Annotated in this window: 43 protein-coding genes and 2 pseudogenes; 27 read left to right on the forward strand and 18 right to left on the reverse strand. The window is 72.9% G+C overall.

Annotation, left to right across the window (positions count from 1 at the left end):
• The 7 genes and pseudogenes from ABZZ04_RS34240 to mug form a co-directional block, all read left to right on the forward strand.
• Positions 1 to 88: pseudogene (locus ABZZ04_RS34240) on the forward strand (lytic transglycosylase); the annotation flags it as partial.
• 100 nt (positions 89 to 188) lie between these two features.
• The gene (locus ABZZ04_RS34245; RefSeq protein ID WP_356936126.1) at positions 189 to 626 is read left to right on the forward strand and encodes a GNAT family N-acetyltransferase; all 438 of its coding nucleotides are present in this window, start codon (positions 189 to 191) and stop codon (positions 624 to 626) included.
• A gap of 173 nt (positions 627 to 799) precedes the next feature.
• Positions 800 to 2137, forward strand: coding sequence for a hemolysin family protein (locus ABZZ04_RS34250; RefSeq protein ID WP_356936127.1), 1338 nt, complete (start codon positions 800 to 802; stop codon positions 2135 to 2137).
• Positions 2134 to 3153 (forward strand): hemolysin family protein, encoded by a 1020-nt coding sequence (locus ABZZ04_RS34255; protein WP_356936128.1) that lies wholly within the window; start codon positions 2134 to 2136, stop codon positions 3151 to 3153. The genes ABZZ04_RS34250 and ABZZ04_RS34255 overlap by 4 nt, the downstream gene beginning before the upstream one ends.
• A 160-nt stretch (positions 3154 to 3313) precedes the next feature.
• Positions 3314 to 4162 (forward strand): SGNH/GDSL hydrolase family protein, encoded by an 849-nt coding sequence (locus tag ABZZ04_RS34260; RefSeq protein ID WP_356936129.1) that lies wholly within the window; start codon positions 3314 to 3316, stop codon positions 4160 to 4162.
• 59 nt (positions 4163 to 4221) lie between these two features.
• A complete protein-coding gene (gene purB, locus ABZZ04_RS34265) occupies positions 4222 to 5664 on the forward strand; it encodes an adenylosuccinate lyase (protein WP_356936130.1) in 1443 nt (480 codons plus the stop codon).
• A gap of 19 nt (positions 5665 to 5683) precedes the next feature.
• Positions 5684 to 6253 (forward strand): G/U mismatch-specific DNA glycosylase, encoded by a 570-nt coding sequence (gene mug, locus ABZZ04_RS34270; protein WP_356936131.1) that lies wholly within the window; start codon positions 5684 to 5686, stop codon positions 6251 to 6253.
• Positions 6254 to 6321: 68 nt separating this feature from the next.
• On the opposite strand, the gene ABZZ04_RS34275 is transcribed toward mug, so the two are convergent.
• Together ABZZ04_RS34275 and ABZZ04_RS34280 are read right to left on the reverse strand one after the other, a co-directional pair.
• Positions 6322 to 7059, reverse strand: coding sequence for an ABC transporter permease (locus ABZZ04_RS34275; RefSeq protein WP_356936132.1), 738 nt, complete (start codon positions 7057 to 7059; stop codon positions 6322 to 6324).
• A 2-nt stretch (positions 7060 to 7061) separates the two neighbouring features.
• The gene (locus ABZZ04_RS34280; protein ID WP_356936133.1) at positions 7062 to 8000 is read right to left on the reverse strand and encodes an ATP-binding cassette domain-containing protein; all 939 of its coding nucleotides are present in this window, start codon (positions 7998 to 8000) and stop codon (positions 7062 to 7064) included.
• Positions 8001 to 8107: 107 nt separating this feature from the next.
• Here ABZZ04_RS34280 and ABZZ04_RS34285 point away from each other — a divergent pair, with 107 nt between their 5' ends.
• From ABZZ04_RS34285 to ABZZ04_RS34295, 3 genes are all read left to right on the forward strand, one after another.
• A complete protein-coding gene (locus ABZZ04_RS34285; protein ID WP_356936134.1) occupies positions 8108 to 9280 on the forward strand; it encodes a sensor histidine kinase in 1173 nt (390 codons plus the stop codon).
• A 4-nt stretch (positions 9281 to 9284) separates the two neighbouring features.
• Positions 9285 to 9935 carry a response regulator transcription factor gene (locus ABZZ04_RS34290; protein WP_356936135.1) on the forward strand — a complete coding sequence of 217 codons (651 nt, stop codon included), beginning with the start codon at positions 9285 to 9287 and terminating at the stop codon, positions 9933 to 9935.
• A 98-nt stretch (positions 9936 to 10033) separates the two neighbouring features.
• Positions 10034 to 11191, forward strand: a complete 1158-nt coding sequence (locus ABZZ04_RS34295; RefSeq protein ID WP_356936136.1) for an ROK family transcriptional regulator — start codon at positions 10034 to 10036, stop codon at positions 11189 to 11191.
• Between the two features lie 185 nt (positions 11192 to 11376).
• On the opposite strand, the gene ABZZ04_RS34300 is transcribed toward ABZZ04_RS34295, so the two are convergent.
• Positions 11377 to 12144, reverse strand: coding sequence for a GntR family transcriptional regulator (locus ABZZ04_RS34300; RefSeq protein ID WP_356936137.1), 768 nt, complete (start codon positions 12142 to 12144; stop codon positions 11377 to 11379).
• 305 nt (positions 12145 to 12449) lie between these two features.
• Complete coding sequence (gene sigJ / locus ABZZ04_RS34305) at positions 12450 to 13343, reverse strand: RNA polymerase sigma factor SigJ (RefSeq protein ID WP_356936138.1); 894 nt, start codon at positions 13341 to 13343, stop codon at positions 12450 to 12452.
• Between the two features lie 152 nt (positions 13344 to 13495).
• Here sigJ and ABZZ04_RS34310 point away from each other — a divergent pair, with 152 nt between their 5' ends.
• Positions 13496 to 14326: an alpha/beta fold hydrolase gene (locus tag ABZZ04_RS34310; RefSeq protein WP_356936139.1), complete on the forward strand. Its 831-nt coding sequence runs from the start codon at positions 13496 to 13498 to the stop codon at positions 14324 to 14326.
• A 63-nt stretch (positions 14327 to 14389) separates the two neighbouring features.
• On the opposite strand, the pseudogene ABZZ04_RS34315 reads toward ABZZ04_RS34310, so the two are convergent.
• Positions 14390 to 15238: pseudogene (locus ABZZ04_RS34315) on the reverse strand (DMT family transporter); the annotation flags it as partial.
• A 47-nt stretch (positions 15239 to 15285) separates the two neighbouring features.
• Here ABZZ04_RS34315 and ABZZ04_RS34320 point away from each other — a divergent pair.
• The 5 genes from ABZZ04_RS34320 to ABZZ04_RS34340 all read left to right on the forward strand — a co-directional run bounded on the left by ABZZ04_RS34320 (position 15286) and on the right by ABZZ04_RS34340 (position 24283).
• Positions 15286 to 16779: a PLP-dependent aminotransferase family protein gene (locus ABZZ04_RS34320; protein ID WP_356936140.1), complete on the forward strand. Its 1494-nt coding sequence runs from the start codon at positions 15286 to 15288 to the stop codon at positions 16777 to 16779.
• A 152-nt stretch (positions 16780 to 16931) separates the two neighbouring features.
• On the forward strand, positions 16932 to 18512 hold the full coding sequence (locus ABZZ04_RS34325) for an alkaline phosphatase D family protein (protein WP_356936141.1): 1581 nt from the start codon (positions 16932 to 16934) through the stop codon (positions 18510 to 18512).
• A gap of 69 nt (positions 18513 to 18581) precedes the next feature.
• Positions 18582 to 19955 carry an SWIM zinc finger family protein gene (locus ABZZ04_RS34330; RefSeq protein ID WP_356936142.1) on the forward strand — a complete coding sequence of 458 codons (1374 nt, stop codon included), beginning with the start codon at positions 18582 to 18584 and terminating at the stop codon, positions 19953 to 19955.
• On the forward strand, positions 19952 to 22606 hold the full coding sequence (locus tag ABZZ04_RS34335) for a DUF6493 family protein (protein WP_356936143.1): 2655 nt from the start codon (positions 19952 to 19954) through the stop codon (positions 22604 to 22606). Before ABZZ04_RS34330 ends, ABZZ04_RS34335 begins: the two co-directional genes overlap by 4 nt.
• Before the next feature lie 216 nt (positions 22607 to 22822).
• Positions 22823 to 24283: a GNAT family N-acetyltransferase gene (locus tag ABZZ04_RS34340; RefSeq protein WP_356936144.1), complete on the forward strand. Its 1461-nt coding sequence runs from the start codon at positions 22823 to 22825 to the stop codon at positions 24281 to 24283.
• A 124-nt stretch (positions 24284 to 24407) separates the two neighbouring features.
• Here ABZZ04_RS34340 and ABZZ04_RS34345 read toward each other — a convergent pair whose 3' ends face one another.
• Complete coding sequence (locus ABZZ04_RS34345; protein WP_356936145.1) at positions 24408 to 25643, reverse strand: PLP-dependent transferase; 1236 nt, start codon at positions 25641 to 25643, stop codon at positions 24408 to 24410.
• 59 nt (positions 25644 to 25702) lie between these two features.
• On the opposite strand from ABZZ04_RS34345, the gene ABZZ04_RS34350 reads away from it, so the two are divergent.
• The gene (locus ABZZ04_RS34350) at positions 25703 to 26200 is read left to right on the forward strand and encodes an Lrp/AsnC family transcriptional regulator (RefSeq protein ID WP_148837810.1); all 498 of its coding nucleotides are present in this window, start codon (positions 25703 to 25705) and stop codon (positions 26198 to 26200) included.
• 49 nt (positions 26201 to 26249) lie between these two features.
• Positions 26250 to 27935 (forward strand): DUF885 domain-containing protein, encoded by a 1686-nt coding sequence (locus ABZZ04_RS34355; RefSeq protein WP_356936146.1) that lies wholly within the window; start codon positions 26250 to 26252, stop codon positions 27933 to 27935.
• Positions 27936 to 28026: 91 nt separating this feature from the next.
• On the opposite strand, the gene ABZZ04_RS34360 is transcribed toward ABZZ04_RS34355, so the two are convergent.
• Positions 28027 to 28515 carry a rhodanese-like domain-containing protein gene (locus ABZZ04_RS34360; RefSeq protein WP_356936147.1) on the reverse strand — a complete coding sequence of 163 codons (489 nt, stop codon included), beginning with the start codon at positions 28513 to 28515 and terminating at the stop codon, positions 28027 to 28029.
• Positions 28516 to 28608: 93 nt separating this feature from the next.
• Between ABZZ04_RS34360 and ABZZ04_RS34365 the strand changes: the two genes are divergently transcribed.
• Positions 28609 to 29055: an Lrp/AsnC family transcriptional regulator gene (locus tag ABZZ04_RS34365; protein ID WP_356936148.1), complete on the forward strand. Its 447-nt coding sequence runs from the start codon at positions 28609 to 28611 to the stop codon at positions 29053 to 29055.
• Here ABZZ04_RS34365 and ABZZ04_RS34370 read toward each other — a convergent pair.
• The 3 genes from ABZZ04_RS34370 to ABZZ04_RS34380 all read right to left on the reverse strand — a co-directional run bounded on the left by ABZZ04_RS34370 (position 29045) and on the right by ABZZ04_RS34380 (position 34183).
• Positions 29045 to 32170, reverse strand: coding sequence for an SMC family ATPase (locus ABZZ04_RS34370; RefSeq protein ID WP_356936149.1), 3126 nt, complete (start codon positions 32168 to 32170; stop codon positions 29045 to 29047). The two genes, ABZZ04_RS34365 and ABZZ04_RS34370, sit on opposite strands and share 11 nt — an antisense overlap.
• Positions 32167 to 33333, reverse strand: a complete 1167-nt coding sequence (locus ABZZ04_RS34375; RefSeq protein WP_356936150.1) for an exonuclease SbcCD subunit D — start codon at positions 33331 to 33333, stop codon at positions 32167 to 32169. The genes ABZZ04_RS34370 and ABZZ04_RS34375 overlap by 4 nt, the downstream gene beginning before the upstream one ends.
• A 223-nt stretch (positions 33334 to 33556) precedes the next feature.
• Positions 33557 to 34183, reverse strand: coding sequence for a YigZ family protein (locus ABZZ04_RS34380; protein WP_356936151.1), 627 nt, complete (start codon positions 34181 to 34183; stop codon positions 33557 to 33559).
• Positions 34184 to 34241: 58 nt separating this feature from the next.
• Here ABZZ04_RS34380 and ABZZ04_RS34385 point away from each other — a divergent pair, with 58 nt between their 5' ends.
• Entirely contained in the window at positions 34242 to 34652 is a 411-nt protein-coding gene (locus ABZZ04_RS34385) for a CoA-binding protein (protein WP_356936152.1), read from the forward strand.
• Between the two features lie 89 nt (positions 34653 to 34741).
• A complete protein-coding gene (locus ABZZ04_RS34390) occupies positions 34742 to 35593 on the forward strand; it encodes an AAC(3) family N-acetyltransferase (RefSeq protein WP_356936153.1) in 852 nt (283 codons plus the stop codon).
• Positions 35594 to 35620: 27 nt separating this feature from the next.
• Here ABZZ04_RS34390 and ABZZ04_RS34395 read toward each other — a convergent pair whose 3' ends face one another.
• Positions 35621 to 36376 (reverse strand): acyltransferase, encoded by a 756-nt coding sequence (locus ABZZ04_RS34395; protein ID WP_356936154.1) that lies wholly within the window; start codon positions 36374 to 36376, stop codon positions 35621 to 35623.
• Positions 36377 to 36557: 181 nt separating this feature from the next.
• Here ABZZ04_RS34395 and ABZZ04_RS34400 point away from each other — a divergent pair, with 181 nt between their 5' ends.
• Entirely contained in the window at positions 36558 to 37088 is a 531-nt protein-coding gene (locus ABZZ04_RS34400) for a gamma carbonic anhydrase family protein (RefSeq protein WP_356936155.1), read from the forward strand.
• A gap of 66 nt (positions 37089 to 37154) precedes the next feature.
• Here the strand turns inward: ABZZ04_RS34400 and ABZZ04_RS34405 are convergent, their stop codons facing one another.
• Positions 37155 to 37814 (reverse strand): DedA family protein, encoded by a 660-nt coding sequence (locus ABZZ04_RS34405; protein ID WP_356936156.1) that lies wholly within the window; start codon positions 37812 to 37814, stop codon positions 37155 to 37157.
• A 158-nt stretch (positions 37815 to 37972) separates the two neighbouring features.
• Positions 37973 to 38410 (reverse strand): DUF4442 domain-containing protein, encoded by a 438-nt coding sequence (locus tag ABZZ04_RS34410; RefSeq protein WP_356936167.1) that lies wholly within the window; start codon positions 38408 to 38410, stop codon positions 37973 to 37975.
• Between the two features lie 143 nt (positions 38411 to 38553).
• On the opposite strand from ABZZ04_RS34410, the gene ABZZ04_RS34415 reads away from it, so the two are divergent.
• Together ABZZ04_RS34415 and ABZZ04_RS34420 are read left to right on the forward strand one after the other, a co-directional pair.
• Entirely contained in the window at positions 38554 to 39639 is a 1086-nt protein-coding gene (locus ABZZ04_RS34415; RefSeq protein WP_356936157.1) for a hypothetical protein, read from the forward strand.
• Positions 39640 to 39701: 62 nt separating this feature from the next.
• Positions 39702 to 41051 (forward strand): MFS transporter, encoded by a 1350-nt coding sequence (locus ABZZ04_RS34420; RefSeq protein WP_356936158.1) that lies wholly within the window; start codon positions 39702 to 39704, stop codon positions 41049 to 41051.
• Here the strand turns inward: ABZZ04_RS34420 and ABZZ04_RS34425 are convergent.
• The 3 genes from ABZZ04_RS34425 to tuf all read right to left on the reverse strand — a co-directional run bounded on the left by ABZZ04_RS34425 (position 41013) and on the right by tuf (position 43961).
• Complete coding sequence (locus ABZZ04_RS34425; protein ID WP_356936159.1) at positions 41013 to 41858, reverse strand: fused MFS/spermidine synthase; 846 nt, start codon at positions 41856 to 41858, stop codon at positions 41013 to 41015. The two genes, ABZZ04_RS34420 and ABZZ04_RS34425, sit on opposite strands and share 39 nt — an antisense overlap.
• A 22-nt stretch (positions 41859 to 41880) precedes the next feature.
• On the reverse strand, positions 41881 to 42726 hold the full coding sequence (locus ABZZ04_RS34430) for a patatin-like phospholipase family protein (protein ID WP_356936160.1): 846 nt from the start codon (positions 42724 to 42726) through the stop codon (positions 41881 to 41883).
• A gap of 65 nt (positions 42727 to 42791) precedes the next feature.
• A complete protein-coding gene (tuf, locus tag ABZZ04_RS34435) occupies positions 42792 to 43961 on the reverse strand; it encodes an elongation factor Tu (protein ID WP_356936161.1) in 1170 nt (389 codons plus the stop codon).
• Between the two features lie 501 nt (positions 43962 to 44462).
• Here tuf and ABZZ04_RS34440 point away from each other — a divergent pair.
• Positions 44463 to 45176 (forward strand): TVP38/TMEM64 family protein, encoded by a 714-nt coding sequence (locus tag ABZZ04_RS34440; protein ID WP_356936162.1) that lies wholly within the window; start codon positions 44463 to 44465, stop codon positions 45174 to 45176.
• Between the two features lie 220 nt (positions 45177 to 45396).
• Positions 45397 to 46269: an undecaprenyl-diphosphate phosphatase gene (locus tag ABZZ04_RS34445; RefSeq protein WP_356936163.1), complete on the forward strand. Its 873-nt coding sequence runs from the start codon at positions 45397 to 45399 to the stop codon at positions 46267 to 46269.
• A 65-nt stretch (positions 46270 to 46334) separates the two neighbouring features.
• Here ABZZ04_RS34445 and ABZZ04_RS34450 read toward each other — a convergent pair whose 3' ends face one another.
• Both ABZZ04_RS34450 and ABZZ04_RS34455 read right to left on the reverse strand, forming a co-directional pair.
• Positions 46335 to 46589, reverse strand: coding sequence for a LapA family protein (locus ABZZ04_RS34450; protein WP_356936164.1), 255 nt, complete (start codon positions 46587 to 46589; stop codon positions 46335 to 46337).
• 123 nt (positions 46590 to 46712) lie between these two features.
• Positions 46713 to 46982 carry a hypothetical protein gene (locus ABZZ04_RS34455; protein ID WP_356936165.1) on the reverse strand — a complete coding sequence of 90 codons (270 nt, stop codon included), beginning with the start codon at positions 46980 to 46982 and terminating at the stop codon, positions 46713 to 46715.
• A gap of 311 nt (positions 46983 to 47293) precedes the next feature.
• On the opposite strand from ABZZ04_RS34455, the gene ABZZ04_RS34460 reads away from it, so the two are divergent.
• Entirely contained in the window at positions 47294 to 48157 is an 864-nt protein-coding gene (locus ABZZ04_RS34460; RefSeq protein WP_356936166.1) for a universal stress protein, read from the forward strand.
• The last annotated feature ends 112 nt before the right edge of the window (positions 48158 to 48269 follow it).

Here is a 48269-nt window from a genome sequence, read left to right on the forward strand (position 1 = left end):
CACCGACCCCGTCGCCAACATCACCGCGGCCGCCAACTACGCCGCCGACCGCTACGGCTCCATCGACAACGTCAACTCCGCCTACTGACAAGGGCATCACCCTCACCCTCACCCCAGGCCCCGACTTCGGTCCCGGCCCCGGCACAAACCGTTCGCCGAACGGACCGGCGCTCTGCTTGGCTCGCCGGATGGACGATCACCGAAACGACCTCCGCATCCGCCATGCCGGCCTCCCGGACATCGACGCCGTACTGGACTTCTGGCGCGAGGCGGCGGAGGGGACGAGCATCAGCGACGACCACGACGGGGTGGCCCGACTGATTTCGAGGGACCCCGAGGCCCTGCTCCTGGCGGAGCGGGACGGACGGCTCGTCGGAACGGTCATAGCGGGTTTCGACGGCTGGCGGTGTTCCGCCTACCGCCTGGCCGTACATCCCGAAGCACGCCGACAGGGCATCGCCGCCGCACTGATGACGGCGGCGGAGCAGAGGTTCGCCGCTCTGGGCGGGCGCCGCGTCGACGCCATGGTCCTGGAGGCCAACGAACGGGCGCATCACGCGTGGGCCGCGGTCGGCTACCACCGCGAGGATCACTGGCGACGCTGGGTGAAACCGCTCACGGAGTGAGACGATCACCGAAAGAGTGGTCGACTTTGCCGATCCTTTACTATGGGTGTTCTTCTGTCCGCCCCTTCCGAAAGGTGTGAGCGTCCTTCCATGGGCGAGCCTCCCAGTAGCCGCTGCCACAGGCACCGAGCGATCCTCCTGCCCCTGCCCGATCATGGGACGGAGGTGAACCGATGACCGAAGTGCTCCTTCTGCTCGTGGCGGTCCTGCTCTCGCTTGCCTGCGGCGCCTTCGTCGCGGCGGAGTTCTCGCTGACGACGGTCGAGCGCGGACAGCTGGAACGGGCCGTCGAACAGGGCGAACGCGGTGCGGCGAGCGCCATGAAGGCCGTTCGCAGCCTCACCTTCCAGCTCTCCGGAGCCCAGCTCGGCATCACCGTCACCAACCTGGTGGTCGGCATGCTCTCCGAACCGTCCATCGCGAAGCTGATCCGCGGCCCGATGGAGGCCATCGGACTGTCCCCGAGCCTGGCGTCCTCCGTGGCCCTCGTCCTGGGAACCGCGCTGTCCACCGTCTTCCTGATGATCGTCGGCGAGCTGGTCCCGAAGAACTGGGCGATCTCCTCCCCGCTGGCCGTGGCGAAGACCGTGGCCACTCCCCAGCGGGCCTTCACCGCGGTCTTCCGGCCCTTCATCAGCCACCTCAACAACACCGCGAACCGGATCGTGCGCCGCTTCGGTCTGGAACCGGCCGAGGAGCTCGCGTCGGCGCGCAGCCCCCAGGAGCTGGCCGCGCTGGCACGGCACAGCGCGAAGGAGGGCGCACTGGAGGCGGACACCGCGGAGCTGTTCGTCCGCACCCTCAACCTGTCGGAGCTCACGGCGGAGAACGTGATGACCCCCCGGGTCCAGGTCACCGCCCTCGACGCGCAGGCGACCGCCGAGGACGTGGCGAACGCCACCCGGGCGACCGGCCTGTCCCGCTTCCCCGTCTACCGCGGCAACCTCGACACCGTCATCGGTGTCGCGCACATCAAGGACGTACTGGCGATCCCCGCCGAACAACGGCCCCGTACACGCGTCTCGGAGATGCTGCGCGAGCCCCTGCTCGTACCGGAGACCCTCACCGTGGACCGGCTCCTGGACCGGTTGTCCGGCAAGCTCACGATGGCCGTCGTCATCGACGAGTACGGCGGCACGGCCGGGGTCGCGACGCTGGAGGACATCGTCGAGGAGGTGGTCGGCGAGGTGCGCGACGAACACGATCCGCACGAGACGCCGGACCTCGCACCGGCAGGCGAGGACGCCGACGGGCGGACCCTGTGGTCGGCCGACGGCGCCGCGCGCGTCGACCAGCTGAGGACGATCGGGCTGCGGGTGCCCGACGGACCGTACGAGACCCTCGCCGGAGTGGTCGCCACCGAGGTGGGCCGCATTCCCGCCGTGGGTGATTCGGTCGAGTTGGCGGGCTGGCGGATCGACGTGGTCGACGCGTCCGGGCGCCGTGCCGCGCGGGCCCTGCTGCACGCGCCGCTGCCCCATGACGACGAGCGGACGGAGGACGAACGATGATCGCCGTCCAGCTCCTCATCGGACTGCTGACCCTGGTGGTCAACGCCTTCTTCGTCGGCGCGGAGTTCGCCCTGATCTCCGTGCGCCGAAGCCAGATCGAGCCCGAGGCCGAGGCCGGGAACCGGCGGGCGCGGAGTGTCGTCTGGGGCCTCGAACACGTATCGGCGCTGCTCGCGGCGGCGCAGCTGGGCATCACACTGTGCACGCTGGTGCTCGGCATCGTCGCCGAGCCGGCCATCGCACACCTGCTGGAGCCCGTCTTCGACGCGGTGGGGGTGCCGCACGGACTGATCCATCCGATCTCGTTCGTGATCGCGCTGTCCGTGGCGACGTATCTGCACATGCTGCTCGGCGAGATGGTGCCGAAGAACATCGCCCTGGCCGAGCCCGTGCGTGCCGCGCTGCTGCTGGGACCGCCGCTGGTGACGCTCGCCAGGGCGCTGCGCCCGGTGATCTTCACGATCAACGCCTTCGCCAACACCTTGCTCAAGATCCTGCGCGTCGAGGCGAAGGACGAGGTGGCGGCGACGTTCTCCGACGACGAACTGGCCCGGCTGGTGAAGGACGCCGGTGACGCAGGACTGGTCGACGACCGCTCTGCCGAGCGGCTGCACCACGCCCTCGAACTGGGCCGCCGCCCGGTGCGGGACGTGGTGATGCCGGTGGACCGCGTCGTGTACGCCAGGGTCGGCACCACGCCGGAGCAGTTGGAACGCCTCTCGTACGAGACCGGCTTCTCGCGCTTCCCCGTGATGGACGGCGAGGAACGGACCCTGGGCTACCTCCATGTGAAGGACGCCCTCGACGCCGTGCCGCGCGACGTCCCGTTCCCGGTGACGGCGATGCGGCCGATCGCCCGGGTCCGGGCCGACACCCCGCTCGACGACGTACTGACCGCGCTGCGGCGCAGTCGTACGCACCTGGCGGCGGTCCTCGACGAGGACGACCGGCTGGCCGGAATGGTCACCATGGAGGACGTGCTCCGCGAGCTGGTGGGCCGCCCCAAGGCCCGCTGAACCAGCGTTCCGGTCACCCCCGCTCGAACGGGCCGGTGACGCCCCCGGCGGGGCGTCACCGGCCCGGGTCCGTTCCGGCCCGGGTCCGTTCCGGCCCGGGGCCGCGGGTGACCGAGAACTCGGAGAGGGGCCGGAGCCACCGCGATACGATCGCATCGCCATGGAAATGAATGCCTCCTACAACAGTCTCGTCGCGGTCGGCGACTCGTTCACCGAGGGCATGTCGGACCTGCTGCCCGACGGTTCCTACCGCGGCTGGGCCGACGTCCTCGCCGGACGGCTCGCCGCCCGCGCCCCGGGGTTCCGCTACGCGAATCTCGCCGTGCGGGGCAAGCTGATCGGCCAGATCGTCGACGAGCAGGTCGACGCGGCCGTGGCCATGCGCGCGGATGTCGTCACGCTGGTCGGCGGGCTCAACGACACCCTGCGCCCCAAGTGCGACATGGGCATGGTCCGGGATCGGCTCGAAGCGGCCGTGGAGCGCCTCGCCCCCTCCTGCGAGAAGCTCGTGCTCATGCGGAGTCCCGGCCGGAACGGCCCGGTGATGGAGCGTTTCCGGCCGCGGATGGAGGAGCTGTTCTCCCTGGTCGACACGCTGGCGGCCCGGCACGGGGCGGTGGTCGTCGACCTGTACGGGGCTCCGGTCCTGGGCGATCCCCGGCTGTGGGACGTGGACCGGCTGCATCTGACGGCCGACGGGCACCGCCGGGTCGCCGAGGCCGTCTGGCAGACGCTGGGGCTGCCGCCGGAGGGCGACTGGCGGACCCCGCTGCCGGCCGCGGTGCCGCCGAAGTGGGCGAGGCGACGCGTCGACGACCTTCGTTTCGCCCGTGAACACCTGATGCCGTGGATCGGCCGCCGGCTGACCGGCCGCTCGTCCGGCGACGGCCGGACGGGCGCCCAGTACAGCCCCGAACTGGGCAGAGCCTTCTGGGTCACCCCCCAGGACACCCGCGCCCCCGGCCCGGTGGCGGGGTGGCGCCGGGTGGACGCGGATCGCCTCTCGTAGCAACCCACAAACCGGACCGCGGCGCTGGCCTGCACAAATCGCCAGTAGAATCCGGACACGTGACTGCTGTGTCTGCGAAGCCTCGCATCCCCAATGTCCTGGCCGGCCGCTATGCCTCCACGGAGCTGGCCGTCCTCTGGTCCCCCGAGCAGAAGGTGAAGCTGGAGCGCCGGCTGTGGCTGGCGGTGCTGCGCGCTCAGAAGGACCTCGGGATCGAGGTGCCGGACGCCGCGCTCGCCGACTACGAGCGTGTCGTCGACCAGGTCGACCTGGCCTCGATCGCCGAGCGCGAGAAGGTGACCCGCCACGACGTCAAGGCCCGGATCGAGGAGTTCAACGCCCTCGCCGGCCACGAGCAGGTCCACAAGGGCATGACCTCCCGGGACCTCACCGAGAACGTCGAGCAGCTTCAGATCCGGCTCTCCCTGGAGCTGATGCGCGACCGCACGGTGGCGGTTCTGGCCAGGCTCGGCAAGCTGGCGGGCGAGTACCGCGAGCTGGTCATGGCCGGGCGCTCCCACAACGTCGCGGCGCAGGCGACCACGCTCGGCAAGCGCTTCGCGACGGCCGCGGACGAGCTCCTGGTGGCGTACGGGCGGCTGGAGGACCTGCTGGGCCGCTACCCGCTGCGCGGCATCAAGGGCCCCGTGGGCACCGCGCAGGACATGCTCGACCTGCTGGGCGGCGACGCCGGCAAGCTCGCCGACCTCGAACAGCGCATCGCCTCGCACCTCGGCTTCACCCAGGCCTTCACCTCGGTCGGTCAGGTCTACCCCCGTTCCCTCGACTACGACGTGGTGACCGCCCTGGTCCAGCTGGCCGCTGCGCCCTCGTCCGTCGCGAAGACGATCCGTCTCATGGCCGGGCACGAGCTGGTGACCGAGGGCTTCAAGCCGGGCCAGGTCGGCTCGTCCGCGATGCCGCACAAGATGAACACCCGCTCCTGCGAGCGTGTCAACGGCCTGATGGTGATCCTGCGCGGCTACGCGTCGATGACCGGCGAGCTGGCGGGCGACCAGTGGAACGAGGGCGACGTCTCGTGTTCCGTGGTCCGCCGGGTGGCGCTCCCGGACGCCTTCTTCGCGTTCGACGGTCTGCTGGAGACCTTCCTGACGGTGCTCGACGAGTTCGGGGCGTTCCCGGCCGTCGTGGCCCGTGAACTGGACCGCTACCTGCCGTTCCTCGCCACCACCAAGGTTCTGATGGGCGCGGTGCGTGCGGGGGTCGGCCGTGAGGTCGCCCACGAGGCGATCAAGGAGCACGCGGTCGCCTCGGCACTGGCCATGCGCGAGCAGGGCGCCGAGCGCAACGAACTGCTCGACAAGCTGGCCGCCGACGAGCGCATTCCGCTGGACCGCGCGGAGCTGGACGCGTTGATGGCCGACAAGCTCTCCTTCACCGGAGCCGCCGGCGACCAGGTCGCCTCCCTGGTCTCCCGCATCGAGGAGATCGTCGAGCAGCACCCCGAGGCTGCCACGTATACGCCGGGCTCCATCCTGTGACGGCCACGCCCGCAGCCGGATGACCCCCGAAGAGCTCCGTGCCGCCCGCGACCACACCGTTCCCGATGTGGTCGCGGGCGGTCTGCGCGTGCTGTTCTGCGGGATCAACCCGAGTCTGACGACCGGTGCCACGGGCCACCACTTCGCCCATCCCGGCAACCGTTTCTGGCCCGTCCTCCATCGGTCCGGCTTCACCCCCCGTCAGCTGAAACCGGCCGAGCAGGCCGAGCTGCTGCACTACGGGCTCGGCATCACCAACGTGGTCGCCCGGGCCACCGCCCGGGCGGACGAGCTGTCCGCCGAGGAGTTCCGCGAGGGCGGCCGGATCCTGGCGGCCAAGGTCGAGCGGTTGCGACCGCGGTGGCTGGCGGTCGTGGGAGTCACGGCGTACCGCACCGCCTTCAACCGGCGGACCGCCCGGATCGGTCCGCAGGACCACACCATCGGCGGCGCCCGCGTCTGGGCCCTGCCCAACCCCAGTGGTCTGAACGCCCATTGGACCACCCCGGCCATGGCGGAGGAGTACGCACGCCTCCGCGCCGCCGTCGACCACGACGAGCCCCGGCCCCTTCCCGCCGAAGGCCCCTGAGCCCTGCCCCCGGCGCCCAGGGGCCTTCGGCCGCACGGTGTTCCGCGGGGGAAGGGCACGGCGGCGGGTCATGCGTCCCGCCGTCTGATCGCCCACCAGCCGGCCAGCACCGCGACCGCCGCCCAGGCCGCCGCCACCGCGAGCCCGCCCCACGCTCCGAGATCGCCCTCGGGGTTCTGGTGGAGCACCAACTGTCCCGCGCGGTCGGGCAGATACTGCGCAACGCTGCCCGCGACGTCTCCGACCACGAAGGAGACGATGAGTATGAACGGGATGAGCAGGCTGAGCACGGCGACCGCGCTGCGCAGCACCACCGCCAGTCCGGCGGCGAACAGAGCCATCAGGGCCAGATACGTCCCGCCTCCGACGACCGCTCGCAGGGCACCCGGCTCGCCGAGGCCGATCGCGTACTCGCCCATGAACATCTGGCCCACCAGGAAGGAGCCGAGGCTGGTGACCAGGCCGACGGCGAGTGCCGTCGTTCCGATGAGCGCGATCTTGACGGTGTAGAAGAGGTTGCGGCGCGGCACGGCGGCGAGCGATATGCGCAGAGCGCCGTTGAGGTACTCGGACGAGATCGCGGTCGCGCCGAAGCTGATGGCCGCGATCTGGCCGAAGTTCAGCGCGTAGAAGGCGTTGAAGACCGGGTCGGCGCCGAGGTTGTCCGCCTCGGCCTGGCCCACGGTGGCGAAGGCCAGCACGGTGATGGAGAGTGTCACGAGAAGGATCGCGGCCAGCGATCCGGCGACGGACCGCACCGATCTGATCTTGATCCACTCGGAGTGCAGCACTGCGACGGTCGACATGGTCAGTTCTCCCGAGGGTCGGTGTTCGAGGTGGACGTCGATGCGAATTCCGTGGCATCGGCGGTGAGGTCGAGGTAGGCCTGTTCCAACGTGACCTGCTCGTCGGCGAGTTCGAGAACGGCGATGCCCTCGGCTGCGGCCAGCGCGCCGATCTCCCCGGCCTTCGCGCCCTCCACGGTCCAGCGGCCGTCACCGTCCCGCGTCGGTTCGTACCCCTTGCGGAGCAATATGTCGCGCAGCCGGGTGGGTTCGGTCGTGCGCACCCGCACCCGGGGCCGGCTGCGGGACTCCAGGAATTCCCGCATCGGCAGGTCGGCGAGGAGCCGGCCCCGGCCGAGCACCACCAGGTGGTCGGCGAACGACGAGGTCTCGTTCATCAGGTGGCTGGAGACCAGGACCGTCCGGCCCTCCCGGGCGAGTCTCTTCATCAACTCCCGGATCCAGATGATGCCTTCCGGGTCCAGACCGTTCGAAGGCTCGTCGAGCATCACGACCTCCGGATCGCCCAGCAGGGCGGCGGCTATGCCCAGCCGCTGGCGCATGCCGAGCGAGAAGGTCTTGATACGTGCCCCGCCGACCTCACTGAGGCCCGCCTCCTCCAGAACCTCCTCGACCCTGCGCGCACCCAGGCCGTTGCTGACGGCGAGGGCCAGCAGGTGGTTCCGGGCGGTGCGCGAGCCGTGGGCGGCCTGGGCGTCGAGCAGTGCGCCCACGCGGCGCAGCGGGTTGTCGAGCGTGGTGTAGGGCCGCCCGCCGATCGTGGCCCTGCCGGCGGTGGGCCGGTCGAGGCCGAGAACGAGTCGCATGGTGGTGGACTTGCCCGCGCCGTTGGGGCCGAGGAAACCGGTGACGCGTCCGGGCCCCACGCTGAACGTGAGGTCGTCCACGGCGCGGTTCACGCCGTATTCCTTGGTGAGTTGCTGGACGTCGATGTTGGTCATGCCCTCAGCCTCGCGTTCGTGCCCCGGGCCCCGCCTCCCCCGCGAGTGGGGATGATCTCCCTCGCTCGGGGGAGCCGCCCGGCGGCGCGGGCTGACACGATGGCGGCATGTTCCGTCTTCTCCGCCCGCTCGCCTCGTCCGTGACCTACACCCGATGGCTCCACATCGTCATCCCGGGTGCGGTCTGCAGCGTGTGGATGTTCATCTCACCGGACACGCCGTGGGCGCCCTTGCTCTTCGCTGTTCCGGTCGGGCTGCTGCCCGGGATGCGGCTCGCCGAGGGGGTCCAGGCACAGCTTCTGCTCACCCCCGGCGAGCGGGGCAGGCCCGATGCCTCGATAGCCGCGAGCCCCGCGACCACCTGGGCGGATCGCTGGAGAACCGTGGCATGGCTGGAGATACGGCTGGTGTTCGCCGCTGCCGTGGGGATGGCCAGTGTGTGGCTGCCCGCGACCGCGGTCGACCTCGCCATGGCCGCGTCCGGATCCCGCCCGAGCGGCGACTGGCTGGTCCCCGGGGTGGAGTCGCACTGGTGGTACGCCCTGGTCGTTCCTGTTCCCCTGCTGGTTCTGCTCGCCCTCGTCGTGGTGAGCGGCCGGTCGATCACCGCGGCCGCCCGGTGGTTCCTCGGCCTCTCGCCGGTGCAGCGGCTGACCGCGTTGGAGGAGCGTACGGAGCAGTTGTTGGAGCGCAATCGCATCGCCCGTGAGCTGCACGACTCGATCGGGCACGCGTTGACGGTCGCGGTCGTGCAGGCGGGAGCGGCCCGGGCGGCGCAGAACCCGGAGTTCACCGAGCGGGCGCTGACCGCGATCGAGGAGACCGGCCGTGACGCGCTCGACGACCTGGAGCGGGTCCTGCGGGTGCTGCGCGAGTCGGGAGGGCCGGTGGGTCAACAACCGACGCTGGTGGAGGCTGACCGACTGCTGAACTCCGCGCGCAGCTCGGGCGCGGAGGTCGACGCGGACGTGTCCGGCCCGCTGGAGCAGTTGCCGGGGTCCGTCTCGCGCGAGGGATACCGCATCCTTCAGGAGTCCCTCACCAACGTGCTGCGTCACTCGGGGGCGGTTTCCATCCGGGTGCGGATCAGCATCACGAACGGGCGGTTGGAGCTGGAGGTCACCAATCCGCTCACGGGCACGACACACAAACCGGGCGGGGGGAGCGGGTTGCGGGGAATCCGGGAACGGGCCGCGTTGCTGGGCGGGAAGGCGAAGACGGGTCCGCACGGCGGCGAGTGGCGGGTGCGGGCGAGCCTTCCGTTGAACGGACTGAGGTGATCCGATGCCGATCCGTGTTCTTCTGGTGGACGACGAACCCCTTGTCCGGGCGGGGTTGCGTGCGGTTCTCGACTCCCAGCCCGACATCGAAGTGGTGGGCGAGGCGGGCGACGGTGCCGCCGTGATCCCGTTGCTGCATCAGCTGCGCCCCGACGTGGTGGCCATGGACGTCAGAATGCCGCTGATGGACGGCATCGAGGCCACCCGGGTGGTGCTGCGCACGGTGCCGGACCCGCCGAAGATCCTGGTGGTCACCACCTTCGAGAACGACGAGTACGTCTATGAGGCGCTGCGTGCCGGCGCGGACGGTTTCCTCCTCAAGCGTTCCCGGCCCGCCGAGATCGTGCACGCGGTGCGTCTGGTCGCCGAGGGCGAGTCGTTGCTGTTCCCGGCGGCGGTCCGGCAGCTCGCCGCCGAGTACGGCACCAGCAAGGCGCGAGCGGTCATGGACCGGGCGGCGCTCACCGACCGGGAGTCCGCCGTCCTGCGTCTGATGGCCCGCGGTCTGTCGAACGCGGAGATCGCAGCCAGACTCGTGGTCGGGGTCGAGACGGTGAAGACCCATGTGAGTGCCGTGCTCACCAAGTTGGGGGCGCGGGACCGCACCCAGGCGGTGATCGCGGCCTACGAGTCCGGGTTCGTCGCTCCGGGGTGACGGCCCCGTCCGGGAAATCCGTCACGGCCCGCGGTCGCCCCGCACCCGGCCAGCGAGTACCATCCGCCTGACATGCGCTCGAGCAGGGAGGACACCTCGTGGGCCGGCTGACCGGTGGAGATCCGTCACTGTTGCGGCGCATCAATTCCGCAGTGGTGCTGCACGCTCTCCGGGGTGCCGACTCCCCCACTCTCACGGACCTGACCCGGATCACGGGCCTGTCCCGGCCGACGGTCGAGGGTGTGATGGAGGGGCTCTTCGAGGCCGGGCTGGTCGTCGAGTCGGTGCCCGACGGGGCCGGGGCCCGGCGGCAGGGCCGGCCGGCCCGCCGGTTCAGGTTCCGGGCCGAGGCCGGGCACCTGCTCGGCGTCGAGATCGGCCCGCACCGGGTGTCCGCCCTGCTGTCCGGGCTGGACGGCCGGATCATCGGCTCCGGCTCGCGCGAGGTGTCGGAGACCGCGAGTGCCGACGACCGGCTCGACAAGGTCAGGGCCGTGGTGGCCGACCTGCTGCGGCGGACGGGGGTGGCCCGGAGCAGCCTGCGGGCGGTGGGGGTCGGCAGTCCCGGCATCGTGGAGGCCGACGGGACGGTACGGCTCGGCACCGCGCTGCCGGGGTGGACAGGACTGGCCCTGGGCGAGCGGCTGAGACGGTCCTTCCGCTGCCCCGTCCTCGTGGAGAACGACGCCAACGCGGCGGCGGTCGCGGAGCACTGGAAGGGCGCCGCCGTCGAGTCCGACGACGTCGTCTTCGTCCTGGCGGGGCTGAGCCCCGGTGCCGGGTCCCTGATCGGCGGGCGTCTGCACCGCGGCTTCGGCGGAGCGGCGGGCGAGATCGGCGCACTGCATCTGCTGGGCCGCGAAGCCACTCCGGAGCGGCTGCTGTCCACGACGGGCACGCCGCTGGATCCGTTGGACGAGCCCGCCGTGGCCGATGTGTTCTCGAAGGCCCGCCAGGGTGACCTCCGGGCCCAGGCGGCGGTCGAGCGGTTCATCCAGCGCCTGGTGCACGACGTCGCGGCGCTGGTGCTGGCGCTGGATCCGGAGCTGGTGGTGGTGGGCGGCTGGGCCACCGGGCTGGACGACGTGCTGGAGCCGCTCCGTCACGAGCTGGCCCGCTACTGCCTCCGGCCGCCCCGGGTCACGCTGTCGCTGCTCGGGGAGGCGGCGGTGGCCACCGGTGCGCTGCGGCTTGCTCTCGACCATGTGGAGGAGCAGCTCTTCGCGGTGGAGGGAACGGTGACGGCCCGCCGCTGAGTGCGACGGGCCGTGCGTGTCGGCGTACCGGTGAGAGACCCGGTGTCCGGGAGTCCGGTACCCGCCTCGGGAATCCCGGGGCGGGCTGCCGTCCCCGGACGGGCTTCGGGGCGTCCGGTGTTCCTGGGCGGGGTCCGGATCGCCCGAAGCTCCCGGACCCGGGGGTTCCCGGGCCCGGGCGGGGCTCAGGACGCCTGGCGCTGCTGGGCGTGGTGGCTGATCTCCAGATCTCCCGAGTCGCCGAAGGTGAGCCGGCAGGTGTCCGCCCGGTACGTGGCGACGGAGAGCGCCGCGGTGCCGCCCGCGGCGAGGTAGCGGGTGGTGACGACGAGCACGGGGGCGCCGGGAAGCCGGTCGAGTTCCTTGGCGTCGTCCACCCGTGCGGATCCGAGCTCCACCGACCGGTCCTGGCCCTCGAGGCGGAGGCGGTGCAGTTCGCGCAGGACGCCGCGGGCCCGGACGGCGCCGGAGGGGGCGTCGATCGCGGAGAGTTCGGGCACGGACGACGCCGGGACGTAGAGGAGTTCCGCCGCGACGGCCTGGCCGTGGGTCACCCGGATCCGGCGCACGATGTGTACCGGCTCCTCGGCGTCCACGTCGAGCGCGGCCGACACCGACGCCGGTGCGACGGCCGTCGTGCAGTCCACGGGCTGCCACGCCTCGGCCGTGCCGCCGCCGGACCAGTCCCGCTGCGCGGTGGAGACGGCGACCCCGACGCGCGGCGGGGCGACGGTGGTCCCGACGCCGCGGCGGCGCTGGAGCCTTCCTTCGAGTTCGAGCTGCTCCAGAGCCTGCCGGAGCGTGGCTCGGGCGACTCCGAACCGGGCGGCGAGCTCACGCTCGTTGGGCAGGATCTCGCCCACCGCAAAGTCCGAGTCGAGTGCCTCACTGAGCACGGTCTTGAGGTGCCAGTACTTCGGCTCCTGCACCGATTCCAGCTGCGTGGTCCCCACCCTGTCCTCCGCAATCGCCCAGCGGCTTTTCCGCGACGTTATTTATTAAAGGTTCCTGTCTTAACGGTGAGACGATAGGACGGGATACCCCCTTGGTCAAGACCAATCCTCAGGCGGTCACACAGCGGAACGGGACTCTGCCGCAGAGCGTTCACAGGATGTTCGTGACGCCGTGCGCCGGGCGCAGCACGAAGCCCCACGCCGGCCGGGGCGTGGGGCTTCGTACAAAAGCGCCGGTGGGACGGTCTGTCGCACCGGCGCCGACCGGGCGGGGCGGCGGACGGACGGGGCCGGGGGCGGCTCCGTTACCGCGTCGCGGCGTCGGAGAGGTGGGCGACCTTGTCGGGGTTGCGCACGATGTACACGCACTGGACGAGTCCGTCCCTGATGTCCACCTGGAGGACCGCGTCGGCCTTTCCGTCCAGGAGCACCAGCAGGCCCGGCCCGCCGTTGAGTTCCAGGAGCCTGGTGTCGAAGTCCGACACCGGGTCGTGGGCGATGCCGACGAGGAACCGGCCCACCTTGTCGGCGCTCTCGATGACCCGCAGCGGGGCCCTGGACTTCCCGCCACTGTCGCCGACGAGCCGCACATCGGGCGCGAGCAGGGCCAGCAGCCCCTCGATGTCACCGCCCGCCGCCGCGGCGAGGAACCGTTCCGTGAGGTCGCGGCGGTGTGCCGGGTCGACGTCGTAGCGGGGTTTGCGCTCCTCGACGTGGCGCCGTGCGCGCCCCGCGAGCTGGCGCACCGCTGCCTCGCTCCGGTCCAGGGCGGTGGCGATCTCCGCGTACGGGAAGCCGAACGCCTCGCGGAGCACGAAGACGGCCCGTTCCAGCGGGGAGAGGGACTCCAGGACGACGAGCACGGCGATCGACACGGAGTCGGCCAGAACGGCCTGTTCCGCCGTGTCGGGCACGGCCGGTCCGAAGTCGGTGACCACGGGCTCCGGAAGCCACGGGCCGACGTACGCCTCGCGGCGCGACTGCACCTGTCGCAGCCGGTCGATGGCCAGGCGGGTGACGATCCTGACGAGGAAGGCACGTGGTTCGCGCACGTCCTCGCGGGACGCGGACGACCAGCGCAGCCATGCCTCCTGCACCACGTCCTCGGCGTCGGCGATCCTTCCCAGCATGCGGTAGGCGACCCCGGTGAGCACGGGGCGGTGGTCCTCGAAGACGTCGGTCGCGGTTTCGGCTGTCACCTCTCCATCCCAGCCGACCCGTCGCACCCTGTCCAGCGCGAATCGCCCACCCCCTTGAACCCCGGGCTACCGAACGGTAATTGTTGTTGACAAGACGTCTAAGTCGCCTTCAGGCATGGCCCCTCCATGCCGGATCACCCGGGGAGCACCGCATGGCCACCACGGTCTCGTTCAGTGTCGAATCACCACAAGGACCCCGGACCGTGTCCGTGGAGTACGAACGGACCGGCACCGGCGAGCCGTTGCTCCTGCTCCACGGCATAGGCCATCACCGTCAGGCCTGGGACCCGGTGCTGCCCGTCCTGGCCGTGGAACGGGACGTGATAGCCGTGGACCTCCCCGGCTTCGGCCTCTCCCCCGCACTGCCCGACGGCCTGCCGTACGACTTGCCGACCGTGGTCACGGTGCTCGGCGCGTTCTGCTCGGCGATCGGTGTGGACCGGCCGCACGTGGCGGGCAACTCGCTCGGCGGTCTGCTGGCGCTGGGGCTCGGCCGGGAAAAGCTCGTCCGGTCGGTGACGGCGCTGTCGCCCGCGGGTTTCTGGGCCCCGGGAGAGCGGCGCTACGCGTTCACGACGCTGCGGGCCATGCGGCGGGCCGCCCTGTCGATGCCGATGCCGCTGATCGAGCGGCTGTCGCGCAGCGCGGCCGGGCGCACGACACTGACCAGCACCATCTACGCCCGGCCCGGCCGTCGTTCACCCGATGCCGTCGTCGCCGAGACCGTCGCCCTGCGCGAGGCGACCGGCTTTCACCAGACGCTCGCCGCCGGCCGGGACGCGCTGTTCACCGACGACGTGCCGGGACTGCCCGTGACCGTCGCCTGGGGCGGCCGGGACCGGATCCTGCTGCGCCGGCAGGGCGTCAGGGCCAAGCGCGTCATCCCCGACGCCCGGCTGGTCCGGCTTCCGGGGTGCGGACACGTGCCGATGAACGACGATCCCGCGCTCGTGTCCCGGGTGATCCTCGACACCAGCCGCTGAGTCCGCACCGGCGGCCCCGCCCGCCGCTCCGCGGGTCAGGACGCCCGATCCGAGGGCGACCCCGAGCCCGACCAGGAGGCTGCCGCCGGCCTGCGCGACGCCGTACGAACCGGCGCCGACCAGCGGTGCGGTGAGCGCGGCGGACACCGGGATCAGGCCGGAGAAGAGGGTGGCCCGCTCGGCGCCGATGCGCTGCATGCCCATGTACCAGCAGACGAAGCCGACAACGGTGACCACCGCCGCCTGCCACACCAGCGCGACGGCCTCCGCGGCCGTGGGCATCCGCAGCACGCCTCCGCCGTCCAGGACGACGCCCAGCAGCGCCGACTCGACGGCGGCCACGGCGCACACCGTGGCGGACAGCAGCCGCGGCCCGAGCGGTCGCAGCACCGGGACGGCGATGACCGCGAAGCCGACCTCGCCCGCCAGGGCCCCGGTCGAGCAGAGGACGCCCGCCAGGTCCGTACGGCCCCAGCCCTGCACCGTGAAGGCCCCGGCGGCGACGAGCGCGGACGCGTACAGCACCGGGCGCGTCGGCCTGCGGCCGTCCAGCAGCGGTACGAGAACGGCGACCAGGATCGGGGCGCAGCCGACGAACACCCCCGGAACAGCGGGTTCCGCGGATCGTTCCGCGGCGAGGACGGCCAGGTTGAAGCCGACCATGCCGACGGCCGCCAGCAGGGCGAGCCTTCCCCACTGGCGCGGGGTGAGGGCGCGCAGCACGGTGGTCGTCCGGGCCCTGCCGTCGCGGGCCAGCACGGGTACGAGCAGCAGTGCCGCGAGGCCGTAGCGCAGCGCCTGGCCGCCCGCGTACGGATAGTCCCCCAGAACACTGTTGGCGGTGAAGGAGGCGCCCACGAGGACGCAGGCGAAGGCCGCGAGAAGCGAGCCGCGCAGAGAAGTGGCGTTCATGGGACCGACGCTAGGCAGCCGGGCGGTCCGGTTTAAGGTCCACTTCCATGACGTCTTCGAGGACCAATCCGCCGTCGGACCGCGCGGCTGGTACGGATGTCGGTTCCGCCGCCTGGGAGTTGCTGCTCCCGGCCGTCGAGGAGCCCGCCCGTCGACGCGGTCGCGCGCTGCAGTCGGCGTTGCGCGAGGCCGTGCGCTCGGGCCGGCTCGTCCCGGGGACACGGCTGCCGTCCAGCCGCGCGCTCGCGGCCGATCTGCGGGTGTCGCGCGGTCTGGTCACCGAGGCGTACGAGCAGCTCACCGCCGAGGGGTATCTGCGCAGCGGGCGCGGGGCGGGCACCTGGGTGGGCGAAGCGGTCCGGGCCGCCGCTCCGGAGGTCCGTGATCTCGCGCCGCGCGCGCCCGGCGTACGCGTGGACTTCCGGCCGGGCACGCCGGACCTGTCGCTGTTCCCGCGTGCCGCCTGGGCCGCCGCGCACCGCTCGGTGCTCGGCCGGCTGCCGCACGACGCGCTCGGCTATCCCGATCCCCGGGGGCTGCCCGTGCTGCGGGAGGCCCTGGCCGCCCTGCTGGCGCGGCGCCGCGGGGTGGTCGCCGATCCCGAGCGCCTGGTGGTGTGCTCCGGCGTGGCGCAGGCGACGACGCTGCTGGGGTTCGTCCTGCACGGACGCGGACTGCGGACCGTCGGGGTCGAGGATCCCGGGAGCCATGAGCACTCCGCGCTGTTCGCCTCCGCGGGGCTCGCCACCACCGGTCTGCCGCTCGACGACGAGGGGCTGGCCGTCGAGCCCCTCGTGCGCTCGGGCGTGCGCGCGGTCGTGACCACTCCCGCACACCAGTTCCCCACCGGGATCGCCTACTCCGCCGCCCGTCGCAGCCGGCTGCTGGACTGGGCGCGCACCGTGGACGGGCTGATCGTGGAGGACGACTACGACGGCGACTTCCGTTACGACCGTGCGCCCGTCGGCGCGCTGCAGGGGCTCGATCCGCGGCACGTCGCGTACACCGGTTCGGTGAGCAAGTCTCTGGCTCCCGGGCTGCGGCTGGGCTGGCTCCTGGCGCCGGCGGACATGACGGACGAGATCGTCGCCCGCAAGCGGACCATGGATCTGGGCAATCCCTCCGTCGACCAGGCGGTCCTGGCCGACTTCATCGCCGGGGGCGGTTACGACCGGCAGTTGCGCCGCTGCCAGCGCGCCTACCGCGAGCGCCGGGACACGCTCACGTCGATGCTGGCGGAGTGCTTCCCCGGCACCGCGGTGAGCGGGATCGCCGCAGGGCTCCACATCATCGCCGAACTGCCCGGCCGGTACGGCCCCGAGCCGGTGCTCCTGGCGCGTGCGGCCCGCGCCGGAGTGGCCCTGCGGCCGCTCTCCGCCACCGGGACCGCCGCGTCCGGAGGCCGTGCGGTGAGCCTGGTCCTCGGTTACGCGCATCTGGCCCCCGCCGAGATCGAGCGGGGGGTGCGGCTGCTGGCGGAGGCCCTGCGGGACCCGGACGGGCCGGACACCGCAGAGGGCCGGGACCGGGTGTTCACCTGAGGTTGGCGTGCGCGCCGCCGACGGGCACGAGGGTGGCACCGGCCGACCAGCCGCCCTCGGGGTCTCCTGTCCGGATCGCGCCGGTCGTGTGTCCGGTGCCCGGTCCGGTCCGGGTCCCGAGGCCCACCGACCAGTGCCCCGGAGGCGCCTCGATGTCGTACCGTCCCCGTGTTCCGTCCCCCGACCGCCGCAGTGTGCTGCGCGGTTCGCTCGCCGCGTCCGCCGCGCTCACGCTCCCCGTGGTGGGCGCCTCGGCCCCCGCGTTCGCGCTCTCCGGCCGGCCGCGCGCGGCGTGGGGTGTGCAGGTGGGCGACGTCACCTCGTCCTCCGCGCTGGTCTGGGTCCGCTCGGACCGCCCGGCCCGGATGGTCGTGGAGACCTCCGCGACCGAGTCCTTCCGGCGGGCGCGCACCTGGCACGGGCCGCTCCTCGGTCCCGGCAGCGACTTCACGGGGACGACCCCGCTGTACGGGCTGCCGCCGGGCGAGCAGGTGCACTACCGGGTGACGCTCGTCGATCCCCAGGACCCGCGCCGGAGCGGGAAGCCGGTGCGGGGGACCTTCCGGACTGCGCCCGCCCGGCGCCGGGACGGGGTGCGCTTCCTGTGGTCGGGGGACATCGCGGGGCAGGGCTGGGGCATCAATCCGGACATCGGCGGCTACGTGGTGTACGACGAGATGCGCCGCCTGGACCCGGACTTCTTCCTCTGCAGCGGCGACAACATCTACGCGGACGGTGTCATCGAGCCGAGCGTGACGCTGCCCGACGGGCGGGTCTGGCGCAACGTCACCACCGAGGAGAAGTCGAAGGTCGCCGAGACCCTCGCCGAGTACCGCGGGAACTTCCGCTACAACCTGCTCGACCGCAACCTCCGCGAGTTCAACGCGCAGGTGCCCTCGATCGTCCAGTGGGACGACCACGAGGTGCGCAACAACTGGTACCCCGGGCAGATCCTCGACGACGCCCGGTACTCCGAGAAGGACGTGGACGTGCTGGCGGCCCGTTCGATGCGGGCGTTCCGCGAGTACTTCCCCGTTTCCACGCTTCACGGCCCGTCCGGGGACGGCCGGATGCACCGGGTGGTGCGGCACGGTCCGCTGCTCGACGTGTTCGTCCTCGACATGCGGTCCTTCCGCAACGCCAACTCGCCCGGCCGGCAGGCCGACGACACGACGGGCATCCTCGGGGCCGAGCAGCTGAGGTGGCTCAAGCACGAGCTCTCCCGGTCCCGCGCGGTGTGGAAGGTGATCGCGGCGGACATGCCGCTGGGGCTGGTGGTCACCGACGGCGCGACGGACTTCGAGGCGGTCGCCCAGGGCGATCCGGGGGCCCCGCTCGGACGTGAGCTGCAGATCGCGGAGCTGCTGCGGTTCATCAAGCACCGGCGGATCACCGGCACGGTCTGGCTGACGGCCGACGTGCACTACACGTCGGCGCAGCACTACGCGCCCGAGCGCGCGGCGTTCAAGGACTTCGCGCCGTTCTGGGAGTTCGTGTCGGGGCCGCTGGCCGCAGGTCAGTTCCCGGCCAACGCCCTCGATGCGACGTTCGGCCCCGACCGGGTCTTCGTGCAGGCTCCCGACCGGGCGAACGTGTCGCCGATGGAGTCGCCGCAGTACTTCGGGCAGGTCGACATCGACGGCGACAGCGGCGAACTGACCGTGCGGCTGCGGGCGCAGGGCGGGGCGGTGCTGTTCAGCAAGGTGCTGCGGCCGGGGCGCGTCGGACAGTGAACCCGCCGGCGATCGGCTCCCGGTGACGGCCGGGGGCCGATTGTCAGTGGTGGGTCCTACGGTTTTTCCATGACCCGATCCGTTCAGGCATTGGCCTACGCACGCCCGTCCGCGCTGGAGTCCTCGCAGGCGGGGCAGCTCCTCGGGCTGGAGACCTCCGGTGGTCTCACCCCGCGGGGCGCCGAGCTCCATCCCCGGTTCTTCTCCGGGTTCCTCACCTCGCCGAGGATCGCGGCCCAGGGCCTGCTGGCCGTGGCGGACGTGGCGTCCACGCGCTACTACCAGCGCACGCTGCCCGCGTCGCTCGACCCGGTGGTGACGGGCAACGGCGACCGGCTGCGCTTCGAGTCGTTCTCCGGCTGCTGCGGTGTGTACGCACGCCTCGACGTGCTGCAAGAGGGCCTGGACGGTCAGCGGACGGATCACGGCACCACGAATGTGGACGTCAACAACCCGCTGCGGGAGGCGCTCTCGCGGATGTCCGGGGACGACCCGCTGCATCTGCGGGTGGGCCCGGACGAGATGGCCGTCACCACGCTGGACGGCCCGGTCGTGGAGAAGAAGGTGCCGCTGCCCGACCGGTGGCTGCGCGGCTTCGCCGAGGCTCAGGTGCTGTCCGCCGGTTTCGATCTGCGGGCCGAACTGTCGGCCGCCGAGGCCGTCCGGTTCCTGCGTTCGCTGCCGCGTTCGTCGGGCAGCGCCTCGCGGGGCGCCCGCTGGGTGATCCCCGCCGGGAAGACGCTCCGGCCGACGACCCGGCCGGTGGCGGGGGCGGTGTGCCTGCCGGGCCCCGAGCGGCTCGCCACACTGCAGCGGGTACTGCGCCATGCCACGTCGCTGCGGGTGTACGGGCCGGTCACCGACGGGGCGGCGACCGCGAGCGCCTGGGAGGTCGTGCTGCCGGGCATGCGTCTCACCCTGACGCTCTCGCCCGATGCCGCGCGCGGTTTCTCGGGCGAGGGCGGGGTGCTCGACGCGCTGGCCACCGACGACGCGGCGGCCGACGCCGAGCTGGTTTCGGTGCTGCTGGCCTGGGAGCCCCGGATCGACACCGCCGATCTGGCGGAGCAGTCCGGTCTCACGGTGGAACGGGTACGGGCCGCGCTCACCCGGCTGGGCACGGCGGGCCGGGTCGGCTACGACCTCGCCGACGCCGCCTACTTCCACCGCGAACTGCCGTACGACGCCGACCGGGCCGAGCGTCACAATCCGCGTCTGGTGGCGGCGCGGGAGCTGGCCGGTTCGGGCGCGGTGGTGCTCGACGGGGACGTGGCCGCCGTGGCCTCGGGAGAACGCCGTTACCAGGTGAGGGAGAAGGACGGAATGCTGAGCTGTACCTGCCAGTGGTGGGCCGATTACCGCGGGCGGCGGGGCCCGTGCAAGCACGCCCTGGCCGTCCGGATGGTCCGCCGCGGTGCGCCGGTCGCCGGGGGTGTGCGATGAAGGAGCTCCTCACCGCCGTACGGGAATCGCCCGCGCACCACGTGCCGCCCCTGCTGGCCGGGATGGACCGGGCGGAGCGCAGGGCGGCGCTGGCCGAGCTGAAGTCGCTCCGGAAGGAGGTCCGGGGCTGGCGCTGGGAGAAGCAGGGCAAGGTCCGCAGGGCCCTGCTGGTGGCCGGTGCGGGCTGCCACACGGGCTCCGCGGGATGTGCCACTTGGCTCGGCGGCCGGGACCTGATCGGCTGGGACCGCCCGCCCGTCCCCCTGATCCTCGCGGTCCTGGCGGACCGTGATCCGGAGTGGCTCGGTGACGTCGCGCACCGGCTGGCGGCCCGGACCGCGACGGCGGAGCTCTCGTACGAGCTGATCTCCGCCCTGGTGAAGAAGGCGCAGTGCCCCCTGCCCACGACGGAGGGTTTCGTGCGGGGCTGGGTCGGCGCGGTGTCGAGGGCGCAATGGCAGCGGCAGCGGAGAACGCCTCTCGTCGAGGTGCTCCGTGCCGATCCGTACACGGTCGATCTCCTGCCGCGGATCTTCGAGATGACCGAACTGCCCCCGGAGATGCCCTGGAGCGACGACCCGGACAGCCCGTGCCGGTGGGGCGCCACGCTGGCCGCGCTCGCCGAGGAGGGCCTGCTGGAGCGGTCGGTGGTCGTCGACGGCTGTGTGGCCCGGCTGCTGCGTGGCGGCAACTCCAGCGAGATGCGTTTCTTCCTGACCGTTCTGCGCGAGCTCGACCTGACCGATCAGGAGGAGGCGGAGCGGATCCCGTACTGGGCCGGAATGGCCGCGGACGGCATCTCCACCGTGGCCGGTCACGCCCAGGGGGTGCTCACCCGGCTGGACGGGCGCGGCGAGCTCTCCGTGCGGACCCTGGCGGAGGTCTCGGAGTCGGTGCTGTTCCGCACCGAGAAGAAACTGGTCCGGTCCCAGCTCGTGCTGCTCGGCAAGGTGCTGCGCCGCGATCCGTCGGCGGTCGACGAGCTGCTGCCCGCCGTCGGGGGTGCCTTCGAGCACGAGGACATCGACATCCAGGAGCGGGCGTTGAAGCTCCTGGCCCGGTACCTGCCCGCCGCCGGGGCCCCGGTGCGGGAGGGGCTCGCCGCGTCCGCCGCGTTGCTGGGTCCGGCGCACCGGACGATGGTGGCCGAGGTGTTCGGCGGTCCGGTGGCCGAGCAGCCCGGCACGGCGAAGTACGAGGAGCTGCTGCCTCCGGTGCCGTCCCCGCAGCCCCTCGATCCGGCACCCATGACGTTGCCCGAGCTGGTCGAGGAGGTGGCGACCCTGGTCAGGTCGGCGACACCGGACGTCACCGCCTTCGAGCGGGCGCTGGACGGGCTGGTGCGCCACGCCCACTCCGACCGGGCGGCGTTGACCGACGCGTTGCGTGACGCGCTGACGGGTGAGTGGTGGCTCGGCGGTGGGCCGCAGGCGCAGGCCGAGCGGCAGCTCCGCTCGGAGGTGGGTCTCAGGGCCGTCCTGGCCGCGTTGTTCGGACAGGTGTCGGTACGGGCCGTGCAGGAGGAGCGCGCCGCCTGGACCGCCGCCGGGACCTGCCCCCACGCCGCGCTGAACGGGGTCATGAAGGCACGGCTGTGGGAAGCGGCCCACGCGATGCTGACCGGCGGCCTCCCGTTCCTGCTGGCCGTCCCCACCTGGCACACCGGTTCGCTGGAGCCGGCCGTGCTGGTCGAGCGGCTGCGCACGTATCGGGAGTTCGGCATCCGGCCCGGCGAGGCCGACTTCGCCCAGGCCCTGCTTCGGGTCCGGCGCGGCGATCAGCACGAGGCCGCCGAAGCGGCCGCGCTGCTCGGCACCCCCGAGGGCGACCGGCTGGCGGCATGGCTGCGGGCCGACGAGCCGCTCACCCAGGTGTACCGGTTCGATCTGGAGAGCAGGGCCCGGGTGGGACAGTCGGTCATCCGGTCGCACCGCGCCCTGATGGCCGGCCGGGAACGCCCGCTCGTCCTGGAGGAGTTCCCCCGTTCCTTCCACGGCCTGGGCCGGGAACGGACCCCGACGCATCAGCTCTGCTACCACTGGGGGGAGCACCCGGAGCACTGGATCGCCACCCTGCCCGAGGACGCCGAGACGCTGGCCGCCTGGCTGCTGCCGAACATCGTGCTCGGTGTGACCGACGAGATACGGGACACGATCCGGCCGCTCCTGCTGCTCGCCGAACTCGACGCGCCCGCGGGCGAGGCCGTTCATCTGACGGCGGCGTACGGACTGGGTTCCCGGTTCCCGGAGGACCGGCTGACTGCGGTGGACGCCCTGCTGATGCTCGCCACCCGGCAGCAGCTCGACCCGGCGCTGCTCGGCGAACAGCTGGCGATGCTCCTCGGGCACGGTCTGATCAAGCCCAACCGCCTCGCGGATTCCGCCCGTACCGCCGCCGCCACCGGCGCGTACCGGACGGTGCTGTCCGTGCTGACCGGTGTCCTGCCCGTGCTGCTGGCACAGGAGAAGGCGCCTCGCGGGCTGAGCGACCTGCTCTCCGTGGCCGCCGAGTGCGTCGAGCACTGCGGCGCGACGGGGACCGGGCCGATACCCGGGCTCGCCGGGACGGCCGCGCGCGGCGGGACGTCGCAGCTGGTGCGTCAGGCGGTACGTCTGAAGGACGCCTGGGAACGGAGTGCGGAACGGGTGTGACGGTGTGACGGCCCGGGACACCGTGGCGGGCGGCGCTCCGGAGCACCGTGCCCGCCGCGGTGGACGGTCCGGAGCGGGCGGCGGAGCCGGCACGGACGGGGTTCCCACCAGGGACAACAGTGGCCGAAAACGACAGGAAAGGGATCAGATTCGCACTTAACCCATCGGTCACAGGCTGTTCGTGATCAGGCAACAACGCTCAGTCAGAGTGAATGCATGACTGATGCGACCTCCACGAAGACCGCCCGCCGCTCCCACCACTGGCGGCGGGACGTGACCGAGCTGGCCGCGCTGTTCACCGCGGTCGCGGTGGCCGACGCCCTCGCCAATCTGATCGGGCACCAGCCGGACGGGCCGTTCCTGCTGGTCGCCTCGGCCGTGGTACTGGCGGTGACGGCCGGCTTCCACACCTGGTGGGCACGGCGGCACAGCCACGCACCGCCTCCGGCCGGTGCCGGCCGCCCCGACGGGGGCGGGACGGAAGCCTCCCTCCACACCATCGGCGGCATCGACACCGACACCGGTGCCGAAGGGGGCGCGCCCGTCGGCGAAGGGACCGTGTCCGCACCGGCCCCGTCCGCCGAGGACACGGTGCTGTGGCGGATGCGCACCACCGTGCGGGATGCCCCCGGCAGTCTGGCGGCGCTGTGCGGCGCGCTCGCCCGGCACCGGGTCGACATCCTCACCCTGCAGACGCACCCGCTGTCGCGGGGCACGGTCGACGAGTTCCTGCTGCGCGCGCCCGCCCCGCTCCCGGCCCGGCAGCTGAGCCGGGCGGTCTCCGCGGCCGGTGGGAGCTCGACCTGGATCGAGCGGGCCGACGCGCACGATCTGGTGGACGCCCCGACACGCGTCCTGTGCCTCGCCACCCGCACGGCCCTGGACGCGGCCGAACTCCCCCTGGCTCTACGTCAGTTGCTCGGCCGTTGCACCATCCACTCGCTGCCCGCCGTCTCGGTCGCCGGCCGCGCGGCCGGCGGGACCGCACCGGTCGAGGGAGTACTGGAGGAGACGGTGATGCGACTGCACGACCCGTCCGGCGGCGTCCTCACCATCGAGCGCCCCCACCTCCCGTTCACCCCGACCGAGTTCGCCCGGGCCCGCGCCCTGGTCGAGCTCGATGCCCGGCTCGGCCCCCGTGTCCCGCGCGGCAAGGACGTCCTCACCCTCCCCGAGGGCAACGAGATCACCGTCCGCCGCGCGGACCACGACGACCTGCCGGCGGCCCGCGCGATGCACGGCCGCTGCTCCGAGCAGACGTTGCGGCTGCGCTACCACGGCCCGGTCCGCGACGCCGACCGCTACCTCGACCACCTGCTGAGTCCGCGGTTCGGCCGCACCCTGGCCGCGCAGACGGCGTCCGGCCGGCTGGTCGCCCTCGGCCATCTGCTCTGGGACGGCGACGAGACCGAGGTGGCCCTCCTCGTCGAGGACGACTGGCAGCGCCGGGGCATCGGTTCCGAGCTGCTCGGCCGCCTGGTGGCGCTCGCCGCCGAGACCGGATGCGAGAGCGTCTACGCCGTCACCCAGGCGTCCAACACCGGCATGGTCGCCGCGATGCGCGCGCTGTCCCTGCCGCTGGACTACCAGATCGAGGAGGGCACCCTGGTCGTCACCGCCCGGCTGGACGCCGCCGCGGTCCGCTCGCTGCCCCCGTACGAGCAGGCCGGGCGCTGACACCGCCCGGCCACAGGGCACCCTTCCGGCGATCCGTACGGAACACCCTTCCGGCAGTCCGTACGGGACGACCTGTCCTGCGGTCCGCGCAGGACGTCCTTCCCGGCGGTCCGCGCGGGGCGCCCTACCCGGCGATCCGTTCGGGCAGGGCGTCCCGGTGGACGTCACCGCGGTCATGGACCTCCTGCGTGGCGCCGTCCGCCGATGAGTCCAGTGCCTGGCACAGGTCGGCCCACAGGTCCTCGACGTCCTCCAGCCCGACCGACATGCGCAGCAGCCGGTTCCCGACGCCGGCCGCCCGCCGGTCCCCCTCGTCCACGATGCGGTGGCTGATGGAAGCCGGGTGCTGGATCAGGGTGTCCACGCTACCGAGGCTGACCGCGGGCGTGATGAGCCGTACGGCCGAGATCACCCGGTGCGGGTCCCCGTGGACCTCGAACGAGACCATCGCGCCGCCCACCTTCGGGTAGTGGACCCTGGCGACGCGCGGATCGGCGGTCAGCCTGCTCGCCAGTTCGGCGGCGCTCGCGGAGGCCGCCCGCACCCGTACCGGAAGCGTGGCCAGGCCGCGCAGCAGCAGGTATCCGGCCATCGGGTGCAGCACCCCGCCGGTGGCGAAGCGGATCTGCCGCAGTCCGGCGGCGAACTCCTCGTCGCAGGCGACGACCCCGCCCATCACGTCGCCGTGTCCGCCCAGGTACTTGGTGGCGCTGTGCAGCACGATCCGCGCGCCGTCCTCGACGGGCCGCTGGAGCACGGGGGTGGCGAAGGTGTTGTCGACGAGCAGCGGCACGGAGCCGCAGGAGTGCGCGATCGCACGGATGTCGACCTCGGCAAGCGTCGGGTTGGCGGGCGTCTCCACCATCACCAGGCCGGTGTCCGGGCGGATCGCGTCGGCGATTCCCGCCGGGTCGGTCCAGGTCACCTCCGTGCCCAGCAGACCGGCGCCGAGCAGGTGGTCGCTGCATCCGTAGAGCGGGCGGACGGCGACCACATGGCGCAGCCCCGCGCTCGCCCGGACCAGCAGCACGGCGGTGAGCGCCGCCATTCCGCTGGCGAACGCCACGGCGCTCTCGGCCCCTTCGAGGCGGGCCAGAGCGGTCTCGAACCGGGCCGTCGTCGGGTTGTCCAGCCGGGCGTAGACCGGCGGCCCTTCGAGCTTGGCGCCGGTGGCGGCGAAGGTGTCGATCCGCTCGGCCTCGCCCCTGGTGTCGTACGAGGGGTAGGTGGTGGACAGGTCGATCGGCGGGGCGTGCAGTCCGAGGGCCGCGAGATCGTCGCGGCCGGCATGCACGGCTTCGGTGGCCAGCGCCCTGGACCGGGTTGCCGTCGGGGGCGCCATCGAGGTTTCGGTGTCCATGCCATCACTCTGAACATTCACCGGGTGTATGGGGGAATGTCCCGTGCTACGTTCGCCAAATGGCTGATTCTGTCGTTCTCGATCCGGTGGATCTGCATATTCTGCGGCTGTTGCAGAACGATGCCCGGACCACTTACCGCGAGCTGGCCGCCGAGGTCGGCGTGGCGCCGTCGACCTGTCTGGACCGGGTGGCCAGGCTGCGGCGCACCGGTGTCATCCTCGGCCATCAGCTGCGGCTGGACCCCGCGCGGCTCGGCCGCGGCCTGGAGGCGCTGCTCTCCGTGCAGGTCCGCCCGCACCGCAGGGAGCTCATCGGTCCGTTCGTCGAGCGCATCAGGACGCTGCCGGAGTCCCGCGCGCTCTTCCATCTGACCGGCCCGGACGACTACCTGGTCCATGTCGCGGTCACGGGCACGGCCGATCTGCAGCGCCTCGTGCTCGACGAGTTCACCTCGCGCCGCGAAGTGGCGCGGGTCGAGACCCGGTTGATCTTCCAGCAGTGGGAATGCGGGCCGCTGCTGCCGCCGGCCGCGGAACCGGCGGAGTCCGGCCGCTGAAGCCGAATGGCGATGGCGCGAAAGCCCCCTGCCGTACGAGGATGTCCACATGCCAGACACTTCCAGCAGCGCGCTGCCCCGCCAGGTCGCCGACGCCTACGTCGACGCCTACGTCGCACTCGACCCGATCGCCGGTACGTACCTGGGCGTCGCGGAGAGTTCGCGCCGTCTCCCCGATTTCTCCCCCGCAGGCCAGGAGGCCCTCGCCGAGCTGGCCCGCACCACCCTGGCGAAGCTCGACGCCGCGGAGCGGCTGCCCGGCGCGGACGACGACGCCGAGCGCCGCTGCGGCCGTCTGCTGCGCGAGCGCCTCATGGCGGAACTCGCCGTCCACGACGCCGAGGAGGGGCTGCGCACGGTCTCCAACCTGTCCTCCCCCGCGCACAGCCTCCGTGAGGTGTTCACGGTGACGCCGACCGGGACCGACGAGGAGTGGGCGGCGGTCGTGGACCGGCTGCGGGCGGTCCCCGCCGCACTGGAGGGCTACCGCGAGTCGCTCGCGCTCGGCCTGGAGCGCAAGCTGTACGGCGGGCCGCGCGCCACCGCCACCTTCATCGGCCAGCTCGACGAGTGGGCCGGCGAGAACGGCACGGGCTTCTTCCAGGACTTCGTGGCCGCCGGCCCGGCGGGGCTCCGTGCCGATCTGGACGACGGCGCCCGGCTGGCGGGCGAGTCGGTCGCCGCGCTCCGCGACTGGATGCGCGACGTGTACGCCCCCGCGGTGGAGGGTGCGCCGGACACGGTGGGCCGCGAGCGGTACGCCCGCTGGTCGCGCTACTACAACGGCACCGACCTGGACCTCGACGAGGCGTACGCGTACGGCTGGTCCGAGTACCACCGGCTGCTCGCCGAGATGCAGACCGAGGCCGAGAAGGTGCTGCCCGGCGCCGGCCCCTGGGAGGCGCTCGCCCACCTCGACGTGCACGGTACGCACATCGAGGGGGTCGAGGAGGTCCGGGAGTGGCTCCAGGGCCTGATGGACGAGGCGATCGAGGCGCTCGACGGCACGCACTTCGAACTCGCCGAACGGGTGCGGAAGGTGGAGTCCCGCATCGCCCCGCCCGGCGGTGCCGCCGCGCCGTACTACACCGGCCCGTCCGAGGACTTCTCGCGCCCCGGCCGCACCTGGCTGCCCACGATGGGCGAGACCCGCTTCCCGGTGTACGACCTGGTGTCCACCTGGTACCACGAGGGCGTTCCCGGCCACCACCTGCAGATCGCCCAGTGGGCGCACGTGGCCGACAGCCTGTCCCGCTACCAGGCCTCGATCGGCGGGGTCAGCGCCAACTGCGAGGGCTGGGCGCTCTACGCGGAGCGGCTCATGGACGAGCTGGGCTTCCTGCCCGACCCGGAGCGCCGTCTCGGCTATCTGGACGCGCAGATGATGCGGGCCTGCCGGGTGATCGTGGACATCGGCATGCACGCGGAGATGGAGATCCCGGCGGACTCCCCGTTCCATCCCGGTGAGCGGTGGACCCCCGATCTGGCGCAGGAGTTCTTCGGCAACCACAGCGGTCGTCCCGGCGACTTCGTGGAGAGCGAGCTGACCCGCTACCTGTCGATGCCGGGGCAGGCCATCGGCTACAAGCTGGGCGAACGCGCCTGGCTGCTCGGCCGGGAGAACGCCCGCAAGGCGCACGGCGACGCGTTCGACGCCAAGTCCTGGCACATGGCCGCCCTGTCCCAGGGGCCGCTGGGGCTCGACGACCTCGTGGACGAGCTGTCCAGGCTCTGACCGGCCGTCCGGCGGGAGTGCCGGAGGGTGTCCGTACCCGGCCGCCGCGGCGTTCCGCGCGGTGGCCGGGTACGGCCGGTCGCGGGCGGGGTCAGCAGCCGCAGGCGCCGGATCCGACCGGCGCGGTGAGCGGGTCCGCCGCCCGCCGCTCACGCCCCTGCCCGGTCTCGAACTCGAAGCCCTCGCGCACCCAGTACTCGAAGCCGCCGAGCATCTCCTTGACCCGGTAGCCGAGTCCGGCGAGGGCGAGCGCGGCCCGTGCCGCACCGTTGCAGCCGGGGCCCCAGCAGTACGTGACCACGGGTACGTCCGGGTCGAGAAGGGTCCGGGCCCGCTCGGGGACGAGGGCGGCCGGCAGGTGGACCGCGCCGGGCACGTGCCCCCGGTCCCAGGATTCGGTGGAGCGCGAGTCCAGCAGCACGAAGCCCGGGTCCCCGTCCGCCGCGAGCGCGGCGGCCACGTCGGAGACGTCGGTGTGGAAGGCGAGCGAGGCGCCGAAATGCGCGGCGGCCGCCTCCGGAGAGGCCGGCGGGACACGGAGGACGGGGTTGGCCGCTGCTGCGGTGGGCTGCGATGTCATGACCGAAAATCTACGGTCGACTCCCCGCCCCCGGAAGGCGAGATCCCCGGCACATCACTTGATCCGCCGGGGATTTCCCTGTTGGCTCCAAGCGTGACCGACTATTCCCCGGACGCCACCGACTGGCGCATCCTCGATGTCCTGCAACGTGACGGCCGGGCGACGTTCGCCGAGCTGGCGCGGGCGGTGGCGATGTCCCCGAGCGCCGTGACCGAACGGGTGCGCAGGCTGGAGGAGGCCGGGGTGATCAGCGGCTACGCCGCCGTGGTCGACCCGGAACGACTCGGGCTGCCGATCCTCGCCCTCGTACGGCTGCGTTACCCGAACGGCCATTACAAGCCGTTCCACGATCTGCTCGACACGACTCCGGAGATCGTGGAGGCCCATCACGTCACCGGCGACGACTGCTTCGTGCTGAAGGTCACCGCCCGCTCGATGCGGCACCTGGAGAAGGTCTCGGGCAGAATCGGCGCCCTCGGCTCCGTGACCACCAGCGTCGTCTACTCCTCGCCGCTCCCCCGGCGCCCCGTCAGCCGCTGAGCACGTCGGCGGTGCGGTGCCGGACCGCCGATCCGTGCCGTTCCTTCACCACCTCGAGCTGTGCGGGGATGCGGCGGCGCAGGTCGGCGACATGGCTGACGATGCCGACGCTGCGGTCCCGCTCGCGCAACGAGTCCAGCACGTCGAGCACTTCGTCGAGGGTCTGGTCGTCCAGGCTGCCGAAGCCCTCGTCGATGAAGAGGGTGTCCAGCCGTACGCCGCCCGCCTCGTCGGTGACGACGTCGGCGAGGCCGAGCGCGAGGGCGAGCGAGGCGAAGAACGTCTCGCCGCCCGAGAGCGTGGCCGTGTCGCGCTCCCGGCCGGTCCAGGCGTCGACGACGTGCAGCCCGAGGCCCGCCCTGCGGCCCCCGGTGCGGGCGTCGGAGTGGACCAGCGTGTACCGGCCGGACGACATGCGCTGCAACCGGGCGGTGGCCGCGGCGGCGACCTGTTCGAGCCGGGCGGCGAGCACGTACGACTCCAGCCGCATCCTGCGTTCGTTGTCGGCGGAGGTTCCGGCGGTGAGCCCGGCCAGCCGGGCCACCCGGTCGTACTCCTCGCGCAGCGGGCCGAGCCCGCGCACCTCCCGCTCGGCGTCCCGGGAGAGCCGGCCGAGTTCGGCGCAGCGCTCGCGCGCGGCGGCCAGCACCGCGGAGGCGTCCCGCAGCAGCCGTTCGGACGTGTCGTACGCGGCCTGCGCTGCGGCCACCTCGGCCGGCGGGTGCTGCGCGGCGGCACGGGTCTCCGCCTCGGCGAGCCGGTCGGCCACGGCGGCCGCCTCGGACTGCCAGTCGTCGACGAGGCGCTGGAGTTCGCGCTGCGCGGTCTCGTCGAGCAGGTTCAGCGCCGCGGCCCGCGGGGTGTCGAAACCGGCCCGGAACGCGGCGTCCGCGAGCCGGTCGTCGGCCTCCTTGCGACGCTGCGCGGCCTCCTCCTCCGCGCGCACCGCCGCGGCGGCCCCGGCGAGCAGGCCGACCCGGCGCTCCAGCAGTGCGGCGTGCTCGGCCACGCTGCCGGACTCGCCGCGGGCGGCCACCAACCCGGCCTCCAGCGCCGCCTGTTCACGGTCCAGCCCTTCCCGCAGCGAGGTGCGGGCGGCGGCCCGGCGCTCGGCCCGCTGCCGGTCGTCGAGCCGTTCGGCCTGTTCCCGCTCGGCGGCCGCGAGGGCCTCGCGCGCCGCGTGCGTACCGGCCGCGGTGCGGTGCGCCCCGGCATGATCGCGCGTCAGCCGGTCGACGAGCGCGCCAAGTTCGGAAACGGTGGGATCGACGGCGGCTGAATCGACGGCGACCGGCTCGGGGGCGACGGATTCCGGCGTGGCCCCGGGCCGTCGCTGTCCGGCCGGACCGGTGTCCTCCGCCCCGCCCCCCGGCCGGGGTTCCACCGTGCGGGCGGCCACGCGCGCGGCCGCGTGCTGTTCGCGTACGACGCCCAGTTCCCGGTCCGCCGCGGTGCGCTCCTCCTCGGCGAGCCGGTACGTGTCGAGGGCCCGTTCCTCGGTGGCCCGGTCGACGTGCCCGTCGGCGGCGCGGGCCGGTCTGGGGTGGTCGGCCGAGCCGCAGACCTTGCAGTCCTCGCCGTCCACCAGTTCCGCCGCGAGTTCCGCCGCGATGTCGCGCAGCCGTCGTTCGCGCAGCTCCAGCCAGGATTCGTGGGCGTCGGCGGCGTGTTCGCGGGCCCCGGCCAGCCGGTCGGCCGCGGCCGCCACCCGGACGGCGAGCGCGTCGCGGCGACGGGCCGCCTCCAGTCGCGCGCGGGCGGGCTCCAGCCGGCCGGCGAGCTGTTCGGCCCGGGTGGCGGCCTCCTGGGCCTCCTCGATGCGGGCCCGCAGGCCGTCCCGGGCGTCCTCCCAGCCGGCCAGCCAGCCGTCCGCCTCACGGATCAGCTCGTCGTCGTCCCTGGCCTGGCGTTCCAGTCCGGCGCGCTCGACGTCGATCTCGGCGCTGCGCCGCTCGGCACTGCGCGCGGCGTCGAGGCCGCCGAGCTCCTGCCTCAGCCGCCCCTCCAGTTCCGCCAGTTGTTCGGCACCGGCGTCGGCCAGGGTGTCCGGCAGCGGCGCGCGGGCACGGTCGCGGACTGCCAGAGCCGCGTGGTACGCGCGCTCGGCCTCGTCGCGCAGGTCCAGGGCGGGGGCGACGAGGTCCGCCTTGCGGGCGCGGGCGAGCCGGTCGCGGTTCTCCTCGTGGCCGGGGCGGCGGGCCTCGACCGCGGCGGAGCGGCGCAGCGTCTCCTCGTGGCGCTGCTGGAGCGCCGCGAGTTCGCGTGCCCGGTCGAGGTCTCCCAGGGCGGCCGCCCGTCGAGTTTCGGCCATGGTCAGTGCGGACGCGGCGATGTCGAGCCGTTCGCGGGCGCCGCTGCGCGCCGTCGCGGCCCATTCCAGGACGCCGTCGGCGAGGCCGGGCTCTCCGGGCCGGGTGTCGGGGAGCGGTGTCCCGGCGACCGGTCCGGCGGCCTGGGCGATCCGCTGGGCCGTCCCGACGATGCGTTCGTCCCCGGCTCTGACCTGGGCCTCGGCGGTACGGCGCAGTTCCGCCAGGCGCTCCTCCACGGCGGCGAAGCGACGGGTGTCGAAGAGCCTGCCGAGCAGTTTGCCGCGTGCCTCGGCGTCGGCGCGCAGGAAGCGCGCGAAGTCGCCCTGCGGCAGGAGCACCACCTGGCAGAACTGTTCCCGGCTCATCCCGACGAGTTGGGTGATCTCCTCGCCGATCTCCTGGTGGGAGCGGCTGAGCGGCTGCCAGCCCTTGTCCGGGCGGTGTTCCCGCAGCCCGCTCTGCGCCTTCTCGGTCGTGAAGCCGCTGCCCTTCCGCTTGGGGCGGGGCTGGGCCGGGCGGCGGGTGATCTCGAGGCGTCTGCCGCCGACGGTCAGCTCCAGCCGGACTTCGGTGGGGACGTCCACCGGGGCGTGGTCGCTGCGCAGGGAGGTGCCGGGGCTCTGTCTCGCCCCGGGCACCGCCCCGTACAGGGCGTAGCAGACGGCGTCGAGGACCGAGGTCTTCCCGGCGCCGGTCGGTCCGTGCAGCAGGAAGAGCCCGGCCGAGGAGAGCGCGTCGAAGTCGATGTCCTGGGTGGTGCCGAACGGCCCGAAGGCGGTGACGGCGAGCCGGTGGAGTCTCAACGGTTCACCTCGCGCACCGCGTCGTCCACCCGTACGTGGTCGAAGGCGCCGCGCAGCACCGTCCGTTCCTGTTCGTCGGCCGCCGATCCGCCCCGCACGTGTGCCACGAAGTCCTCCGCGATCTGCTGGTCGTCGCGCCCCTTGAGGCGCTGTGCGTACGAGGCGAGCGGGTCCTCGGGGGCCCGGTCGGGTTCGAACACGAGGCTGAGCGTGTGCGGGAACCGCTCGGCGAGCCGGGCCATCGGTTCGACCGGGCGTGCCGGGTCGGTGAGGGTGGCCTCGATCCAGGACTCCCGGTGCCGCTCCAGCGCGGAGTCCTCGACGAGGTCGTCGAGGCGGCCCCGGAGCCGGGCGAGCGGGCGGGGCACGGGCAGGTCGACTCGTTCGGCGGCGAACGTGCCGGGGGCGCCGAGGTCGATCAGCCACATGGTCTTGCGGTGGTCGGCCTCGGAGAAGGAGTAGGCGAGCGGCGAACCCGAGTAGCGGACCCGTTCGGTGACGGTCTGGCAGCCGTGCAGATGGCCGAGTGCCACGTAGTCGACGCCGTCGAAGACGCCGGCGGGGACGGCGGCCACTCCGCCGACGGTGATGTCGCGTTCGCTGTCGCTGGGTTCGCCGCCCGCGACGAAGGCGTGGGCGAGCACCACGGAGCGGGTGCCGTCGGGGCGGTTCGCGAGGTCGGCGCGCACCTGTTCCATGGCCGCGCCGAGCACCGCCTCGTGCCCGGCACGACCGGCTCCGAGGACGTCCTTGACCAGGGCGGGTTCCAGGTAGGGCAGCCCGTAGAACGCCACGTCGCCGTGCGTGTCGGACAGGACGAGGGGGGTGGCGCAGTCGGCGGGGTCGGTGCGCAGGTGGATTCCGGCCCGCTCGATCAGTCCCGCGCCCACGCCCAGTCTGCGGGCCGAGTCGTGGTTCCCGGAGATCATCACGGTGGGCACTTCGGCGGCGGCGAGGCGGTGCAGCGCGTCGTCGAAGAGTTCCACGGCGGACAGCGGCGGGACGGCCCTGTCGTACACGTCACCCGCGACGAGCACGACGTCCACCTCGTGCTCGCGCACCGTCGCCACCAGGTGGTCCAGGAAGGCGGCCTGGGCCTCGATCAGGGGAACCCGGTGGAACGACCGCCCGAGGTGCCAGTCCGACGTGTGCAGGATTCTCAAGAGCCGGCTCCGACCTTCATCGTTCTCTTCCTCGCCCCCGGGCCCGCGTCGGCCGCGATACCGCCGTGCCCTGTCGGCGCCTCCGCCGACGGGGCTCCTCGTCTCGCCTCCGACAGTCTTCCATCACCACAGGCGCCCTCGGGCGGGAAGATCGGTCCACCCTTCACCAGGGAACCTTTTCGCGCACTTTTGCCCCTTATGACCGGATGGCTTCCGTACCGGTTCAGGCGTCGCCGTACGCCTCGCCGCCCAGTTCGAGTTCCGCCTCGCCCGCCGTCACGTCGGCCAGCCAGCCTCGGAACGCCTCGACGTCCGCGTCCGGCAGTCCGATCTCGATGACGACGGCGTCCGTGTAGCGGACCTCGCGCACGCTGCGGCCGGTGGCGCGCAGGTCGTTCTCCAGCTTGCCCGCGCGCTGGTGGCCGACGGTGACCGTGGCGAGGCGGAACCGGCGGCGGGTGATGGTGCCGAGTGCGTCGAGGGCCTCGCCGACCACTCCCCCGTAGGCCCTGATCAGTCCGCCCGCGCCGAGTTTGACGCCACCGTAGTAGCGGGTGACGACGGCGACGACGTACCGCATCTCGCGGCGCGTCAGCATCTGGAGCATGGGTACGCCGGCGGTGCCGCCGGGCTCCCCGTCGTCGCTCGCCTTCTGCACCGAGGCGTCGGCGCCGATCACGTAGGCGAAACAGTTGTGGGTGGCGGTGGGGTGTTCCCTGCGGACGCGTGCGACGAAGTCCTGCGCCTCCTGCTCGGTGGCTGCGGGGGCGAGCGCGCAGATGAAGCGCGATCGGTTGATCTCGGTCTCGTGCACGCCCGCTCGGGCGACTGTCCGGTACTGCTCCTGCATCCGGCCAGCCTATGCCCCGGACGGGAATGGTCCGGGGCCGCCGCCCGTTGTCCGGGTCATGTACGCAGACGAAGAGACGATCCGCAGGATTCTCCGCGACGGCGGCGACACCTGGGCGGTGGTGGGCCTGTCCGGCAACCGGTCCCGCGCGGCCTACCGCGTGGCCGAGGTGCTGCAGCGCTTCGGCAAGCGGGTGGTCCCGGTGCACCCGAAGGCGGAGCCGGTCCACGGCGAGAAGGGGTACGCCTCGCTGGCCGACATCCCGTTCCCGGTGGACGTGGTGGACGTCTTCGTCAACAGCGAGCTGGCCGGCGCGGTGGCCGACGAGGCGGTGGCGGCGGGCGCCGGGGCCGTCTGGTTCCAGCTCGGCGTGATCGACACGGAGGCGTACGACCGGACGCGCGCCGCCGGGCTCGACATGGTGATGGACCGGTGCCCCGCCATCGAGATCCCCGCCCTGCCGTCCTGAAACCGACGGCCGGATTCCGGCCGCCGTGCCTCACCCGGCCGGATGTGCCCGGTATCACGTCCGGTCCGGGGCTGGGAGAATGGCCCGCTGTGAGCACTACGACCGCGCCACCCCTCCCCCACGCCCCGAGCGGGCTGGCGGGCCAGTTGTCCGAACTCGGCGTGAAGCGCAACGGCATCCTCCTGGTGCACGCCTCGATGCGCGCGGTCGGCCCGGTGAGCGGTGGCGTCCGCGCGGTGGTCGACGCGCTGCGGGAGGCGGTCGGGAGCCACGGCACGCTCGTCGTGCCCGCCTTCACGCCGGAGAACTCCGACACCTCCCCGCACTACCTCGCCCGGGTGCGCGGTCTCACGGACCGGGCCCGGGAGGCGGTGCGGGCGAGCATGCCGCCCTTCGACCCGGCGACGTCACCGGCCCCGTCGGTGGGGGCCCTCCCGGAGGCCGTGCGGCTCTCCGACGGGGCGGTGCGCAGCCTCCATCCGCAGACGTCCTTCGCCGCGCTCGGCCCCCTGGCCCGGTACCTGATGGCACGCCACTCCCCCGACTGCCACCTCGGCGAGGCCTCACCGCTGGCCCGTCTCCACGACCGGCGGGCCCATGTGCTCATGCTGGGCACCGGTTTCGACACCTGCACCGCCTTCCACCTCGGTGAGTACCGGGTACCGGCCCCGCCCCGGCGCCACTACCGCTGCGTGGTGACGACCGGGGGGCGGCGCCAGTGGTGGGAGTACGAGGACGTCGCCCTGGACGACAGCGACTTCGCGGCCCTGGGCGCCGACTTCGTACGGTCGGACCTGGGGGCGTCCGTACGTACCGGAGTGGTGGGTTCGGCGACGAGCAGGCTCTTCCGGCTCGACCACGCCGTGGACTTCGCGACCCGCTGGCTGTCCTCGCACCGCACCGGCGCACGGACCCGGGCCCTCTGTCACTCGCCCGGCTGAGCCCGGGTTCCGGCGGCCCGTGCCCCGTCAGGCGTCGGGCCCGTCCGGTGGCTCGCTCGGCTCCGCCAGGGCCAGCAGCTGTTCGGGAGTGACCCCCGTCGGGATCGGCACCGGGGCCGGGGTGCGCAGCGGTGGTTGCCAGCCCTTCTCCGGGTCCCAGCTGCGCACGACGCGGGCGGGGGCGCCGGCCACCACCGCGTGGTCGGGCACCTCGCCCCGTACCACCGCTCCCGCGGCGACCACCACGTTGCGTCCGAGCCTGGCGCCGGGGAGGACCACCGCTCCGGTGCCGATCCAGCAGCCGGGTCCGATGGAAACGGGTTCCATTCGGGGCCACTGCCGGCCGACCGGCTCGTGCGGGTCGTCGTAGCTGTGGTTCGTGGACGTGATGTAGACGTACGGCCCGCAGTACGTGTCCGGCCCGATGGTCACCGTGGTGTCGGCGACCACGTGGCTGCCCCGGCCGAGCACCACCCCGTCCCCCAGGGTCAGGATGGGATCGGGGCCGAGGTCCAGGTCGGGCATGAGGCCGGCCGTCAGCGTGACCTGCTCGCCGATGATGCAGTGCGCGCCGAGTTCGATCCACGGTTCACCGAAGACCGTGCCCTGCGGGAAGGCCAGCCGGGTTCCGGCGCCGATCCGGCCGAAGCGCAGCCTGCCGGGACGGTCCGCGGTGACCGCGCCCGCCTCCTGCACCCAGCGCCAGCCGCGGTGGACGGCCCCGGACAGGGCGCGCCGCCGCCAGGCGGCAAGGGATGAGAACGCGTTCCTGTTCTTCGGCACCCGCACACGGTAGTCGTCGGCGCCCGACCCGATCGCGGCGACGACCTGTGATGTTCACCCCACCGGACGGCGGACGGCCGGTTGTCGCATACCGTTCCTCCGGAGCGGTCGGACGACCGTGGCCGGCCGACCGGACCGGACGGGCCCGGCCGCACGGCACCTGAGCACGGAGGGACGGGCGATGGCAGAGCGGGCGTTGGTCACGGGAATGGGCGGCAAGGAACCGGACATCGACGCGGACGCCTTCACGGCGCCGACGTCGGTCGTCATCGGCGAGGTCACGATGGCCGCGGGCTCCAGCGTCTGGTACCAGGCCGTGCTGCGGGCCGACTGCGGCCCCATCGTCATCGGCGCCGACAGCAACATCCAGGACAACTGCAGCGTCCACGGCGACCCGGGATTCCCGGTCACGGTCGGCGAGCGCGTCTCGGTCGGGCACAACGCCGTGCTGCACGGCTGCACCGTCGAGGACGACGTCCTGGTCGGCATGGGCGCCACCGTCCTCAACGGCGCCCGCATCGGGGCCGGTTCGCTGATCGCGGCGCAGGCGCTGGTCCCGCAGGGGATGCGGGTGCCCCCGGGCTCGCTCGTCGCGGGCGTTCCCGCCAAGGTCAAGCGGGAGCTGACCGAGGAGGAGCTCGAAGGCATCAAGTTCAACGCTGTGGGCTACGTGGAACTGGCCCGGGCCCACCGCCAGGCGCACGAGGGCTGAGCGGAAGGGACCGGCGCCGGTCCCGCGGACCGCGCCACCGCCGCGCGGCGGTGGCGCCCCGTCCGGTCAGTCCGCGGCCGGAACGATCCCCGCGTCGGCCACGGGGGCGGACGCGGTCCGCGCCGCCATCTTCTTGGCCCGGCTCTTCAGGATCAGCATCGAGGTCACGCCGATCAGCACCGCGGCCGCCAGGCCGAGGTAGGAGAACCGCTTGAGCCACGCCTCGGCGACGACGCCCACCGAGTAGATGACGGCCGTGGTGCCGCCGGCCCAGACGATGCCGCCGAAGACGTTGGCGATCAGGAACTTCCAGTACGGCATGTGGAGCACGCCCGCCAGGGGGCCCGCGAAGATCCGCAGCAGTGCGACGAAGCGGCCGAAGAAGACCGCCCACATCCCCCACTTCTGGAACGACCGCTCGGCCAGGGCGATCTGGCTCTCGCCGAAGTGCTTGGGGAACTTCCCGCCGAGCCGGGCCAGCAGCGGCCGTCCGCCCTTGCGGCCGATGGCGTAGCCGATGGAGTCGCCGATGATCGCGCCGACCGAGGCGCAGGCGCCGAGGATCCAGGGGTTGATCCCGTCGTGTCCGGCGGCCAGCAGCGCCGCGCTGACCAGGACGATCTCGCCCGGCAGCGGAATCCCGAGGCTCTCCAGCCCGATGACGACGCCCACCAGGGCGTACACGCTGATCGCGGGGACGGTCTCCAGCCATTCCTGGATGTGCAACGCCGGTTCCTTCCGTACGGATGTCCCGTTGCCCGCCGGGCAACTCCTCGGCGCGCGGCGGGAAGCCTACCCGTACCGGCCTTCGTCCGGACAGCGCGAAGGGCCGCCACGCGCCCCCTTCCGGGAGGTGTGGCGGCCCCGTGCGGAACGGGCCGGGATCAGGCGTTGGGCCGCAGCGTCCAGACGACCGTCATCTCGCCGGTCACGGCGCCGTCCTCGCGCCGGATCTCGATGACCACGGGGAACTCCGGACGCCTGCCCCCGTCGAGTTCGGCGACGACCTCGGCCACCGGGCGGCCGAGGGTCGCCGTGGCGGTGACGACGCCCTTGGCCAGCTTCTTGTAGCCGATCTCCGCCTTCACGGCGAGCGGAACGGCGCGCGACAGCTGGTCGCCGAAGGCGGCGATGACGATCGCGCCGCTCGCCGATTCCGCCAGCGTGAACATCGCCCCGGCGTGCGGTCCGCCGATGTGGTTGTGGTAGTCGGCCTGGTCCGGGAGCCGGACGATCGCGCGTTCCGCGGTCGTCTCCAGGAATTCGAGATTGAGGGTCCGGGCCATCGGAACCGTCGCGACGAGCATCTCGCCGACGGACATCTGTGCAGCGCTCATGGCCGGATGTTACTTGCGAGTAGAATCTTTGGCCACCCCGGGCCCCGCCCACCGGAACGCATCCTTCACCGTCCGCACACGGGGGCGGGCGTAGCAGACCGGCCACCGCCCCTCTATCGTTACTCGCCATGTGGCCAGGACAGCAGCCGCCCGGGGGCGAGCAAAACCCGCAGGACCAGAACCAGAACCCGTACCAGCAGCCGGGGTACCAGCAGCCGAATCCCTATCAGCAGCCGGGATACCAGCAGCAGGGCCAGCCCGGCCAGCAACCGGGTCAGCCCGGTCAGCAGCCGGGCCAGCAGGGATACCAGCAGCCCGGCTACCAGCAGCCGAACCCGTACCAGCAGCCGACCGTGCCGCAGTACTCGGTGCCCGGCCCGCCCGGTGCTCCGCAGCCCGGCGACAACGGCCGGAAGAAGACCACCGCGATCGCGATCGTCGCGGCCACCGCGGTCGTCGTGGCCGCCGCGGTGACCGGTGTCGTCGTGCTCAACAAGGACGACGACAAGAAGGACGACGTCGCCGGCGGCGGCAAGTCCTCGGCACCGGCCGAGCCGTCCGGGTCCGCCTCCCCCGAGGCGAACCCGCGCGGCGAGGACGAGGACGCCAAGCCCCTCATCCCCGGCTGGAAGGTCGTCACCAACCCCAAGTGGGGCACCCGGTTCGACGTGCCCGGCGACTGGGAGGTCGGGAAGCCCGGCACGCTCTCGTACTTCGAGGACGACAAGAAGGGTGACGGCTCACCCCTCATCGGTTTCACCGCGCCGTCGTTCTACCAGAAGAAATGGTGCGTGGACGACTCGAACAAGGACGGCAGCACGGAGGACATGAGCCTCGCGAGCGCCGGGTCCAAGGGTGCCCAGGGTGCCACCGACGCCGCCAAGAACGCCCACAGCGAGGCCGGCACCTGGGTGTGGGCCGCCTACGCGCAGCACATGCCGCAGAGCACCATCAAGTTCACCCCGGCCAAGCAGTTCACCACCAAGTCGGGACTCACCGGCCAGGTCGTCACGGCCACCGCTCCCAACGTCACGAAGCGGAAGAAGTGCGACAGCGACGGCAAGGCCATCGCCTTCACCTTCAAGAACAAGAAGGGTGAATTCGCGTCCTGGGTCCTCTACGGGGCCGACTCCGTCAAGGACGAGCTCCCGGACGAGACGATCCAGAAGATCCTCAGCACCGTGCGGCTCGTGGAGGTCGCGCCGGAGTCCTGACCCTCCGGCCCTCCCCGGGAAACCAGTTGGCACGGCGGAGGCGGAGCGGCGATAGTCCCTGGGTGACTGCCGCCTCCGCCGCTCCCCCGAGCCGTTCCGCCCGCAACTACCGTCTTCTGACCGCCGCCGCGGTCATCACGGGCCTGGGTACCCATGGCGCGCTGATCGCGGCGGCGTTCGCCGTGCTGCAGGCGGGAGGCGACGGGGGCGACGTCGGCCTGGTGGCCGCGGCCAGGGGCGTGCCGCTGGTGCTCTTCCTGCTGGTCGGAGGGGCGATCGCGGACCGGCTGCCGAGGCACCGGGTGATGGTCGCGTCGAACACCCTCAACTGTCTCTCGCAGGCGGTCTTCGCCTGGCTGGTGCTGGCCGGCGACCCGAAGCTGTGGCAGATGATGCTGCTCACCGCGCTGTGCGGGACCGGGCAGGCGTTCTTCAATCCGGCGGCCGAGGGCATGCTGCTGTCCAGCGTCAGCCGCGAGCAGGCGAGCCGCGCCTTCGCACTGTTCCGGATGGCCACGCAGGGCGCGACGATCGGCGGGGCGGCGCTCGGCGGCGCCATGATCGCGGCGATGGACCCGGGCTGGGTGCTGGCCGTCGACGCCGCGGCCTTCGCCGTAGCGGGCGTGCTGCGCGCGTTCCTGGACGTCAGCCACATTCCCTCGCGCGCGCCGGGCGGCGGGCTGCTCGCCGACATGCGGGACGGCTGGCAGGAGTTCATCGGCCGCCCCTGGCTGTGGAGCATCGTGGCGCAGTTCTCGGTGGTGGTCGCCGCGGTGGGCGCCGCCGAATCGGTGTACGGGCCGCTGGTCGCCCGGGACGAGCTCGGCGGCGCCCGCCCGTGGGGCTTCGCGCTCGCCGCGTTCGGGGCCGGCACGCTGGGCGGGGCGCTCCTGATGACGCGCTGGAAACCGCAGCGGATGCTGTTGGTCGGGACGCTCTGCGTCTTCCCGCTGGCCCTGCCGTCGGCGGGCCTCGCGGTGCCGCTGCCGGTGGTCTGGCTCTGTCTGGTGATGTTCGTCAGCGGCGTCGCCATCGAGGTGTTCGGGGTCGCCTGGATGACGGCCATGCACCAGGAGATCCCCGAGGAGAAGCTGTCGCGGGTCTCGGCGTACGACTGGTTCGGCTCGGTGGCGATGATGCCGTTGGCGACGGCGCTCGCGGGCCCGGTGGAGTCACTGGTGGGGCGCAGCCAGGCCCTGTGGGGCTGTGCGGGGCTGATCGTGCTGGTCACCGGGGCCGTGCTGTTCGTCCCCGAGGTGCGCAACCTGACCCGGAAACCCGACCCCGCCGAGGTGGCGGCCAAGGCCACGGGCCCGGTTCCCGGCACGGCCACGGGCCCGGCCGGGACCCCGGCCCCGGCCCCGGCCCCGGCCTCAGCCGATGCCGAAGGCCCCGTCGGGCGGCTCGGGTGAGGCGACCGCCTCGCCGTCGCCGACCGGCCGGGCGGCCCCGATGAACCGGTCCAGCGCGGGGCCGTGCTCGACCCTGGCGGGAAAGGCGTCGGCGGCGCAGCTCCGGGTCAGGGCCGCGATGTCGACGGGGTGCCGGGACGCGACGAGGACGGCGTTGCCGAAGCGCCTGCCACGCAGCACCGCCGGTTCGGCGATCAGCGCGAGTTCCTCGAAGACCGCCGCGAAGGTGGCCAGTTGGGAGCGGAGAAAGTCGAAGGGCGCCCCGTCCGCGAGATTGGCGGCGTAGATCCCGCCGTCGCGCAGCGCCCTGCGGGCGGCTCGCGCGTACTCGACGGAAGTGAGGTGGGCGGGCACCCGCGAGCCGCCGAAGACGTCCCCGATCAGTACGTCGAGGGAGCCTGCCTCGGTCCGTTCCAGCAGGCCGCGGGCGTCCGTGCCGTGCACGGCGATCCCGCTGTCCTCGGGCAGCGGGAGCCGCTCGGCGACCAGTTCGAGCAGCCCGAGGTCGGCCTCGGCGACGTCCTGGCGGGAGCCCGGCCTGGCCCCGGCGACGTAGCGGGGCAGGGTGAGCGCGCCGCCGCCGAGGTGGAGGACGTCCAGCGGCGCGCCCGGTGGTCCGGCGCGGTCGACGACATGGGCGAGCCGTCGCACGTACTCGAACTCCAGATGGTCCGGAGCGTCGAGGTCCACGTACGACTGGGGCGCGCCGTCGACGGTGAGCAGCCAGGCCCTGTCCCGGTCCACGTCGGGGAGGAGTCTGGCGGTGCCCTGGTCCACGTCCCGGATGACGGGTATCGACTCGTTCACCCCTCCATTGTGGGGTGCCGGATCAGCTGCCGAGGACCGCGGCGACGGCCTCGGCGTGCGCGGCTGCCTGGGCCCGGCCCGCTCGGGCCGCCGCTGCCCGGTGGCCCGGGTCGAGGGGATTGCGGCCGAATGCCGCCTTCGACGCCGCGTCGGGGGTGACGACCTCGACGCGGGCGCCGTTCGCGACGAGCCCGGCCGCCTGTGCGGCCGGTGCGGCGATGGCCCTGTTGCCGCTCGCCGACGGGGCGATGACGACGACGCGCCGGTGGCCGGCGGCGAGGTGGGCATTGGCGGTGGAGTGCACCCCGCCGTCGATCCAGTCCCGTCCCCCGGCCCGGGCGACGGGCCACACCCCGGGGACCGCCGAGCTCGCGGTGACGGCGTCCACGAGGGGAACGCCGTCCTCCTTGCCGAACGTGTGAAGTTCGCCGGTGAAGGCGTCGACGGCGGTGATGCGCAGGGGGCGGTCGGGCCACTCCGGCGAGGGGAGGCGGCTCGCGATCGCCGCGCGCCGCTCCTCCGCGTCGATGTCGAGCCGGGCGCCCCGCGCCAGCCTGCCCAGCCTTCGGCCGTACTCCTCGGGAGTGCGGGAGCGGAGCACGGCCCCCGCGTAGCGCAGCAGGGTGAGCGCGCCGAGCCGGCCGCCCCTCATGTCCTGCGGGTCGGCGAGCTGGAGTTCGTACAGTTCGGGGAGGTCGAGCAGCCCGGAGGCCAGTTGCGCGCCGACCGAGGCCCCGGCCGAGCTGCCGATGATCAGATCGGCAGTGGAGAGGTCCGCGCCCGCTTCCGCGAGTCCGTGCAGGATCCCGACCTCCCAGGCCCCGCCGGTGACACCGCCGGAACCGAGCACCAGTGCTGTTTCTGTCATGCCGTCAGTCTTGCGCACGGTGCGGGCCCGCCTCCCGCGGGGTACGGGGAGACGGGCCCGGGGCCTCAGAGCAGCCCGGTGACGGTGCCGGCGCCGACCGTGCGGCCGCCCTCGCGGATCGCGAAGCCGAGTCCGCTCTCCAGCGGGACGTCACGGCCCAGCTCGACGGTCAGGTCGACCGTTTCGCCGGGGCGCGCCACCGCCACCTCGCCGAGGTCCACGTCCCCGACGACGTCCGCCGTGCGGATGTAGAACTGTGGTCGGTAGCCGGTGGTGAGCGGCGTGCTGCGGCCGCCCTCCCGCGCCGACAGCACGTACACCTGCGCGGTGAAGCGCCGGCTCGGCGTCACGCTGCCCGGCGCCGCGACCACGTGTCCGCGCCGGACCCGGTCGCGCTCCACGCCGCGCAGCAGCAGGGCCACGTTGTCGCCGGCCTCGGCGGACTCCATCGGCTTCCCGAAGGTCTCCAGGCCGGTGACGACCGTCTCGATGTCCGGTCCGAGCACCGCCACCCGGTCGCCGACGCGGACGGTGCCGCGCTCGACGGCCCCGGTGACGACGGTGCCCCGGCCGGTGATGGTCAGGACGTTCTCCACCGACAGCAGGAACGGCGCGTCGGTGTAGCGGACCGGCATCGGTACGTACGTGTCGACGGCGTCCAGCAGCGCCTCGACGGCCGCGGTCCAGCGCGGGTCGCCCTCCAGAGCCCCCAGCCCGGAGACCCGTACGACGGGCACGGAGTCGCCTCCGTAGCCGTGCGCGGACAGCAGCTCGCGGACCTCCAGCTCGACCAGGTCGGTCAGCTCGGGGTCCCCCGCGTCCGCCTTGTTGAGGGCGACGACGATGTGGTCGACCCCCACCTGGCGGGCGAGCAGGACGTGCTCGGCAGTCTGCGGCATGATCCCGTCGAGCGCCGAGACCACGAGGATCGCCCCGTCGAGCTGGGCGGCGCCGGTGACCATGTTCTTGATGTAGTCGGCGTGCCCGGGCATGTCGACGTGCGCGTAGTGACGGGTGTCGGTCTCGTACTCGACGTGCGCGATGTTGATCGTGATGCCGCGCTGCGACTCCTCCGGGGCCCGGTCGATCCGGTCGAACGGGACGAACGTGCCGGTCCCCCGGTCGCTGAGGACCTTGGTGATGGCGGCGGTCAGGGTGGTCTTGCCGTGGTCGACGTGGCCCATGGTGCCGATGTTGAGGTGCGGCTTGGTGCGCACGTATGCCGTCTTGGGCATGATTCATTCCTTGGGATTCGAAGCTGTGTGAGGACCCCGGGGCCCGGCCGACCCTCCCCTTGCGGGGTCCGCCGGACTGTCGGGGGAGGGTCAGCTTCGGGCGCCGCCGAGGGGCGCTGCGGCGGCGGTGCACGCCGCCGTGACGACTGCTGCGGTCGCGGGGCTCACGGCAGCCTTCGGCGCGTCCGCGACTGCGGACGGCGCTGCGGGGAAGGCGTACCGGAACATGGCTCCGATGATGTCCGACCCCTGCCGCCCCGTCGAATGGTTTTCCGGCGCACTTCCCGGGCCGGTACGGGAGTTGGGCGCACGGCCACCGGCGCGTGCCCACCGTCGCGCGTCCGCCGCTGCGGTCCGGCAGGCGGTCCGGTGCGGGACGGGGGCCACGGGACGCGCGCCCGTGCGGTGCGGGCGGCCCGTCCGTCGTACGGCGGGCGCGCCGCCGCCTCCGTGCCGCGCATGTTGCGGCATTCGTTCACCGCTGTCGGCTACTCTCCCGGCATGTTCGACCCCGTCCCCGCCGCCCGGCCCGCCACCGGCCTCGCCGTGCGCTGCACCAGGGTGCTGCTCTCGCCCTGGTCCCGGTTCTCGCTGCTCGTGGTGGTGCTGCTGGCCGCGGCGGTCGCGATGCTGCTCCTCGAACCACAGCGGCTGCTCGCCACCGGCTGGCCCGCCCGGCTCGACGGCGGCGTCGTCGCGGTCCTCCTGTTCGGGGTCGCGTACGGGGTGTGCACCGTCGCATTCGTGCCGCGCCCCCTGCTCAACCTCGCCGCGGGCGCGCTCTTCGGCACGCAGGCGGGACTGGCCGCCGCGCTGGCGGGGACGGTGCTGGGCGCGGGCATCTCGTTCGGGCTGGGCAGGGTGCTCGGGCAGGACGCGCTGCGCACGCTGCTGCGCGGGCGGTGGCTCAAGGCGGCGGACGGCCAGCTGAGCCGGCACGGGTTCCGTTCGATGCTGGCGCTGCGGCTGTTCCCGGGCGTGCCGTTCGCGGCGGCCAACTACTGCGCGGCGGTGTCCCGCATGGGGTATCCGCCGTTCCTGGCCGCCACCGGGCTCGGCTCGATCCCGAACACCGCGGCGTACGTGGTGGCGGGCAGCGAGGCGACGTCGCCGACCTCGCCCGCGTTCCTGGCCGCCATGGGCTTCATCGTGCTGACGGGGATCGGCGCGGCCTTCGTCGCCTGGCGCAAGCGTCACCGGCTGGCCTCCGAGTGACCCTCCCGGTCCCGGCGCCGGCCCGGTGACGGAGCGGCCGACGGCCCGGACGGCCCGGGGCACGCGCGGCGCTGTTCACCCGGGGGAGATACCCTGCCCGCGACCGACCGAAGGGCTGCGGATCCTGCGCGGCCCTGTTCTCCATTGACCACCACACGCACGTCGCCGACGGCTCCGCCGACGGCCGATGCATGATCACCTCCGGGATGGCCAAAGCCCCATGAGCTGGTTCGAATCGTTCGTCCTGGGCCTCGTTCAGGGACTGACCGAGTTCCTGCCGATCTCCTCCAGCGCGCATCTGCGGCTCACCGCGGCGTTCGCCGGCTGGCACGACCCGGGTGCGGCGTTCACCGCCATCACCCAGATCGGCACGGAGGCGGCAGTCCTCATCTACTTCCGCAAGGACATCGTCCGGATCGTCTCGGCATGGTCCCGTTCGCTGGTGGACCGGTCGATGCGCGGCGACCACGACGCCCAGATGGGCTGGCTGGTGATCGTGGGCTCCATCCCCATCGGCGTGCTCGGCGTGACGCTCAAGGACCAGATCGAGGGCCCCTTCCGCGATCTGCGGCTGATCGCCACCACCCTGATCGTCATGGGCATCGTCCTCGGCATCGCCGACCGGCTCGCCGCGCGCGACGAGGCGGGCGGCAGGCACCGGGCCAGCAAGGAGCGCAAGACGCTCAAGGAACTCGGCGTGAAGGACGGCCTGATCTTCGGCTGCTGCCAGGCGATGGCCCTGATCCCGGGCGTCTCCCGCTCCGGTGCCACCATCAGCGGCGGTCTGCTCATGGGGTACACCCGTGAGGCGGCGGCCCGGTACTCCTTCCTGCTCGCGATCCCCGCGGTGCTGGCCTCCGGCGTCTTCGAACTGAAGGACGCGGGCGAGGGGCACGTGTCGTGGGGGCCGACGATCTTCGCGACCTTCATCGCGTTCGGCGTGGGTTACGCCGTCATCGCCTGGTTCATGAAGTTCATCACGACCAAGAGCTTCATGCCGTTCGTGATCTACCGGATCATTCTGGGCATCGTGCTGTTCATCCTGGTCGGCGCGGGCGTCCTGAGCCCGCACGCGGGCGAGTCCGCGGGCTGACCGACCGGCATCGTCCGGCGGCGGGGCGCGTGGAGATCCGCCCGCCCCGCCGCCGTGCGTCCGGGTCAGCGCTTCGCTCGGCGGCGGGCCAGAAGCACGCCCATGAGCAGCCCGACCACCAGGGTCACGGTCAGCACCGCCCAGAGCGGCAGGGTGACCGTGCCGACCCACAGCCGTATGCCGACGGACGCGGTGTTCACGGCGATGAACCAGATCGCGAGCACCGCCAGCACCACGAAACCGATCGTGCGCAACCGGATGTCCCGGCCCTTGACGGTCAGGGTCGGCGGAACGTCCGATCGAGAGGTCTTCTGCGCCATTCATCCAGTATCGGACGGTTCGGGCGATCGGTCCTGACGGGCCGCGTGCGGCCCGCCCGGTGCCGGGCCCGGCAGCGCCCCGGTACACCCCGGCCGTCCCGCCGCACGGGGCGCCGGGCCGGCTCAGGGTATGTCGCCCCGCCAGTCCCACCGGTCGGGGTCGCCGTCCCGGGGGCCGTACTCCGCCCGGCCGCCCGGTCCGAACCGCCCGATCTCCGTGTTCAGCGCCGCCCCCTCGCGCAGCGCCGTGTCCGTCCAGCCGGTCACGTCGAGGAGCAGCCCGTCGAGGGGGCCGCCCACCAGCTCCCGGTAGGAGTGGCCCGGCCGGGGTCCCGGATCGGGATCGTCGTGGTCGGCGCCGTACACGCGCCGCTGCCGCATCAGCTCGTCCATGGGGGCAGGATCGCACCCGGCACTGACAGCGTCGCCCCGGTGCCCGCCGGGCCCGCGGTCGCGCCGTCCGTCCGGCGCGGCGCGGCGGGTCGGCTCCGCCCCGACGCCGCCCCCGGCCCTCCGGACAGGCACCGGACCCCGGCGGGCCGTAGCGTACGAAACGACCCCGGCGGACGTCCGCGGCGCCCCACCGCTCCGCGCGGATGGCGGTCCCTCATGGATCTTCCGGACAGAGGGGCCGAAAGTCCCTCCCCTATTACGGCCGTACGTACCAGCCTGGGACGGGACACCACCGGATTCTGGAGGGAATCATGACCGCCACCGACCGTCCCGTGATCGCCGCGGTGGACGGCTCCCCGCACAGCCGGGAAGCCCTCGACTGGGCCGCCCACGAAGCCGTGCGACGAGGACTCGCGCTGGTCGTCGTGCACGCCCGGACGCCCGATCGGCGCAGCGCGCAGGACACACTGCGGCGCGAGTCGGAGGAACTCCTCGAACGGTCCGTGCAGCGGGTGTCCGAAATCGAGCCGACCCTGCACCCGACGACGCTCTCGCCGCTGGACTTCCCCTCGGCGGCCCTCACCTCGCTCAGCCGTGACGCGTCGCTGGTGGTCGTCGGCTCGCGCGGGCTCGGCGGGTTCCGGTCCCTGATGCTCGGGTCCAACAGCCTCGCGACCGCCTCGATGGCCAAGTGCCCCGTCGTCGTCATCCACGGCGGGGCGTCGGACGGGGACGAGGGTGCGCCTGCGGAGGAGTTCTCCGACATCGTCGCGGGCGTGGCCGCGGACGAGAGCAGCGAGGCGGTGCTGGAGTTCGCCTTCGGGACCGCCGCCTCCCGGCCGGGCGCACGGCTGCGGATCGTGCACGGCTGGACGATGTTCTCCTCGATCCTGTCCGGCGGCCCCGTCTTCGACCGGGCGGCGGCGGCTGACTCGGCCGACCGGACCCTCGCGGAGCTCACCGCCGGGTGGCAGGAGAAGTACCCCCAGGTCGAGGTCGTCCGGGAGCCGGTCAGCGGCTCCGCCTCCCGCACCCTGGTCACGGCCTCGGCGACCGCGGCACTGACCGTGGTCGGCCGGCGCAAGGGCGGGGAGTCGCTCGGGCTCGGCCTCTCCCCCGTCGCCCAGACCACGCTCTCGCACGCGCTCGGCCCGGTCGCGGTGGTGCCCTGCTGACAGCGGCGGTGCCGTCCCGCCGTCCGTGTGCTCCTCCCGGCCCCGGGGGCCCGGGGGCCGCCCCCGGGCCGGGGGCGGGGGCGGGCGGGGGGAGGGCGGGGGGGGGAGGGGC

Origin of the sequence: Streptomyces sp. NPDC006435 (assembly GCF_040612315.1) — a bacterium.
Taxonomy (GTDB): Bacteria; Actinomycetota; Actinomycetes; order Streptomycetales; family Streptomycetaceae; genus Streptomyces.

Coding starts and splice junctions, on each gene's coding strand:
- ABZZ04_RS34245 (WP_356936126.1), top strand. CDS start 189: ATGGACGATCACCGAAACGACCTCCGCATCCGCCATGCCGGCCTCCCG.
- ABZZ04_RS34250 (WP_356936127.1), top strand. CDS start 800: ATGACCGAAGTGCTCCTTCTGCTCGTGGCGGTCCTGCTCTCGCTTGCC.
- ABZZ04_RS34255 (WP_356936128.1), top strand. CDS start 2,134: ATGATCGCCGTCCAGCTCCTCATCGGACTGCTGACCCTGGTGGTCAAC.
- ABZZ04_RS34260 (WP_356936129.1), top strand. CDS start 3,314: ATGGAAATGAATGCCTCCTACAACAGTCTCGTCGCGGTCGGCGACTCG.
- mug (WP_356936131.1), top strand. CDS start 5,684: ATGACCCCCGAAGAGCTCCGTGCCGCCCGCGACCACACCGTTCCCGAT.
- ABZZ04_RS34275 (WP_356936132.1), bottom strand. CDS start 7,059: ATGTCGACCGTCGCAGTGCTGCACTCCGAGTGGATCAAGATCAGATCG.
- ABZZ04_RS34280 (WP_356936133.1), bottom strand. CDS start 8,000: ATGACCAACATCGACGTCCAGCAACTCACCAAGGAATACGGCGTGAAC.
- ABZZ04_RS34285 (WP_356936134.1), top strand. CDS start 8,108: ATGTTCCGTCTTCTCCGCCCGCTCGCCTCGTCCGTGACCTACACCCGA.
- ABZZ04_RS34290 (WP_356936135.1), top strand. CDS start 9,285: ATGCCGATCCGTGTTCTTCTGGTGGACGACGAACCCCTTGTCCGGGCG.
- ABZZ04_RS34310 (WP_356936139.1), top strand. CDS start 13,496: ATGGCCACCACGGTCTCGTTCAGTGTCGAATCACCACAAGGACCCCGG.
- ABZZ04_RS34320 (WP_356936140.1), top strand. CDS start 15,286: ATGACGTCTTCGAGGACCAATCCGCCGTCGGACCGCGCGGCTGGTACG.
- ABZZ04_RS34325 (WP_356936141.1), top strand. CDS start 16,932: ATGTCGTACCGTCCCCGTGTTCCGTCCCCCGACCGCCGCAGTGTGCTG.
- ABZZ04_RS34330 (WP_356936142.1), top strand. CDS start 18,582: ATGACCCGATCCGTTCAGGCATTGGCCTACGCACGCCCGTCCGCGCTG.
- ABZZ04_RS34335 (WP_356936143.1), top strand. CDS start 19,952: ATGAAGGAGCTCCTCACCGCCGTACGGGAATCGCCCGCGCACCACGTG.
- ABZZ04_RS34340 (WP_356936144.1), top strand. CDS start 22,823: ATGACTGATGCGACCTCCACGAAGACCGCCCGCCGCTCCCACCACTGG.
- ABZZ04_RS34345 (WP_356936145.1), bottom strand. CDS start 25,643: ATGGACACCGAAACCTCGATGGCGCCCCCGACGGCAACCCGGTCCAGG.
- ABZZ04_RS34350 (WP_148837810.1), top strand. CDS start 25,703: ATGGCTGATTCTGTCGTTCTCGATCCGGTGGATCTGCATATTCTGCGG.
- ABZZ04_RS34355 (WP_356936146.1), top strand. CDS start 26,250: ATGCCAGACACTTCCAGCAGCGCGCTGCCCCGCCAGGTCGCCGACGCC.
- ABZZ04_RS34360 (WP_356936147.1), bottom strand. CDS start 28,515: ATGACATCGCAGCCCACCGCAGCAGCGGCCAACCCCGTCCTCCGTGTC.
- ABZZ04_RS34380 (WP_356936151.1), bottom strand. CDS start 34,183: ATGCAGGAGCAGTACCGGACAGTCGCCCGAGCGGGCGTGCACGAGACC.
- ABZZ04_RS34385 (WP_356936152.1), top strand. CDS start 34,242: ATGTACGCAGACGAAGAGACGATCCGCAGGATTCTCCGCGACGGCGGC.
- ABZZ04_RS34400 (WP_356936155.1), top strand. CDS start 36,558: ATGGCAGAGCGGGCGTTGGTCACGGGAATGGGCGGCAAGGAACCGGAC.
- ABZZ04_RS34410 (WP_356936167.1), bottom strand. CDS start 38,410: ATGTCCGTCGGCGAGATGCTCGTCGCGACGGTTCCGATGGCCCGGACC.
- ABZZ04_RS34415 (WP_356936157.1), top strand. CDS start 38,554: ATGTGGCCAGGACAGCAGCCGCCCGGGGGCGAGCAAAACCCGCAGGAC.
- ABZZ04_RS34430 (WP_356936160.1), bottom strand. CDS start 42,726: ATGACAGAAACAGCACTGGTGCTCGGTTCCGGCGGTGTCACCGGCGGG.
- tuf (WP_356936161.1), bottom strand. CDS start 43,961: ATGCCCAAGACGGCATACGTGCGCACCAAGCCGCACCTCAACATCGGC.
- ABZZ04_RS34440 (WP_356936162.1), top strand. CDS start 44,463: ATGTTCGACCCCGTCCCCGCCGCCCGGCCCGCCACCGGCCTCGCCGTG.
- ABZZ04_RS34445 (WP_356936163.1), top strand. CDS start 45,397: ATGAGCTGGTTCGAATCGTTCGTCCTGGGCCTCGTTCAGGGACTGACC.
- ABZZ04_RS34450 (WP_356936164.1), bottom strand. CDS start 46,589: ATGGCGCAGAAGACCTCTCGATCGGACGTTCCGCCGACCCTGACCGTC.
- ABZZ04_RS34455 (WP_356936165.1), bottom strand. CDS start 46,982: ATGGACGAGCTGATGCGGCAGCGGCGCGTGTACGGCGCCGACCACGAC.
- ABZZ04_RS34460 (WP_356936166.1), top strand. CDS start 47,294: ATGACCGCCACCGACCGTCCCGTGATCGCCGCGGTGGACGGCTCCCCG.